Here is a 55,603-nt window from a genome sequence, read left to right as displayed (position 1 = left end):
CGCCCGCGCGACAGGACATGGAGGCCGCCTACCGGCGCATCGCCGTGGCCGCCAAGAACGTCGACACCCGCGAGCACGACATCGCCGACTCCGACGACTACTTCCAGTACCACGGCGGCATGGTCGCCACCGTGCGCGCCCTGACCGGCAAGGCGCCCGCCGCCTACATCGGCGACAGCACCCGTCCCGACGCGGTCCGCACCCGGACGCTCTCGGAGGAGACGGCGCGGATCTTCCGCGCCCGGGTGGTGAACCCCCGCTGGGTCGCGGCGATGCGACGGCACGGGTACAAGGGGGCGTTCGAGCTGGCGGCGACGGTCGACTACCTGTTCGGGTACGACGCGACCACCGGCGTGGTGGCCGACTGGATGTACGACAAGCTCGCCGCCACCTACGTGCTGGACCCGGAGAACCAGCGGTTCCTCGCCGAGTCGAACCCGTGGGCCCTGCACGGCATGGCGGAACGCCTTCTGGAGGCGGCCGGGCGCGGCATGTGGCAGCACCCGGACCCCGAGATCCTGCACGACCTGCAGGAGGTCTACCTCAAGGTCGAGGGCGACATCGAGGGGGGCACGGACGACCCCGCCTGAGGCGGTACCGCGCCGGGAAACAGGATGACGCCGATTCTCAAAGATCCCGGCAAGGACGGTGATCAAGCGCGAAGATGTCGGGCATGATCCGCCGGGAGACGCCGTGGGGAACCTGGGATCCCGCGCCGCTTTCAGATGTCGCCGCGCACTTCTCGATCCTGCCGGAACCCTGGTGGATCGCGGGCGGTTATGCCATCGAGCTGGCGCTGGGCCGTTCGTTCCGGGAGCACGGGGACATCGACGTCCTGCTGCTCCGCCGTGATCAACTCGCCGCGCAGCGGGCGCTGCCGCACTGGGAGTGGTGGGCCGCGGACCCTCCAGGGGTCCTGCGGCCCTGGGCGCCGGGTGAGATCCTGCCCGAGACCGCCCACGACATCTGGTGCCGCCTCGGGCCGGACGAGCCGTGGCGGATCCAGGTGATGCTCGACGAGTCCGACGGCGACGAGTGGGTCTCGCGGCGCGCCCGCCGGGTGCGGCGCCCCATCGATGAGCTGGGCCTGGTCTCCCCGGCGGGCATTCCCTACCTCGCGCCCGAGGTCCAGCTGTTCTACAAGGCCAAGCGCCCCCGCGCCAAGGACGAGCAGGACTTCACCGAGACCCTGCCCGCACTCGACGGCCACCAGCGCGACTGGCTGGCGCGTGCGATCGCGGAGGTGTACGGCGAGCATCCCTGGACCGCCTGTCTCGGCGCCTGATCAACGGGCGGCGCCGCGCCGCGCGGCCGGGTCGAAACGGCGGGCCAGGAGCACGAGCACCCCGGCGGCCGCGGTGAGCGCGATCGAGATGACGATCACGTTGAGCCAGCCGCCGGTCTGCCACTGGTGGGTGGCGATCGCGCCGAACGCCGAGCTGCCGAGGTAGTAGGCCAGCAGGTAGAGTCCGGACGCCTGCCCGACGCCGACGCCGACGCGATGGGCCCTGCCCGCGACCCACCCGCTCGCCAGCGAGTGGGTGCCGAGGAACGCGAAGGTCAGCACGCCGAGCCCGGCCACGACCACGGCGAGCTGGGCGGGGATGGTGAGCAGTACCCCGGCGAGCAGGAGACCGACGCCGATCAGGGCGGCGGGGCCGCGCCCGAGCCTGGCCGCGACCCGCCCCGCGGCGTGCGGCGCGAACAGGCCCACGGGGTAGGCGAGGAACACCAGCACCGCCGCGCTGCCCAGCAGGTAGGGCGCGGCCTCCAGGCGGAACGCCATCGCGTTGTACAGGCCGACGAACGCGCCCATGATCGTCGCCCCCACGAGGCACAGCATGACGAGGGCCGGATCCCGCAGGGTCAGCCAGGTGTTGCGCAGGATGCTCATAGGCCGGGGGCTGGACCGTACGAACCGGCGGGACGGCGGGACCAGGGCCCAGAGCCCGGCGGCGGACACCACGGTCAGCAGCCCGACGGCCAGCGCGGCGCCCTGCCAGCCCCACAGGGCGTTGAACGGCCCCGGGAGCAGCCGGCCCGCGGCCCCGCCCACCGCCGTGCCCGTGATGTACGCGGCGTTGGCGCGCAGGTGCGCCCCGCTGTGGATCTCCTCGCCCAGGTAGGCCATCGCCACCGCGGGCAGCCCGGCCAGCGCGACGCCTTCGAGGCCCCTGATGACCAGGAGGCTGTGCCAGGTGGGCGCGAAGGCGGCGGCGATCCCGAGCACCGCCGACCCGGCCAGCGAGATCCGCATGATGCCCACGCGCCCGACGACGTCCGAGATCGGCCCGACGAACAGCAGCGTGCAGGCCATGGTGATCGTGGTTAGAGACAGCACCGCCGCCGACGACGACGCCGACACCTGGAAGTCCCTGGCGACGCTCGGGAGCAGCGGCTGGACGTAGTACAGGGCCATGAAGTTGGCGAACCCGCCCAGCATCAGCCCGTACATGATCCGCCGGTAGGCGCGGTCGCCCGGCCGGTACCCGTCGTGGGCGTGGTGCCGGGGCAGGGCGGTGGTGCGGTCGGGGAGGGTCGTCGTCACCCGGCCGATGCTGCCCCTCCGGCCCTGATGCTCAAAATGCACATTTTGACACTGCTGATGCGTGACCAGCATCATCGCTGCATGGACCTGCAAACGCTGCGCTGGTTCCTGTCTCTTTGTGACACAGAGAACATGCGGGACACGGCCGCCGCCGAGAGGGTCAACCAGTCGACGGTGTCCCGGTCGCTCGCCCGGCTGGAGGCCGATCTCGGGGTCGAGCTGTTCCACCGGCACGGGCGAAGGCTGGCCGTCAACCGGTTCGGCGCGCTGTTCCGTGACCACGCGCGCCGGGCGGTCGGCGACCTGGACGCCGCCCGCCGGCGCATCGGCGCCCTGGCCAACCCCGACACCGGGCTCATCCGGCTCGGCTTCCTGCATTCCGTGGGCCGGTGGCTCGTCCCGGAGCTCCTGCGCGACTACCGCGCCGTCACACCCGGCATCCGGTTCGAGCTCCATCAGGGCTTGACGCGGGAACTGTTCGCCTGGCTGCGCACCGGGGACATCGACGCGGCGCTGGTCACCCCGCCCCGCGACGACGGCGACGCGCTCTGGCACCAGCTGCGGGACCAGCAGCTCTGCGTCGCCCTGGCCGCCGACCACCCGCTCGCGGGCGTGCCGGGGCTCGCGCTCAGGGACGTACGCGGCGAGCCGTTCATCGCCTTCGCCCAGACCACGGACATGCGCCGGGTGATCGACAGGCTGTGCCAGGACGCCGGGTTCGCGCCCGTGATCGCTTTCGAGAGCGAGGAGATCGCCACGGTGCGGGGGCTCATCAGCGCCGGGCTCGGCGTGGGCATACTGCCGCGCCCGGCGGTGCTCGAACACGACGACCCCGTCTACCGCCCGCTCGACCCGGAGCAGCGGCGGCCGATCGGCCTTGCCTGGCACCCGAGCCCGGCGCCCACGGCGGCCACGGCGAGGTTCATCGAGCACCTGCGCCAGGGCGGCGGCGCGGATACCGGCATGCGCGATGGCACCCGCGACCGGGGTACTCAGACCTGAACGCCCGACGGGGTGACCGCTCCGCGAGGCTCGGACGCCTGACCTGGGTGCCGGAGTGGGGTCAGGAACGCAGGGAGACGGTCCTGGTGCCCGCGTAGGTGGTGTGGGAGATGACGGCCGACGGGGTGCGCAGGCCGGGGTTGGCGAGGAACAGGCTCCGCAGCCGGGCGAACGGGCCGCCGTCGCTCTCGGCCTCGGCGACCGTGTCCAGCAGTTTCAGCTCTGCGTCGTGGAGATCCTTGTGGAACCTCTCGGCGAGGTCCCAGCCGTCCCACGGCAGCACCTCCACCTTGTTCAGGGCCGCCAGGTCGCGTACGACGTTGCTCTGGACGAAGTCCATGCCCGACAGGTTGATGAACGACACCCCGAACTTCTCCGGATCCGACCGCCCGGCCCGGCAGTCCCGCCAGGCGTCGCCGGCCACGAGGAACTCGTCTCTGGGCACGTCCATCGGGTCGAACGAGATCTTGAGCGCCTCCATCAGCTCCGGCGCGGGAAGCTGGGCGTCGACCAGGGTCCATCCGCGCTCGGCGTTCCAGTACTCGGCGACCCAGTGGTCCTCGTGGAGTCCGGCGATGAAGTAGGAGGCGAAGCCGCAGCGGATGCGGGCGGGCGTGCCCGTGCTCCGCAGCAGGGAGCACAGGACGAGCGCGAAGTCGCGGCAGGTTCCGGCGAACCGTTTCTCCGGCGGACGGGCGACCGTGAGGGGATCTCCGTCCCGCTCGGTGATGATGCTCAGGATGGCGGAGACATAGCGCGTCTCGGCCTCGTTCTTGCGGTGGTCCGGGAGGGTGAAGCCGAAGACGGGCGTCTCCTCCCGGTGGATGAGGAGGTTCCGGACGACCAGCGCCAGCGCGGACGGGTCGGTGGGAATGCCGTCCAGCCTGCCGAGGTCACCGGGGTCGCTGAAAACGCTGTGGGCGAGATAGAAGGCCTGCTCTTCGGCTTCGAGCGTGTGACGTGCGTCGGTCATTGTCGCCTTCCCTCGCTGTAGACCCGAACCGCGCGGCCTTAGCTTGACGGGAATTAACGGCAAATGTCCACAATATCGTTTGTAAATTTGGCGGAACCAGAACCTGGACCGGCCGAGTCCCCCTGACACCACGCGCCCCACGATCGCGGGAGCGGGGTCAGCGTCGTTTCGGATGGGGCGCGGCGGGCGTGTCGCGCCGATGCGTGGGGCCGTGCGGATCGGCGCAGTGCGCGTCGCCCTGGCCGATGGTGAGCAGCTCGGGAGTCGCGTGGTCGACCTGCAGGGTGGTGTGCCCGATGCCGTACTGGTCGTGGACCAGGCGTTCGGCGGCCACCCGTACGGCATGGCAGTCGGCGCCCGGCATCACCAGGATGTGCGCGGACAACGCCGCGTAGCCGGAGGTGACCTCCCAGATGTGCAGGTCGTGCACCTCCACGACGTGCTCCAGCTCGGCCGTCTTCTTGCCGATCTCGGCCGGGTTCATCCCCGCGGGCGCGGCCTCCATGAACACCCTGCCCGAGTCGCGCACGAGGCCCCACCCGGCCTTGAGCATCAGCGCGGCGACCACCAGGGCGGCGATCGCGTCGGCCCGGCCCCAGCCGGTGAGCCAGATCACCAGTCCGGCGATGGTCGTGGCCACGAAGGCGTAGAGGTCGTTGAGTATGTGCTGGAAGGCGCCCTCGACGTTGAGGCTCGACCGGTTCGCCCTGCTGAGCATCCAGGTGGCGGCGACGTTGACCGCGATACCGGTCAGGCCGGTGAAGACGACGTACGCTCCCTCGACCTCGGGGGGCGTGATCAGGCGCCCGATCCCCTCGTACACGAAGTAGGCGCTCAGCAGGAGCAGAGTGATGCCGTTTATCTGCGCGGATATGATCTCGGCACGTTTGAGCCCGTAGGTGAAGCCGCCCTGCGGCGGGCGCTGGGCGATGCGCATCGCGACCAGCGCGAAGACGATGGCGATGGCGTCGGTCAGCATGTGGCCCGCGTCGGAGATCAGCGCCAGCGACTGCGCGATGAAGCCGATGACCACCTCGACGGCCATGAAGCCCACGATGAGCACGAGCGCGCCGGTCAGGTAGCGGCGGTCGGCCTCGGCGCTGACGCCGTGCCCGTGCCCGTGGCCGTGCCCGTGGCCGTGCCCCTGTTCGCCGCCGGATCCGTCACCCATCGCCGAGCTCCCCCTCCGTGTGTCTCGCGTGGGTGATGGCCAGGTCGAACAGCATGCGCACGTGGGAGTCGGCGAGCTGGTAGTAGGCCATCCGCCCGGACCGGCGCACCTTGACCACACGGCGCATCCGGAGCAGCCTCAACGCGTGGGAGGCGCCCGACATGCTCTGGCCGGTCGCGGCGGCGAGGTCGCACACGCACATCTCCCCGCCCTCCAGCAGCGCGGCCATCATCCGCAGCCGGCCGGGATCCGCCAGCAGGCCGAACACCTGGGCGAGATCCTGCACCGTCTCCTCGGAGGGGAGCGCCCGGCGGACCGACGACACCCGCTCCGCGTCCACCACCGGCACCGAGCACGCGTCGGGCTCCATCGTTACAATGCTTGAACGATCCTTCATATATCGAAGTGTAGGAAACGGCACTCCCGCTGTCGACTCCCCGAGTGCGCCACGGCAGGGACGCCGTGCCGTACCGGAGCCGGGCGGTACGGCACGGGGGGCGTCAGCCGGTCATGGCCGGGTGAGGATCACAGCGGCGTGAAGGTCCCGGTCTCCGGCCGGTAGTTGGACACCACGCCGGTGTGCACCTCGTAGAACCAGCCGTGCAGGCGCAGCCGCCCGCCGGCCAGGCGCCTCGCCACCCGGGGGTAGCGGCGCAGCTTGTCGAGCTGGGCGATGAGATGGGCGCGCCCCGGCTCCTCGTCCCCGGTCACCCGCGCCTCCCGCCACCGGTGGGTCTGGAGCAGCCACCAGCGCGTGGTCGGGGCCGAGCGGAGCGTCCAGGACCGGATTCGGCCCTGGACGGCGCCGCAGTGGGTGTGGCCGCACACGATCAGATCCTCCACGCCGAGGATGTTGACCGCGTACTCGATGGTGGCCGCCTCGGCCGTGAGCCGGCCGAGGCGGTAGGGCGGGATGACGTTCCCCGCCGTGCGCAGCTCGAACAGCTCCCCGGGCCGGGCCCCGGTGATCAGCGAAGGGATGACCTGCGCGTCGGAGCAGGTGATGAACATCGCCTGGGGCGAGACGCCCTCTGTCAGGGGGGCCGCCTGTTCTCGGCCCCCGCTGATCCTCTGGTGGAAAGTGCGGGCATGGTCGATCAACGACTGCATGGAAGTGGACTCCTTCGTGCTGATGACGGGCATGGAAGACCGGCCGGACGCGCGGGCACGCCCGGTCCCCGCGTCGTGCGCGGAGAGCCTTCTGATCAGCAGCGGAAGATCGGCAGGCGCGGCCCCGACGCCCGCGTCCATCGCAGCGCGGAGACGGCCGCGCCGTACTTGTGGGTGGCGGAGGCCGATCTCGGCAGGGCGCCCGGCCTCCGTGACGCGTGCCCGGTACGTGACGGCGACTGGGGAGGCTTCACCCATCCGGCGGCGCAGGGATGCCCCGCGGGCTTCGGGCAACCGTCGTGGTCGATGTCCTCGGAAGCGGGCAGAGGGGCGGTGTCCGGCGGTGCGTCGGCCGATGGAACGACCGGCCACACCTGGGCGACCAGCGGGCCGCCGAAGTGACCGCCGTGCGGAATGATGCCGTGGAGGAGCAGGATAACGGCCGCCACGGCCACGAAGGTGCGAAGAGCCGCCCGCACCTCAGATCGTCGCTCCGTCAACGCATCGCCCCACTACTTATAGCATGCAGTTGACTACCCATAGTAGTCGAGGGGGCTCGTTCCGTACATCGGCTGTTTGGCAAAGGCGCTGGTCACACCGTCGAGCGAGCAGATCGGCGATGCGGAACCCCTGTGGTGAAGGGATTCCCGCGGCACGGCCTCTCTCGATCACGACACGGCATCCGCGGGCCATCCGGTGTTGTGTCGCAAGCGCGACGACGTCGGGGACGCGGTTACCCTCGTGCCGGCCAGGAGGGCGTGCGGTTCCGGTCCGGGGGGACGGTCGGGCTCATGGATCACAGCGAACATGACCCGGCTCGCGCGGTGCGGGAACTCCACCGCGCTTTCACCAGGTGTTCACCGAGCCCGCCGTCCTCCCCTCACCGGTTTCCTCCTATGGGCTGGTGCAGGTGAGGGCCGGAGTCCCGGCCGTGCCGGACGCCACGTACCCGAAGGCGGTGGAGCCGTTACCCGCGATGGTGCGGTTGTAGTCGGCGTTCTTGACCGTGATGGCCGATCCGCTGACGGTGTACGTGCCGTTCCACAGGCTGTTGATCGTCGTACCGCTGGGCAGGGTCCACTTGACCGTCCAGCCGTTGATCGAGGCGCTGCCGTTGTTCTTGACCGTGACCTCACCCTGGTAGCCGCCGGACCAGGAGCTGGTGGTCTTGAAGGTGGCCGAGCACGCGCCGGTGCCGACGGTCGGGGTGGGGGTGGGGGTCGGGGTCGGCGTGGGAGTGACGGTCGGCGTGGGGGTGGGCGTGGGGGTCGGGGTCACCGTGGGGGTGGGGGTGGGAGTCGGGGAGGGTCCTCCGCTGCCGGGGCCGACGCCGGTGACCTGCCCGTTGCCGCCGTCGAAGACGACGTCAGAGCAGCCGTAGAAGGTCTCCTGGCTGTCCGACCGCTGCCACACCGAGTAGATGATGTGCCGCCCGCTCTTGCCGGACGGGAGCGTCGCGTTCCAGTAGTAGTAGGAGTCGGCGTTCCCCGGCGATCCCACGCTCGGCGGGTCGGGGGCGGTGTAGAACGGGGTGCTTTCCAGGTCGCTCCAGGCCAGCGGGCGGGTGGGGCTCCAGCTGTCCTTGGTGATGTAGGTGCGGAAGGACCCCGGGTGCGCGGCCCACTTGTTGTACCTGAACTGGATGTTGGCACCCGCGGTCAGGTGGGTCACCGGCCAGTCGTTGCGGGCGAGGTCGAAGCCGCTGAAGTCGTACACGACCGCGCCGCCGCTGCACAGTTTGCCGTCGGGGATGAAGCCGCTCGTACGGCCCGCGCCGTCGGAGCGCAGCACGGCGAACCAGTTGTACAGGGAGTTGGAGCCGCTCTGCGCGACCGCCGCCGCGCAGGCCGGGTTGTTGGGCACGATCGCGCCGTTGGAGGTCAGCCCGTCCTTCCAGCACAGATAGGTACGGCTGCCGGGCATCATCATCGCCCCGTGCGCCGACGCCATGCCCGGGAACAACGCGACCACGAGCAGGGTCGCTATGGCCGCGGCGGCGCCGGCGAGCGTGATCTTTCGTCGCTTTCTCATGGAACACCTTTCGAGGGGTTACGACGTAGGCCCCCGGCAAGCCTTTGACGCCCATGGCGGCAGCACGCCCGCACGCTCGAGCACGTCACGGACATCAAGCACGTCAAAAAGTCACCGAGGACCTGGTGAAGTAACCGGTCGTCGCCGTGGGGCGAACAAGCCGTCGACTGCCGACCAGCGATGCGAAAGCGCTCACGCGTAACGAACTGTAGGCCGCCGCCTCTGAGGTGGGAATCCACCCTGGACCCCGCCGGGCGTGACCTCGGGGGACCGGCGCTCCCTTCGCAGCTAGCGGCCATGATCGGCGCGGGAGTGCGCCGCACGCCGGATGAAACGGCATGAAATTTTCGCGGATCCCACTCCGGAGATCGGACAGGATGGTGGGGTGGACGTACGCCCCATCTCGCCCTCGGCGCTGGTCGAGGAACTCGCCGATCGCATAGCCGGCGCCCCCGGGGACACCTGGGTGAGGGTCGCGCTCGACGGCGCTCCGGCGGCACGGCCGGGAGAGCTGGCCGGGGCGCTGGTCGCCCCGCTGCGCGTCCGCGGCCGCGAGGTCCTCCGCGTCTCGGCGGCCGACTTCCTGCGCCCGGCGTCCCTGCGCTTCGAGTACGGCCGCACCGACCCCGACGCGTTCTACGACGACTGGCTCGACCACGGTGCCCTGTCGCGTGAGGTCCTGAACCCCCTCGAACCCGGCGGCTCGGGCAAGGTGCTGCCGACCCTCTGGGACACCACGATCGACCGGGCCACACGAGCGTCCTACGTGACCATGCCGCGGGGCGGGGTGCTGCTCGTGGACGGGGCTCTGCTGCTCGGCCGCTGGCTGCCGTTCGACGTGACCGTGCACCTGTGGCTCTCGCCCGGCGCGCTGGCACGGCGGACCGGCGAGGACCAGCGGTGGACCCTGCCCGCCTACGCCAGGTACGAGGACGAGGCCGCGCCCCTGGACACCGCCGACGTGGTGGTCCGCGTCGACGATCCCCGGCACCCCGCGATCGTCACCGCTCCCTGAGATCCTCCGGGTGCGGCCGAGGTCGCGGCCCTCGGGATGGCCGCCCGGCCCATCACCATTAGGCGGGCGGGTGGGGTTGCCGTGGTCCGGGGCGGGGCATACAGGGGGCCTGGTGGCCGTTTGACCAGGTATAACTTCCTGCTTCCGGCGAGACGTGGGGTCGTCGAGATGTGCGGAATCTGTGGGTGGGTGGACTTCGAGGCCGATCTCCGGGAGTCACGCGACACGCTGCGGGACATGACGGAGACCATGGCCTGCCGGGGCCCTGACGACGAGGGAATGTGGGTCTCCCCGCACGGGGCGCTGGGACACCGGCGGCTCGCGATCATCGACATCGAGGGCGGACGCCAGCCGATGGTCGTCGAGGAGGACGGCGAGGTGCTGGCCGTCCTGACCTACAGCGGCGAGGTGTACAACTTCCAGGAACTGCGCGTCGAGCTCGGCGCGCACGGTCACCGGTTCCGCACCCGCAGCGACACCGAGGTCGTCCTGCGCGCCTACCTCGAATGGGGGGCCGATCTCGGCAGCCGCCTGAACGGCATGTACGCCTTCGGGATCTGGGACGCACGCAAGGACGAGCTAGTCCTCGTACGCGACCGGCTCGGGATCAAGCCGCTCTACTACTACCCGACCCCGACCGGCGTGCTGTTCGGCTCGGAGCCCAAGGCCATCCTCGCCAACCCGCTGTCCCAGCCGCCCGTGGTCGACGCCGAAGGGCTCAGGGAGCTCCTCGCGTTCGTCAAGACCCCGGAATGCGCGATCTACCGGGGAATGTACGAAGTGCGTCCGGGTGGGGTGGTCACGGTGAGCCGGCGGGGGGTGTCGAAGGACCGCTACTGGCGGCTGGAGTCCCACGAGCACACCGACGACCTGCAGACCACCGTCCAGACCATTCGCGGCCTGCTGGACGACATCATCGAGCGGCAGCTGATCTCCGACGTTCCGCTCTGCACGCTGCTGTCCGGCGGCCTGGACTCCAGTGCCGTCACCGCGCTCGCCGCGAAGGCGCTCAGGGCCCACGGCCAGGGCAAGCTCCGCTCGTTCTCCGTCGACTTCGTCGGCTACACCGAGAACTTCAGCCCCGACGAGATGCGTGACACACCGGACACCCCGTACGTCCACGACCTGGTCAAGCACCTGGAGGACCTCGGCGTCGAGCACACCGACATCGTCCTCGACTCCGCCGAGCTCATGGACCCGAAGGTACGGGCCGCCGTGCTGCGCGCCCGTGATCTGCCCATGGGCATCGGCGACATGGACACCTCGCTCTACCTGCTGTTCAAGGCGATCAGGGCCTATTCGACGGTCGCGCTGTCGGGGGAGTCGGCCGACGAGGTCTTCGGCGGCTATCGCTGGTTCCACGACCCGGAGGCCGTGAACTCCGGCACGTTCCCGTGGCTGGCGGCCCAGGGTGGCGCGCGGTTCACCGCCCTGGAGGAGATCCTGGACCCCGATCTGCTGGCCAAGCTGGACATCCCCGGGTACCGCGCCCAGCGCTACCGCCAGGCGCTGGAAGAGGTGCCGCGCCTGCCGGGGGAGAGCGGGCTGCAGGAACGCATGCGGGAGATCAGCTACCTGCACCTGTCCCGGTTCGTGCAGATCCTGCTCGACCGCAAGGACAGGATGAGCATGGCCGTCGGCCTGGAGGTGCGCGTGCCGTTCTGCGACCACCGGCTGGTGGAGTACGTCTTCAACACGCCCTGGTCGATGAAGACCTTCGACGGGCACGAGAAGAGCCTGCTCCGTGCCGCCGTGGCGGACGTGCTGCCGCGTTCGGTCCTGGAGCGCCGCAAGAGCCCGTACCCCTCGACGCAGGACCCCGCCTATGAGAAGGCCCTGCGGGAGGAGGCGGCCCGCCTGCTCGAGAGCGGGCACCTCGCCGCGGAGCCGATGATCGACATCGCCAAGGTCCGGTCCATGCTGGAGCAGCCACAGGGCACGGTCAGCCGCCACGACGTCCGCGCCGCCCTCGAAGGACTCCTGCAATTCAACGCCTGGCTTGAGTGGTATCAGGTACGCATCAACGTCTGAGGGTTGGGCTCCCGCGTACCCGCGACGCCACTGCCTATCGTCACGTGCCGCTCGTACACAGGCAGCAGTGTGGGCGGCTTGTCGCGGTGAAGGATCGCACGGCGCCGCATGCGCCCGGTCGCGGCCGGGGTCAGTTGCTCACGCGTTCGAGGCCGTCGGCGATGCCCCGCCTGAGCATGTCGCCGTAGGGCCCTCTGGGGAGGTCACCGGCGTGGTTGGCCGCCAGGCGGAAGTAGCGGGCGGCCTCGGTGAGGTCGCCCAGGAGCTCGTGGGAAGCGCCCATGTTGAGGTAGAGCGAGGGGTAGAACTCCAGAACCCGCTCATCGGCCGTGGCGTTCGCGTGGTGCAGCGAGACGGCGTTCCACAGAAGGGTCTCCTCCGGAGAATCCTGCTGCCGGGCGACGTAGTGCGCGGCCACGCAGGCGTCGAAGTCGTCGCCCCGCTCGGCCCACGCCTGGTCGAACAGCCGGCGGGCGTGCTCCGGCTTGCCCTCGGACTCGGCCCGCATGCCGTCGGCGCACAGCCGGACGACTGCATTGTCGAGATCGAGATCCACGGCTACCTCCCCTTGTCTTTCGTCCCCAGCAGCCTAAGCCGTGGCTGCGACAATGTTGAGGGACGTGGAGGGCCGGAGTTCGGGGAACCAGAGAGCAGTGCCCGAGTCCATCCGGTGCGCGGCCGGATGGATCACCCGAACACCTGGGCCGCGCGGTGCTCGTAGGCGTGCCGCCAGGAGAGCCGGTAGAACAGCCGCAGGACCAAGGGCCCGGTCCTGAAGATGTGCTCGCGAGCCTCGGGACCCGCCGCGTCGACGGTCCAGGCGACGATCATCGGAAGGTCCCGGCCGTGCCCCCTGGTGGACACCTTGCTCGACTTCTCCCACCAGGCCGCGCTGACGTGCTCGGCGATCAGCGGCACGACCTCGGACTCCTCCAGATCGAGATGCGCTTTGAGCATGCCGTCGAACCGGCGGAGATCGTCGGCCTGTTTCCTGGCGGGCCGGCCGGCGATCGCCAGCCGCTCGACCACGGCGTCCATCTCCTGGTGGTCGGCCTCCAGCCGGTCGAGGACGGGCCGGGCCTCGGGGACGAGCCCGCGAAGCAGCGGCCAGATGTCGTTGTCCTCGCAGGTGTGATGGTGGTGCAGGCCGCGCAGCATGAACGCGGTGTGCTCGTCGATCAGGGCGCGCCTGAGCGTGTCACCGGGAGGGCACCTGTCGACGGCGTCGGCCAGGCGCAGGAAGTCGCGGCGCAGGCCGGCGTGGAAGGCCAGGAACGTGACGAGGTCGGGGGCGGGTTCGCCCCTGCGGCGCCGGGAGGTGTTGGTCGCGGTTGTCATGCCCCACACCATGCGCGCCGCGACTTCACGGCGACTTAACGCGTACTTGGAATCCACTCCCGCGACGCCCCAAGGGACTCGGCTCGCGCCGAAGCCCGTCGGGTCAGGGAGCGGCGCAGCCGGGGCACACGCCGAAGATCTCCACGGTGTGGTCGACGTCGACGAAACCCGCCTCGGCCGCGACGCGGTCGGCCCAGCGCTCGACGGCCTTGCCCTCGACCTCGACGCTGCGCCCGCATGAGCGGCAGGTCACGTGGTGGTGGTGACCGCCGGTCGCGCAGCGGCGGTACAGCGTCTCGCCGCTCTCGTCGCGGATGGCGTCGACGACCTCGTCCTCACTGAGGACCTGCAGGTGACGGTAGACGGTGGTCAGCCCGACGCGCTCACCTCGGCGGCGGAGCTCGGCGTGGATCTCCTGGGCGCTGTGGAACCCCGACAGCTTGCCCAGGACCGACACCAGCGCCTCGGCCTGCCGGGTGCCCCTGACCCGGGTGCCCCGAGTAGGGGGCCGCTCGAGATGCGGCGCCGGTTGGGTCGATTGCGACGTCATGCTGAACCCTCCCGCCCGACGTCGAGTGCCTGCCGCGTGCGGCCTTCTTCGCTGTGAACACTACCAACCGGCCTGCTCCGAAGCGCGGCGCGCGGCCGGGAATGGCCGTGCAAGACAAAACGGAAATTGACCACCATTCGAACGCCTGCGCGCGGGTCGTGCGGGGCTCGCACGGCAGGGGTGAGGCCGTCCCTGCCGTGGATTACTCGCCGGGGGAGACGCCGTGGCATGCTGGCCTGCCGAGCCCGACGAAGGAGCCGATGAGCGTGTCCTGGCGTCACCTGCCCAAGCCCGCGCGGGTCATCGCGGAGACGGCCGCCGATGCCGTGGCGGCGGCGCGGTCGCGTGACCTGGAGGCGTTCCAGCGGGAGTCGGCACGGCTCGGCGCACTCGACTCCGAGCACGCCGGCCTCGTGCTGGGCGCCGTGGTGAGAATGTCGCTGGAGGAACTGCACCCCGACGGGCTGACGGCCGACGACGTGCAGGCCATGGTCGCGCGATGCGCGCGGTCGGCGGCAGGCTGGTTCCCCGACCTCGACCCCCATGTGCTGGTGCTGCTGGTCGCCGGGGCGCTCGGCCTGCACCAGGCCGACACCGAGGCGTTCAGGCTCGACCCGATGGATGTCGCCCGGCACGCGCCGCTGCTCGTCGCCGACCTGCTGGCGCTCTCAGGCCGCTCGCTGGACGCCTGCCTGGAGGCGGCCTTCGCCGACATCCAGCGGACACAGGCGTCCGAGATGCCTTGACGTGCTCCCCGGCCTGAGGGCCGGCTGTGCATGCCGCTGGGAACGCGCGCTCAGTACAGGTGGGCGGCGGAACCCGTGAGCGCCGGTCTGGCGAGGTGGCCCGAAGTCACCCGTACGCCGGTGGCACGCTCGGCGAGGGCCATCGCTGCGAAGACGGGGCAGTGCTCGTCTTGGGAATGTTCGCCGGGTTCGCCATCGCGGTCTTCGCCGTCTTGCTCCCCGGTAGGTATGCCGAGTTCGCGCATGTGCGCCAGGAGCAGGTCAGGGCCGGAGCCCCAGCGCGCGCCGGCATCCTCTCGACATGGCGCCCCAAGGCATCATGATCTTGTCAAAGGAGACCGACAGAATCGGCGTTCACAGCACGGGAAAGCCCCTCTTCGCTTTCGAGAAATATCGTGTTACGTCCGGCTGTGCGGAGGATGGTAGACATCGGTCTTCTGGTCCTCGACAAAGGACGGCAAATGAGCAGCGCTACGCAGGACATCGACATCCCTGACCAGAGCGGCAAGCTCGTCGTGGTCACCGGGGCCAACAGCGGCATCGGGTACGAGACGGCCCGCCGCCTGGCCCTCGCCGGGGCGGACGTGGTGCTGGCCGTACGCGACCAGGCCAAGGGCGACCGGGCGGTGGAGGGCATCCGCGCCGCCGGCACCAAGGGCAGCCGGGACACCGCGGGCATCAGGGGCACGGTCTCGGCCGAACCGCTGGACCTGTCCAGGCTCGAATCGGTGGCGGCCTTCGCCGAGACGATGACCGGCCGCGGACGGCCCGTCGACGTCCTCGTCAACAACGCGGGGATCATGGCCGTGCCCACGCGGCACACGACCGCCGACGGTTTCGAGCTCCAGCTGGGGACCAACTACCTCGGGCACTTCGCGCTCACCGGCCGGCTGCTGCCGCTGCTGGTGAAGGCCGAATCGCCCCGGGTCGTCCACCTGAGCAGCGGGGTCGCCCAGATCGGGAAGATCGACTTTCAGGATCTCCAGGGCGAGCGCAAGTACCGCCCCTGGGGCGCGTACGCCCAGTCCAAGCTCGCCAACCTGCTGTTCGCGCGCGAGATGCACCGCCTGAGCCTGCGCGACGGGTGGGGCGTCCTCAGCGTCGCCTCCCACCCGGGGTTCACCCGTACGAACCTGCAGACCACCGGCCCCAACCTCGGCCGAGGCGCCGACCGTCCCGACTTCACCGGGTGGTTCGCCAGGATCACCGGGAGGGTCATGGAGCCCGAGCAGGGCGCCCTGGCCACCGTCCACGCCGCCACCGGCCCGGGAGTGGCCGGCGGCGAGTACTACGGGCCCGGCGGCCGGTTCGGCCTGTCCGGCATGCCCGCGCTCGCCAAGATGCCGCGCCGTGCGTTCGACGACGCCGTCGCGGCCAGGCTGTGGGAGACCGCCGAGCGCCTCACCGGTGTCCTGTTCACTCCGCGTGCCACTCGAGGAGGCGACGCGTAGGGACGGTTGCACGGGTCACTGCGGCGGTCCGGGACAATGGAGGCGTCAGGCTTTCTAGGAAGGATGTGCCCATCGTGGCTATGAGCGCTGAGGCCGACTGGGTCTCACGGTTCGCGGACGAGGTCATTGCCGAGGCGGAGCGCCGCGCTCCGGGCAAACCCATCGTCTGCGCCTCGGGCCTCAGCCCCTCTGGCCCCATCCACCTCGGCAACCTCCGCGAGGTCATGACGCCCCACCTGGTCGCCGACGAGATCAGGCGGCGGGGTCACGAGGTCGTCCACATCATCTCCTGGGACGACTACGACCGGTTCCGCAAGGTCCCCGTGGGCATCGACTCCTCCTGGTCGGAGCACATCGGCAAGCCGCTGACCTCGGTGCCCGCCCCGCCCGGCAGCGCGTATCCCAACTGGGCCGAGCACTTCAAGGCGCCGATGATCGCGGCGCTGGCCGAGATGGGCATCGAGTTCCACGGCATCGACCAGACCGCGCAGTACACCTCGGGCGCCTACCGCGAGCAGATCCTGTTCGCCATGCGCGAGCGCGAGCGCATCGACGCGATCCTCGACCGCTACCGCACCAAGGACAAGCCGGCCGCGCCCAAGAAGCCGCAGCAGAAGCTCGACGAGGCCGACGCCGCCGCGGCCGAGGCGGCGGCCGAGGGCTCCGGCGCCGCCGAGGAGGACGACGGCAAGGTCGCCGCGGGCTACTTCCCGTACAAGCCCTACTGCTCGGTGTGCGAGCGCGACCTCACCACGGTCACCGCGTACGACGACGAGACGACCGAGCTGTCCTACACCTGCGCCTGCGGGCACGCCGAGACCGTGCTGCTGTCCGAGCACAACCGGGGCAAGCTCGTGTGGAAGGTCGACTGGCCGATGCGCTGGGCGTACGAGGGTGTCGTCTTCGAGCCCTCCGGCGTCGACCACAGCTCGCCGGGGTCGTCGTTCGTGGTCGGCGGGCAGATCGTCAACGAGATCTTCGGCGGCGAGCAGCCGATCGGGCCGATGTACGCCTTCGTCGGCATCAGCGGCATGGCCAAGATGAGCAGCTCCAAGGGCGGCGTCCCTACCCCGGCCGACGCTCTTGAGATCATGGAGGCCCCGCTGCTGCGCTGGCTGTACGCGCGGCGCAAGCCGAACCAGTCGTTCAAGATCGCCTTCGACCAGGAGATCCAGCGGCTGTACGACGAGTGGGACGCCCTGGAGCGCAAGATCAGTGACGGCTCCGCGCTGCCTGCCGACGTGGCCGCGTACAGCCGCGCCGCCGGCACCGCCGCGGGGCCGCTGCCGGTCACGCCGAGGCCGCTGCCCTACCGCACCCTGGCCTCGATCGTCGACATCACCACCGGCCACAGCGAGCAGACCCTCCGCATCCTGCGCGACCTCGACCCCGAGCACCCGATCACCTCCCTGGACGAGACCCGGCCCCGGCTCGACCGCGCGGAGCGGTGGATCAACACCCAGGTCCCGGCCGAGCAGCGCACGCGCGTGCGCGACGAGCCCGATGCCCAGCTGCTCGCGTCCCTCGGCGACACCGAGCGCGAGTCGCTGCGGCTGCTGCTCGACGGGCTCGACGAGCACTGGTCGCTCGACGGGCTCACGACGCTCGTGTACGGCGTGCCGAAGGTCCTGGCGGGCCTGGCCCCCGACGCCAAGCCCACCCCGGAGCTCAAGGTCGCCCAGCGCGAGTTCTTCGCCCTGCTGTACCGGCTCCTGGTCGGCCGCGACACCGGCCCGCGCCTCCCGACGCTCCTGCTCGCGGTCGGCGCCGACCGCGTCCGCAAGCTACTGGGCGGCTGACCTGGCCCATCGGTGCGGATCAAAGGAGGGTCATCACCTGGCTTCGCCGGGTGATGACCCCACCGGGGCGATCCGCACCACTCAATGATCTCTATCGCTGATACGCGAACGCGCCCGGTCACCAGGGTGATCGGGCGCATGTTGATCTGTGTGGAAGACAGTACCGGTCAGGCCAGGCCGTCCAACTCGCCGCGTTTGACAGCACCGAGGCAGTCGGCCCACGCGGCCCGGCCGAACTTCAACACCGGTCCATGGGGGTCTTTGGAGTCGCGAACAGCGACCAGGCCGTCAGAAAGATCAGCGATCTCAACACAGTTGCCGTTGCCGCCGCTGTAGGAGCTCTTACGCCATGTGACGCGGGACTGATCTGTGTCAGACATCCCGCGCCTCCTCTCTTGAATCACCTACGTGACTATCCGCCGCCCGCAACAGCATATCGGCTGAGTCGTTGGGGCTGAGCGCTGCTGCCCGCAGGTAGTCGAACACGCTTCCGTACTGCCGTACGTCCGCTGCTTCCTCCAGGTAGAGCGCACTTGCCATGTTCTCCAGGTACACCACGTCAAGGTCACTCGGTGCGGGGAATCCAACGATGTTGAACGATCCTGTCAGCGCCGGGTGTGCTCCCGCGCGGTACGGCAGTACTTGAACCATCACGTTCGCCCGTCGGTCTGCCAGTCGCCGCAATTGCTCGGCTGCTGTCTCTGCCGTCCCGACATGCTGTCGGATGACCCCCTCACCGAGGATCACCGACAGTTCGAGCGGTCGATCGTCGGTCAACCGCTTCTGTCGTTCCATCTTGACGGCCACGAGACGGCTGATCTCGTCTGGTGAGTCGCCTGGACGGAACGCTTCGATGATGGCTCGTGCGTACGCCTCGGTCTGCAACAGTCCCGGCACCAAAGTCTGTTCGTAGTTCCTGACGGTGGCCGCTTCCGCTTCCAGCCCGATGAGCGTCGCGTATTCGCTGGGCAGCACGTTGCCGTAGTTCTGCCACCATCCCCGCTGCTGGGCCTCCCTGGCGAGGGTCAGGAGGGACTCTCGCTCTGGTTCGCCTACCTCGTACAGATCGAGAAAGTGGCGAAGATCGCGGGGTCGTATCCCGCGACGTCCGGTTTCAAGGCGACTGAGCGACGCGGCGGTCATCTCTATCCGGTCGGCTACTTCTTGCATGCTAAGTCCGCGTTCGATCCTGAGTCTCCGCAGCTCAGAGGCCAGGCGACGACGGCGCACGGTGGGACTGGTGTCTACGGGCACGTGACCTCCTTTTGGAAACTTCCATTGGAAGCTTCCAGTGAGATATAGCCTTCCGGTAGTTTCCAGGGAGTGTACCGCTGGGGGCGCTGGGCCGGTGGGCAGATGGCCGTGCTGGGGAAGGTCGACTGCCGCGCTGATGAAGGGCGGAGTTCATGAGAACGTCGAACGCGCAAGAGCAGTTCATTCACCTAGTGCGACTGGCATGGGACCTGAACAAACGTGGTCTGACCGCTTCAATTGACCTTCCTCACGGGACGGCGCCCGCTCTGCTGATCCGTCGGGTGTCCGGGCCGTTGAAGGTCATGGCGACGTCGCGGAAGGGCACGTGGTTCTTCACGTGGGGTCGGGGCGAGGGGCAGAGGGTACGGGCGCTGTCGGGTGACGCGGCGGACCGTATCTGGGACCTGGCCCAATGAGGACCGTGGGGCTCCTGGGGGCGATCGATCTCCCGGGTACGGTCACGGCGGCCTCGGTCGCACGCGCGTGTATGCGCGAACTGCTGACCGCGGCCGGCCACCAGGGCGTGGACGAAGTCGAACTGCTGGTCAGCGAACTGGTCACGAACGCCGTGCGGCACACCGACAGCGGGCGTACGGCCTGCGGAGTGGTGAGGCTCGTGGCGAGGGACACCGGTCACGCCGTGCGTGTCGAAGTGATCGACCAGGGCTCGACCGGCGCCATTCCGCAGATCCCCGCACAGGTCGACCCGCTCAGCGAGAGCGGCCGTGGGCTGTGGCTCGTACGCGAGCTGTCGTCGGCCTGGGGCTGGGAACAGGACACGACAGGCCGGACCATCTGGTTCGAGGTGACGGGATGATCGGGTCCTCGGCCTACGTCGGGGAACGGGGCGTCAGATCTGTCAGAACATTCGCCGTTCGGCCGATCAAAGCAAGGCCATGGTCATTACCACCGAGACTCCCTCCGGGAGGAGGCCGCGTGGTCACACCTGCTCCTTCACCCGGTCCGACCGGCATCCGGCCAACTCCTCGAACCTGATGAGCGGGATTGGGACAACGACGGTCTTTAAGCGGTCCGGGGCTGGCTGGTGCCGGTCAAGCCGTGGGTTCTCGCCGCCGTGAGACGATGAGGCCGCCTGCCATGATCAAAGCGTAGGCCAGCAGCGGCCACCCCCACGGGCGGCGGGGCGACCACGAGTCGACAAGGTTGGCGACGCCGCAGTACAACGTCGCGGCGGTGAGCAGCCATCCGACGACGAGCCCCGGCTGGCGGCGACGGCGTGTCAACAGGACGGCCAAGACGATCGTCATCGCGATCCCAGACCAGGAGAGGGCGATGAAGTCCCAGGTCACGCCAGCGGTGTCGGCCGGGCCGCGCAGCGCGTTGAAGACCATGTCGCCCACCAGCATGTCGACGATCGACATAGGTAAGGTGAGGACGATCATGAGGAGGCGTCCGTAGAGCTGATCGCCCAGAGAGTTGCTGACCGTAGCCCAGGTCAGGGTCACGACCGCCGCCCCATAGGCGATGACCGTTATGGCCGGTGCAGTTCGCGTCGACATGCGGACGCTGCTGTCCATCGCGTGGTTCCTCATTTCCTCTTCGCCGCAACCGCGGAGTGGATTGCGGCGGACCCGGTGGGCGCGAGACAGCGCGCCCACCAGGAAACCTTGCGGCAGGCCCGGGAGCTTGCTGCTCTGAGGCTGGGTCGTGTCGCGGATGAGGCCGTAGCCGTAGTCGCTTCTCGCGTCGTCTGTCCGAAATTGGGTTGGGAGATTAGAAAAGCGATGGAGATCACTTACAATCCTGCATGTACGGGTAAGCGGGCGAGGAGCGGCGTGAACGACTTCGGGACATCAGCAGACGTAGATCCGTTCACGCCGAGCGTCGCGCGGATCTACGACTATTACCTCGGGGGCAAGGACAACTTCGCGTCCGACCGCGAGGCCGCCGAGAAGATCATCGAGATCCTTCCGAACGTGCGCGACGTCGCGCGGGAGAACCGCGAGTTCCTGGTCCGCACGGTGACCTACCTCAGCGAGCAGGGCGTACGGCAGTTCCTCGACATCGGGGCCGGGCTGCCGACCCAGCGCAACGTCCACCAGGTCGCCCAGGAGCTCGCGCCGGAGTCCCGGATCGTCTACGTCGACAACGACCCCATCGTGCTCACCCACGCCAGAGCGCTCCTCGCGGAGAACGACCGGGTGGTGGTCGTCGGCGCCGACATGCGCGGCTCGCAGGCGCTTCTCGACCATCCGGACGTCCGCGCCCATCTCGACTTCTCCCAGCCCGTGGCCATCCTCATGCTCGGCGTGCTGCACTTCGTCCCGGACGACGACGAGGCCACGAAGATCGTCGCGACCTTCCGGTCGGCGCTCGGGCCGGGTGGCCACCTGGTCATCTCCCACGGCTCGATCGGGGACCTGAGCGAGGACAAGGGCGCCGAGGGGCAGAAGGTCTTCAGCCGCACCTCGGCACCCGGGGTCACCTCGCGGTCGCCCGGTCAGGTGCTGGCGTTCTTCGATGGGCTCGATCTGGTCGATCCAGGGGTGGTCCCCCTGCGTGACTGGCGGCCCGAGATGGGCTTCTCGATCGTCAAGGAGGGTGAGGCGGGCGCCGTCGGCGGCGTCGGCAGACTCCCCTGACCCGACTCCCGTCACGCGAGCGAAACGGGGCCCCGGCTGGACGCCGGGGCCCTCTTTCGTGCCCGGCCGCCAGCATGCCAGGACGGTATTGTCGCAGGTGAGCGGCTTAGGTAAAGAATAACTTCATGCTAGGGTGTGTGGAAGAAAAAAATTGACCACCCTGCCCTGGCGCCCGTATGGTCCTGGCAATCGGACCTGGAGCACTTCATGAAGCGACTCGCAGCGATCGCGGCCCTGGCGGCGGTCGCCACAGCCACTGCCGCCTGCGGCACCGCGGAGACCGGCGCCCTCGCCGGTCCGGGAGGCATCTACACCACGATCGACGGCGCGAAGCAGATCGACGCGACCGCCCCGATCAACCCGTTCAACCCTCAGGGAAGCACGTTCGTCGGGTACGACGCGATGTCGCTGGCCTGGCCCAAGAACGACCTCATGGACCCGAACCAGTTCTACCCGGGTCTCGCCGCGAGCTGGACCGCCACGCCCGACCAGGGCGAGGTCGTCATCCACTTGCAGCCGAACGCTCGCTGGTCCGACGGTAAGCCGTTGACCAGCGAGGACGTCCGCGTGTCCATCGGCCTCGCCTACACCCAGGGCGGCAGCGCGTACACCGTGAACGCCGGGGCGGCCGGCGCGGCGGCGGACATCCAGATCATGGACGCCAAGACCGTCAAGATCGTTCAGGGCGCCAACCGCAGCAACGCGTTCCTCAGGAACGTCCTGTCCACGGTCGTCGTCCCGGCGCATGTCTACGGCTCGCTGCTGCCCGCCGGCTTCTGGGCCACGCTGACGGCGGCCAGGGGCACCGGTCCGGCCGCCGAGAAGGCCAAGACCGAGATCACCGGGCTGTCGCAGAAGGTCATCGCCTTCGCGCCGCGCGAGGACGTCTCCGCGGGCCCGTTCGTGCTGGAGCGGGTCAACCCCGGCGCGGCCCTGCTGAAGAAGAACCGGTACTTCTACGACGCCGCCAAGATCGTGCCCGACAAGGTGAAGGTCCTCAACTACACCGGCAACGAGCAGATCTGGAACTACCTGGTCTCCGGCAAGCTGGACAGCGCGCCCTTCACGGCCGTGCCCGCCGCGGTCATGAAGCGGATCAAGGAGACCCCGGGCAACGACATCCGCAAGGGCTACTCCCCGGTGGCGGCGTCCCTGGCGTTCAACCAGGCGCGCAAGCCGTACGACAACGTGCACGTGCGCCGGGCCCTGGCCTACCTGATCGACAGGAACCAGGTCACGAAGATCGCCTCTCCGGAGGCGGGCACGCCGTCGGTCACCACGACCGGCATCCACGGCAGTTCCGCCAAGGCGTGGCTGGGCGGCGAGCTCGGCGCCCTCGACCAGTACAAGGTCGACCCCGCCAAGGCGGACCAGGAGCTCAAGGCCGCCGGGATGGTCAAGAAGGGCGGCACGTGGGCGATGCCGGACGGCAAGCCCTGGAAGGTGCAGCTCAACGTGCCCGCGTCGTTCTCCGACTGGGTCGCGGCGGCCAAGTCGATCACGAGCCAGCTCAACGACCACGGCATCGACGCGAGCGTGGTCACCTCGGCGGACTACATCCTCTACCTGGACGAGCTGGCCGCGGGGAAGTTCGACATGGGGTTCTGGCTGATGGCCCTCGGGCCCTCGCCGTACAACATCTACCAGCGCGTGTACGGCTCGGCCAACGGCTGGTCGCTGCTCGCCGGGCAGCTCAAGCACTCCCCGCCGGGCAAGGACGGCAACTGGATGGGCGGCCCCGAGAAGATCGGCGGGGTGAACCCCGGAGAGCTCACCAACAGGCTCAACCTGGCGTCCCCCGAGGAGCAGAAGAAGATCGTCGGCACGCTCGCCAAGCTGACGAACGAGCAGCTCCCCCTCATCCAGATCTACGACTACGTCAACACCCAGTTCGTCAACACGACCCGCTACACCGGCTGGCCGGAGCCGGGCAGCGAGGCGCTGCGGCTGCCCGCGGGCGTGTGGATGCAACTCGGGCTGATCAAGAAAAGTAGCCTATGAAGCTCTTCGCGGCCCGGGGTGGTCCCCGGAAGAACGCGGTACCACGACGGCTCGCGGGTCATCTGATCCGCGGCCTCGTGATGATCTGGGTGGTCACCACCATCAGCTTCGTGATCATCCGCAACATCCCCGGCAACCCGGTCCTCGGGCAGTACGAGACGCTGATCGAGCGCGGGATGTCCCCTGACCAGGCCGAACGGGCGACGGCGGCGCTCTACGGGTTCCTGCCCACCGGCAGCCTGTGGGAGCAGTACGTCGGCTACATGAAGGCGCTGATCCACCTCGACCTCGGCCAGTCGCTCAGCACGCCGGGCACCGAGGTGGTCACGCTGATCGCCTCGGCGACCAAGTGGACCGTGCTGCCGGTCCTCGGGGGCACGCTGCTCAGCTTCGTGCTGGGCGTGACGCTCGGGGTGTACGCGGGGATCAAGCGGTCGGGCAAGCTGGGCGACCTGCTGTCGATCTCCGGCTCGCTGCTGCACGGCGTGCCGCAGTACGTCATCGGGCTGCTCGTCCTGGCGATCTTCACGACCCTGTGGCCGATCTTCCCCGCCGGAGGCCCGGTCGACGTCGAGTTCGTGCCCGGGTTCAACGCCGGCTACCTGGCCTCGCTGATTCACCACGCCACCCTGCCCGTGCTGACGTACGCGCTCGCCAGCTACGGCGGGTGGGTGCTGGCGATGAAGTCGAGCGTGGCGACCGTGCTCGGCGACGACTTCATCCTGGCGGCCGAGCTGCGCGGGCTGTCGCGGGGAGTCCTGTTCCGGTACGTGGCGCGCAACGCGATCCTGCCGCTCTTCACGATCCTCGCGCTGTCGCTCGGCATGCTGTTCGGCGGCGCGATCTTCATCGAGCGCATCTTCAACTATCCGGGGCTCGGGCTGCTGCTCGTCGACAGCATCGGCTCCCGCGACTACGCGCTGATGGGCGGCACATTCCTGGTGACCACCATGGCGATCATCGTCGCCAACATCGCGGCGGACCTGCTCTACGCCGTGATCGACCCTCGAGTGCGGAGCGGAGGCGCGGCATGACGGTGACGACGCTCCTGCCCGGGGACACCGGGGGAAGCAGCCAGGGCCCGGGAGGCATGCGCGCGACCCTGCGGCGCAACTTCTGGCGCGGGGTCGGGCGCGTGCTGCGCCGCAAGCCCAGCCGCATCCTCGGCGTGGCCATCGTCGCGCTGTTCGCGATCATGGCCGTGGCCGGGCCGATGCTCTACCCCGCCCACCTGCCGCGCGACGACAACGCGCTCTACGCCGCGCCGAGCCTGGCCCACCCCTTCGGCACCGACTTCGAGGGCACCGACGTGCTCGCGCTGGTCGTCACCGGCTCGCGGTACGTCATCCTCACCGGCCTCGCCACCGCGGTCATCACGGTCGCGCTCGGCACGGCGCTCGGGCTGCTCGCCGGCTTCCACCGGGGGCGCTGGGACACCGTGCTCATGCGGATCACCGACCTGCAGCTCACGATCCCGGGCCTCCCACTGCTGCTGGTGCTGTCGACCATCTGGAAGTTCAACAGCCCGCTGGAGATGGGCCTGGTCCTCGGCCTGCTCGGCTGGGGCGGCGTCGCGCGGGCCGTACGGTCGCAGACGCTCTCCCTGCGCGAGCGGGGGTTCATCGAGGCGGCCAAGGGGCTCGGCCTGTCCACCAGGCACATCATCGCCCGGGAGCTGCTGCCCAGCATGGCGCCGTACATCGCGATGAACGTGCTCATCGCCGTGACCGGCGCGATCTACGCCCAGGTCGGCCTGTTCTTCCTCGGGGTCCTGCCGTTCGACTCCAACAACTGGGGCGTGATGCTGAACCTCGCCGTCTTCGGCGGCGGGGCCCTGACCAGCACGGCCGCGCTGCCGTACCTGCTGGCGCCGCTGCTCGCCATCCTGCTGCTCACGCTGGGCATCGTGCTCATCGTCGACGCGATGGACGAGATCTTCAACCCACGGCTGCGTGAGGAGTAACCAGGTGACCACCACCGCATCTCCCGGCTCCGGCGACCTGGTCGCCGGGCCCGGCGCGAGCACCGCCCCCGGCGTGCGCGTCCGCGATCTCACGGTCGTCTACAAGACCCCGCTCGGCGAGCTGCCCGCGCTCGGAGGCGTCAGCCTCACCATCGAGCCGGGCACCATCACCGGCATCGTGGGGGAGTCCGGCTCCGGCAAGTCCACGCTGGCGCTCTCGCTGCTGAACGCCGTGCAGTCGCCCGGCCGCGTCAAGAGCGGCAGCGTCGAGATCGACGGTCTCGGAGACGTCCTGGAACTGGCCGGGAACGACCTGCGCGAGGCGCGCGGCCGTCACCTCGGATACGTCTTCCAGGCCGCGCAGAACTCCCTCAACCCGCTCAAGACCGTCGGCAAGCAGCTGCTCGACCTCGGCCGTTCCCACGGCGTGGAGGACCAGCGCGCGCTCGTACGGGACGCCAAGGAGCTGCTTGAGCGCATGGGCCTGGACGGCGCCCGCGTGCTCGACTCCCACCAGCACGAGCTGTCCGGGGGGATGCGCCAGCGCGTCGGCATCATGCTCGCCCTGGTGCTCAACGCGCAGCTGGTCATCCTGGACGAGCCGACCACGGCGCTCGACATGATCACGCAGGCGACCATCCTGCGGATCGTCCGCGAGGTCCACAAGGAGCGCGGGCTCACCACCCTGCTGGTGACCCACGACATCGGCGTGGCCGCCGAGGTCACCGACCACCTCGCCGTGATGTACGGCGGGCGCGTGGTCGAGCACGGCCCCACCATGCAGGTGCTGGGTTCGCCCAGCCACCCCTACACCAGGGGCCTGATCCGGGCGATCCCGCGCCTGTCCGGCGACACCGCCGAGGCCCAGGCGCTGCCCGGGCGGCCCCCCACGCTTGGCACCCTGCCCACGCGGGGATGCGTCTTCCGGGAGCGCTGCCCGCTCCGCATGGACATCTGCGAGACGGTGGACCCGCTCCCGCTGAGCCACGACGACAGGATCGTCGCGTGCCACGCGGTCGAGCGGTCGAACTCCACGGCGGAACACGAGGAGTACGCGTGATCACAGGAACCGGCATCACCAAGACCTACAAGCAGCGGGGAAACGTCCTCGGCGCCCGCGACGTCCAGGCGCTGCGCGGGGTCGACTTCGCCATCGAGAACGGCGGAGCGGTCTCGTTCATCGGCGAGTCCGGATGCGGCAAGACCACGCTCGGGCGGATCATCGCCGGGCTGGAAACCTACGACTCCGGCGAGATCGTCATCGACGGCACCCCGATGTCGTCCCTGCGGCATCGGCGGCGGCAGCCGTACTTCCGCAAGATCCAGCTGATCCACCAGGACCCGTACTCGGCGCTCAACCCCACGCGTACGATCCACCAGACCCTGCAGGCGCCGCTCACGCTGCGCGCCCGCCAGACGGGCCGCTCGAAGGGCTGGGTGGACGACCGCGCGGAGGAGCTGCTCTCCCTGGTGGGCATCGACCCCGGCTACGTGCTGGGCCGCTACCCCCACCAGCTCTCGGGCGGCATGCGCCAGCGCGTCGTCATCGCCCGCGCGCTCACCGTGGACCCCGAGATGCTCGTCGCCGACGAGTCGGTCTCGATGATCGACGTGTCGATGCGGCTGAGCATCCTCGCCCTGCTCAAGGACCTGCGCGAGCGGCTCGGGGTCAGCGTGCTGTTCATCACCCACGACATCGCCACCGCCCGGTACATCGGCGACGAGGGCGAGCTGTACGTGCTCTACCGGGGGCAGGTCGTGGAGCGCGGGCTCACCGAGACCGTCATCTCCGGCCCGACGCATCCGTACACCCAGTCGCTCCTGTCGGCGATCCCCGTCCTGCACGGGCTGGAGCAGCCCGGGCCGGAGCGGGTCGTGCCGACCGAGGCGCTCGACGAGCGCCACGCGGACGGGGGATGCCTGTTCGCCCGCAGGTGCCCGTTCCGTACCGAGCGCTGCGAGATCGAGCTGCCGTCGCTGGTGAGGGGCGCGGAGGCGTCCCACGAGCACGCGTGCTTCCACCCGCAGCGCCGGAGCGTGATCCCGGTGGAGGCGGTCGCGTGAGCGGCGCCCCCCACGACGACCGCTCCAGCACTCCACCGGGCGGCGGCCGCTCGGTGAGTCCGGGCAGCGGCATCCGCCCGGCTGCCCCGGCCGAGCTGCCCGCCATCGGCGAGCTCGCCCGTGCCGCGCTCACCCTGGACGCCCCGGAGGCCCCGCGACTGGTGACACGGCTCGCGGATCCGCCCGAGGGACGCGATTGGGCCGCCCTGGTGACGCCCGGCCTCGACGGGGTCGTGTTCGTCTCCGTCTCCGCCACCGAGGGCGTGGGTCACGTGGACCTGCTGGCCGTGCACCCGTCCGCCCAGGGGCACGGGACGGGACGGGCGCTGGTGGCGGCGGCCGAGGGATGGCTGCGGGAGCGGGGGGCGCGCGAGGTGCGCCTGGCGGGAAACCCGCCCTGCTACGCCTGGCCGGGCATCGACGTCCGCTACACCCCGGCGGTCTGCCTGGCCGAGAGCCTCGGCTACGAGAGGTACCGCACCGCCTGGAACATGACCGCCGACCTCACGGGGTACCCGCGCGGAGGCGCGCAGGGGGGTGAGGATCTCGACCGGCTCGCCTCGGCCGGGGTCGCCGTCCACTCGGCGCCCGCCGGAGAGCGCTCCGAGGTCATCGCGTTCGTCCGGGAGCACTGGAACGACGCGTGGGCCTGGGAGGTGGCCCAGGCGGCAGGGTGCCACTACGCCACCCGGCAGGGGGAGATCCTCGGCTTCGCCGCCTGGGGAGCCCGGCCCACGTGGTTCGGCCCGATGGGCACGGCCGAGGCCGCCCGGGGGCTCGGGGTCGGCGGCGTGCTCCTGCGGCGGTGCCTCGAAGAGCAGGCGGCGGCGGGACAGCGCACCACGCAGATCGGCTGGGTGGGGCCGGTGCGCTTCTACGCCAAGGCCGTGGGCGCCCGCGTCGAGCGGGTCTTCTGGCTCTACCGCCGTTCCCTCGCCTGACGCCCCGCCGCCCCCCGGCTGGAGGCGACGCGCGACCCGGCGAACCACTGATCAACGCCCTGGAATATGAGGAGTCATGGCCCAACCACTTGCCCTGTCCACGACGGAACAGAGCGACCCCCGTTACCGCCAGATCGACCGGCTGCCGACGGCCGAGATCGCCCGCCTCATGAACGCGGCCGACTCCACCGTCCCCGCCGCCGTGGCGAGGGCGATCCCGCAGATCTCCGCCGCGATCGACGACATCGCGGCCCGCATGCAGGACGGCGGGCGGCTGCTCTACGTGGGCGCGGGCACGTCCGGACGGCTGGCCGTGCTCGACGCCTCTGAGTGCCCGCCGACCTTCGGCACCGACCCCGAGATGGTGCGCGGCATCATCGCGGGCGGGGTGCCGGCGCTGACCCGGTCCGTCGAGGGCGCCGAGGACGACGGGGAGGCGGGCGCCGCCGCCATCCGCGAGCAGGGCGCCGGACCGCTGGACTCCGTGGTAGGGATCTCCGCCAGCGGCCGGGCGCCGTTCGTGGTGTCCGCCGTGCGGGAGGCCCGCCGCCTGGGCGCGGTCACTGTGGGACTCTCCTGCAACCCCGGGGTGCCGCTCTCGAAGGCGGCCCACCACGCGATCGAGGTCATCGTCGGGCCCGAGGTGGTGACCGGTTCGACCCGGCTGAAGGCGGGCACGGCGCAGAAGCTGGTCCTCAACATGATCTCGACGATCTCGATGGTCAAGTGCGGGCGGACCTTCGGGAACTACATGGTCGAGGTGTCCGCGAGCAACACCAAGCTCGTGGACCGGGCCGCCCGCATCGTGGGCGACATCACGGGCGCGGACATCTCCGCCGCCCGCCTCGCCCTGGAGGCCGCGGGGCACCAGGTCAAGACCGCCGTCGTGATGATCGCCCGCCGGCTCGACCCGCAGGAGGCGCGCCTGCTGCTCGCGGCCTACGGCGACCGGCTCGACAGCGCGCTCGAAGCCGGTCCCAAGGGCCACTGACCCCCCACACCCGCCCGCGCGGCCGGTGATCCGCACTACACCCGCCCGCGCCGCGCTCGCCGCGGCGGCGGCGGGGCCCGGCGTCCTGAAGATCTCCGGGTGAGCCCCGTTGGTCTGGGCATACTCCCGATGACCAGCACGCACGACGGGACGGGGGAGACATGTCACCGCCTGTGCGGCTGCGCCGCGTCTACGACGACCCCTCTCCCGACGACGGGAAGCGCGTGCTGGTCGACCGCCTGTGGCCGCGCGGGCTGGCCAAGGAGGAAGCGCACGTGGACGAGTGGCTCAAGGACGTCGCGCCGTCCAACGAGCTGCGCACCTGGTACGGCCACGACCCCGCCAGGTTCGAGGAGTTCCGGCGCCGGTACCTCGCCGAGCTTGAGAGCCCCGCACGCAGCGCCGCGCTGGACGAGCTGCGCGGGATGCTCCGGGACGGGCCGGTGACCCTGCTCACCGCCACCAGGGACCTGGAGCACAGCCACGCCGCAGTCCTGGCCGAGATCCTGAGCCGCCCCGCCTGAGCGCGGGCCGGGATGTCCGGGTCTCTCGTGAAGTGTGCCGGGGCCGGTCGGGAAAGTAGGGCCGGGATCCCCGGCAAAGCCTGAAGTTGAGGCCGCGGGAGGAGTAGCTTCTCTCAGCGTGTCTTCAGGGCGTACTCACCAGGCACTCAGCGGCGTGAGGCACCATAGAATCGTGTCTTCTCCACCCATGAGCGACATAAGTCCTCATAACCGGCGTTTCGGGCGGTCCTTCGGGGCCGTACGCCGGATGCGGTTCAGGGTGGGCGTGACGCTGCTGTCCATGGTCGCCACCCTCGGCGTCACGCTCGACGCCGTGTCGGCCGCGGGCACGCCGGGCCGGGAGGGCGTGTCGATCGCCACCCCGCCACCAGGCGCGGCCCCCGCGAGGCCTGTTCCATCGGCGACGGTGGGCACGGTGGTGGGCCTGGGCGACTCGGTGCCCGCCGGTTCCGCGTGCGACTGCGCCCCCTACGTCTCGCTGGTCGGCCAGAGCCTCGCGTCCAGGCAGGGAACGCGGGTCGTCAGCAGGAACCTCGCCGCCGCCGGGCTCACGACCCAGGGATTGCTGGACCAGCTCGCGGACGACACCGGCGACACCGACGACGAGATCGTGCACGCCGACGTGACGATCATCACCATCGGCGCGAACGACTTCGACAGCGCCTCCATCGAGGACGACGCCTGCGGCCCGGGGGCGCACCTGGCCTGCTACCAGCAGGATCTGGCGCGGTTGCGGGCCAACATGGACGCGATCTTGAGGAAGGTCCGCGCGCTGGGGAAGCGCGATGACAGCAAGATCATCGTGACCGGCTACTGGAACGTCTTCATGGACGGCGCCGTCGGCCGCGCCCAGGGCTCGACGTACGTCACCACCAGCGACAGGCTCACGCAGGCCGTGAACGAGACCCTCGCCGCGTCGGCCGCCGCGGCGGGCGCCCGGTACGTCGACCTCTACACGCCGTTCAAGGGGGATGACGGCACGCGGGACGACACGGAGCTGCTCGCCGATGACGGCGACCATCCGGACGCCGGCGGGCACCGGCTCATCGCCGGCTCAATCCTCTCGGCCCTCTACGACGTCTGAAGTCGCAGGCGCGGGTGCCGGGGTCAAAATGCCTTTCCCGGAAAATAGGGCTTAATTGCGTTTATCCCCTTGCGCGCAAACAAGGGGCATGCGGCCGTGATGGAACAAATGTCCCCCGGCGACGGAGTCGTGAGATGTCGCGAGTTATCGTTGAGCCCAGGGGGAGAGCATGATGAAGCGAATATTCGCCGCGACCTTGCTTCTCATGGTCATGGCGGCGGGATTCCTCGTCGCCGTGGGCTCGGCTGAGGCGGCGAGGAGGACGACGGTGAGCAGGACGCAGTACAGGATCCTGTTCCACCAGTGCCGGTACGCCAATACCAAGAAGCTGCGCAGGCAATGCCGGTTGGCGGTGGGAAGGAATTACCGCATCGGCAGGTGGAACCCGTATCTCGACTGCCGCACCTATTCCGGCATCACCGTGTGCGGCAAGCTGAAGCTGAGCAAGGCCGAGCGCCGCTGCGTCATCATCTCGATGAAAGACGGCCTCTCGCGCCGCCGCGCCGAGGTGGAGTGCTACGCGTTCGCCTAGAAAGCGCGATATATCGAACATGCGCTCGCCCGACCGGCTCTCCCGGGGCGGGCGCGAGCCGATCGACCTCTCCCGGGGCGAGCGCGAGCCGGCCCCCGCGCTCGCCACTCGACATGATCTTGATGGTCGCGTCCGGTGGGCCCCTGATGGGCGGGCCGGATAGCTCCTCGGCCCGTACGCCGGCATTACCTCTCTCGACCTCGCGAACACAGAGCCGCTCGACGGCGGGTCATGGAATGCGCGGAGCCCCTGGAAATGCCGGGTTTATCTCTCTCGCGCCTTACGTCCGGCGCGTCCGCGCGGGGGCCCGTCGCTGGTCACGGCGCCGGAGCCGTGTTTCCCGTTCATTTCAACGGGTAACGCCGACCGAACTTGGGCCGCTCACTCCGAGGAGGAGATAGTTCCATGATGGAGCACGACGGCGACGTCATCACCGTGCTGATCACCGATCATCGCGAGGTGGAGGAGATGTTCGCCGAGCTGGAGATGTCGCGTGGCAGCGGTGACGAGGAAGGCAGAAGGCGGCTGACCGAGAAGGTGATCATCGAGCTCGTCAGGCACTCGGTCGCCGAAGAGGCCTACCTGTATCCGGCGGCACGCAAGTTCATCCCTGGAGGCGACGATCTGGCCGATCGCGAGATCGCCGAGCACGCGGAAGCCGAGCGCCTGATGAAGGAGCTGGAGCGCACCGACCCCGGCGACCCCGCCTTCGACCATCTGCTGGACAAGTTCATGGCCGTCGTACGCGAGCACGTGCGGGAGGAGGAGAGCCGGCTGTTCCCCGAGCTGGTCAAGTACGCCGACGCCGAGGAACTGCACGACATCGGCAAGAAGATCCGGGCCATCAAGAAGATCGCTCCCACGCGGCCGCACCCCGCCGCGCCCGGCAACCCTCTGGCCAGCAAGCTCCTCGCCCCCGGCGCGGGCCTGGTCGACCGGATCCGCGACCTGGTCACCGGGCGGGGTAAGGACTGAGGCGAGGCCGGTCGGTTCCGGCGGTGCCGCAACGGCTGCCGCCGGAACCGGGTCAGGCAGGGACGTGGTTGCGCAGGCGCAGCTCGTCCGGGTAGGGGAAGAAGTACGTCTGCTCCCGCAGGAACGCCGCTCCGGCGCCCCTGACGTGGTGGCGCAGCAGGGCCAGCGGCACGCTGAGAGGCACGTGACGGACCTGGTACGACTGGATGACCTCGACGAGGTCGGCGCGGCGCTCGCGGTCCAGGTGGCAGCTCACCATGCCGAGGCAGTGCTGGAGGACGTTGACGTTGCGGCCGATCGTCCCCCTGACGGCGAGAGCCGTACAGAAGGCGTGGCGGTACGCGGTGGCGAGCCGGTCCCTCGGGCACGTGCCCGCCTCGGCGACCAGCCGTCCGATCGCCCGGTAGGCCTCGGGGTCGTGGGCGAGGAGCTGCATCTTGTGCCGGGAGTGGAAGGTCACCAGGTCGCGGGGCCGCCAGTCGCCCTCGAAGAGCGCCCTCAGGCGGGCGTGCGCGAAGATCCGCTCGACGAACGCCTCGCGCAGCACGTCGTCGTGGAGCCGTCCCTCGTCCTCCACCGGCAGCAGCGGGTGGGCGTTCATGATCGCGTCCGCGTACAGGCCCCGGTTGCGCCGGTCGGCGACCGCCTCATCGGTGTAGAGGGGGACGCCGTGGATCCCGCAGCTCGGGCTCTTGGACTTGAAGACGTAACCGTCCACACGCAGGGTCGCCGCGCGTTCGGCCGCCAGGGCCGTCATCGGCGCGGTCAGGTCCCTGCGGGTCTTGCGGGTCACCAGGCGCGGGCCCTGCGGGGAGCGTTCGAGGCGGAGCGTCTCGCGCGGGGTGCCGAGGCCGATGTCCATCTCCGGGCACATCGGTACCCAGTCCACGTGGTCCGACAGCATGTCGGAAAGGAACCGGTCACGGCTGTGCCCGCCGTTGAACCGCACCGCCGCCCCGAGCAGGCAGCTGGACACCGCCACTCGCGGCCGTACGCGCTCCCCGGTCATCCGGCCGCCACGTCCAGCAGCGAGGACAGACGGTGGAGGCCGCGTGTCGTACGGGCCTTGATCGTGCCGAGGGGCACCCGGAGGCGCTCCGCGATCTCCCGCTGGGTCAGGCCGCCGTAGTAGGCGAGCTCGATGGCCTCACGCTGGCGCGCGGGCAGCTTGGCGAGAGCTCTGTGGAGCTGGTCGCGGTCGGCGAGGTCGTCCCCGGTGGCCCGGCCGTCCTGACCGGGAGGGTCGCCCACGGCGTCAAGGGGCACGGTGTACGGCGCGCGCGCCCGCAGGTGGTCCACGGCCCGATTGCGCGCGATGCCGATCACCCAGGCCGGAAGGCTCCTCGCCGGGTCGAACCGGTGCCGGCAGCGCCAGACCTCGGTGAACACGACCTGCAGCACGTCCTCCACGTCCTGCGCGGGTACGAGCCGCCGCAGGTGGCAACGGACCAGCGGGGCGTACTCGCGGTAACAGTCGCCAAGTGAGCCCACCTCGCCCATGGCGAGCCGGGCCCCGATCGTGTCGTCCATCGGCCCCCGTGACCCATTCAAGGTCACCGAGATCGGGTAGTTCAAGATCATTTCATCGCGCGCCGTCCAAGAAAGGGTCAATGCGGTACGGCCCCGACCTGGGGCTCGGTCAACCGCAAGGCGGTCATCCCGGGTGTGCCACCAGGGCGCCTTCGTCGTTGGCATCACTGGCATTTCTCCCCTAATGGGACTTATGTCTTGTCCTTCGGGGCCACGCCTCCCGCGGATGCATCCCGCCCGATACGAGCGAACGCCGTGCGTGTGCATCCGAATCGCCCGTCACGGCCGAAAGGGTTAGCAACGATCAAAGGAGCTGCCCCAATGGTGATGGCGAGGCGAGGCCCGGCCGTGGTCATCGGAGCGGGTCTGGGCGGCCTCTCCGCCGCGATCCGCCTCGCCGCGGCGGGACGTGAAGTGACGGTCGTCGAGGCCCGGGACGTGCCGGGAGGCTGCTGCGGCACCGCGAGCCTGGGAGGCTACCGATTCGACACCGGGCCGTCGGTTCTGACCATGCCCGGCGTGCTGGCCGACACGTTCGCCGCGGCCGGCGAGGACATGGAGCGCTGGCTGCGGCTGCGCAGGCTCGACCCGTACTACCGGCTCAAGTACCACGACGGCTCGCACCTGGACATCGTGGCCGGGGAGGAGGCGATGACCGAGCAGGTGCGCGCCCTGTGCGGGCCGGCCGAGGCCGGACGGTACCAGCGGTTCCGGGGTCTGCTCGGCGAGATGTTCGAGACGGAGTGGCCCGCGTTCATCGACCGCGACATGACCCGGTTCAGGAACCTGGCCCAGCCGTACGCGCTGTCGCGGCTCGCCGCGCTCGGCGGGTTCCGCAGGCTCGACCGGCTCGTCAGGCGGCACCTCACCGACGACAGGCTGATCAGGGCTCACACCTTCCAGGCGCTCTACGTGGGCCTGTCGCCGCGGCGGGCCCTCGGCATCTACGCCGTGGTGGCGCACATGGACACCGTCGGCGGGGTCTACTTCCCCCGCGAGGGCGGCATGCACGCCATCCCGAAAGCCATGGCCGCCGTCGCGGAGAAGGCGGGAGCCACGTTCCTGTACGGCGTACGCGCGACGAAGATCGAGACGGACGCGTTCGGCGTCGCCGCCGTCCGGCTGGACACCGGCCAGCGCCTGGTGGCGGGCAACGCGGTGGTCGCCTGCGACCTGCCCCGCGCCCACGCGGGCCTGCTTCCGGACGGCGCCGGGGACTGGCGGCTGCGCCGCCCGAGGTTCTCACCGTCGTGCCTGGTGCTGCACTTCGGCCTCGACCGCCGGCTGCCGGGCCAGGCGCACCACACCCTGCACTTCGGCAGGGAGTGGGACTCCACCTTCACCGCCCTTTCCTCCGGCCGGCCACAGCCCGACCCGAACCTGCTCGTCACCTACCCGGAGTCCGACACGGGCGCGGCACCGGCGGGGCACGCCACGCTGACCGTGCTGGAGCCCACGGCCAACCTGCTGGGCGGCGGCGACTGGGACCGGCTGACCCCCCGCCTGGAGGACCGCCTGCTCCGCCGGCTCGCCGACCTCGGCTACGGCGACCTGCGGGGGGCGCCCCGGCTCACCCTCGACCCGCCCGAGTGGGAGCGGCGCGGCCACACGGCGGGCACCCCCTTCGCCCTGGACCACCGCCTCACCCAGACGGCGTGGTTCCGGCCCTCGGGAATGGCCCGACGCGTCCCCGGCCTGCACTTCGCGGGCATGCACACCGCTCCCGGAGTAGGGGTCCCACCGGTGCTGATCTCCGGGCGGCTGGCCGCCGAACGGATCCTGGAGGCCTCACCATGACGTTGACCGCCAGCTACGAACGGTGCCGCAAGCTCAACGCCTCCCACGGCCGCTCGTACTACCTCGCCACCCTGCTGCTGCCCGCCTGGAAACGTCCGCACGTGCATGCGTTGTACGGCTTCGCCCGCTACGCCGACGAGATCGTGGACTCCTTCGGCATGACGGAAGACCGCGAGACGGCGCTGGACGGCCTCACCGCCCGGCTGGCCACGGCCCTCGCGGGTGAGCCGGTGGACGACCCGGTACTGCCCGCGTTCGCGCACACCGTGCGGTCCTTCGGCATCGACCACGCCGACATCGATGCCTTCCTGCGGTCGATGCGCGCCGACCTGACGGTGAACCGCTACGCGACCTACGACGACCTGCTCGGCTACATGGAGGGGTCGGCCGCCGTCATCGGCACGATGATGCTGCCGGTGCTGGAACCCCTTCCCGGGGCGGAGGAGCGTGCCCGCGAGCCCGCACGCCAGCTGGGGCTGGCCTTCCAGCTGACCAACTTCCTGCGCGACGTCGCCGAGGACCTGGAACGCGGCCGGGTCTACCTCCCGCAGGAGGACCTCGGCAAGTTCGGCGTCGAGGTGGAGGACCTGCGCCGCCCGCGAGCCGTCCCGGCCGTCCGCGAGCTCCTCGCCTTCGAGGCGCGACGGGCCAAGGACCACTACCGCTCAGCGCTCACGGGCATCGAGCTGCTGGTCCCGTCATCGAGGCCGTGCATCCGCGCCGCGTACGAGCTGTACGGGGGCATCCTCGGCGAGATCGAGGCCGCCGGGCACGACGTCCTGGTGACCCGGGCCCGCGTGCCCCGCCGCCGCAGGATCGCGATCTTCGCGCGGCACCTGCTCGCGGCGTCCTCCGCGGACAGGGCCGAACGGCGCGTAACCGTCGAGACGCCGTGACGCGGGGGAGCCGGTGAGGGGAAGATCCATCGACCACGGCCGCGCGACGCCCCGGCCGGCCCACGCGGCGCCGGGGCCGGTCGTCGTCGACGCGATGGGCGGGGACCACGGACCGGCCGAGACGGTGCGGGGAGCGGTCTCGGCGGTACGCGATCACGGCGTGCCCGTCACGCTCGTCGGACGAGCCGGCGAGGTACGCCGGGAGCTCGCCCGGCACGGCGCCGCCGGAGAGATCGGCGTGGTGCACGCCGAGGACGTCGTCCCCATGACCGAGCGCGGCGCCGGCGCGGCGGGGCAGGCCGGATCGAGCCTGGTGATCGGGTGCGGGCTGGTCCGGCGGGGTGAGGGAGCGGCCTTCGTGTCGGCCGGCTCCACCGGCGCGGTCGTGACCTGTGCGATGCGGGCACTCGGCAAGGCGGAGGGCGTCCTGCGTCCCGCGCTGGCGGTGGCCCTGCCGAACCTCGCGGGCGGCTCCACCGTCCTGATCGACGCGGGCGCGACCTCCGACCCCACCCCCGAGATGATCGCGCGGTTCGCCCTCCTCGGCGCCTCGTACGCCCAGCTGGCGCTCGGGGTGGCCGACCCGTCCGTGGGGCTGCTGTCGATCGGCTCCGAGCCCGGCAAAGGCAACCGGCTCACCCGGAGGGCCGAGGAGCTGCTGCACGGGCTGCCCTTCCGCTTCCACGGCAACATCGAGGGCCATGACGTGCTGGCGGGCACCGTCGACGTGATCGCCACCGACGGCTTCACCGGCAACGTGGTGCTCAAGAACGTCGAGGGATCGGTCAGGGCGGCGTTGACCATGGTGGCACAGGCCGGCATCGCCACCCCGGATCGGCTGCGCGAGGTCGCCGGGCGCTACGACCCCCGCACGCACGGCGGCGCCGCCCTGCTCGGGCTGAACGGCACGGTCGTCGTGGCGCACGGCTCCTCGCGCGCCGCGACGATCGCGCGGGCCTGCGTGGTGGCACGCGACCTGGCCGAGGGCGCGGTCGTCACCCGGCTGCGCGACCACCTCACCGGCGAACCCGCCCCATGAGCGTCTCAGCCGAGAGGGTCGGCTCCGTCCCACGTGCCCTCGCTGCCATAAGGGGCGAACCGGGCGAACAGCTCCTCGGAGTACCAGCCTTCGTCCCGTACGCGGCCGACCACCCGGCGGTGGGCGGCGCCCCGGTAGGCGAAAGCCCGTACCGCGGCGGCGTCCCGCCACAGGGAGAACGTGGCCTGCCGGGCCAGTGGCCACTCGCCGACGCCGACCGAGGCCAGGCAGCCGTCCTGCCGCGCCAGGTCACGGTCGACGGCCGGGACCGAGCGGTAGAACGCGGCCAGCCGCCGCACCCGGATCGACGCCCTGGTCAGCACCGCCACCGGCCCGCCGCTCTCCGCTCCGTAGACCGGACCAAGACGCTCCGCTCCGTTCAGCGGACCGGGGTTCTCCGCTCCGTTCAGCGGGCCGGGCGGCTCTGTGCCGCCCGAGCTTCCGCACGACGTCAGCGGACCGAACGGCTCAATACCGCCCCAGCTTCCGCGCGAGGTCAGCGGCGCCAGCCGTACGTGCCACGCCTCCCGGGCCTTGCCGCGCCAGCGGGCCGCGATCGGCGAGCGGTCCAGGAACTTCTCCAGCGACGGCTCGTCACGCCACACCGCCAGCGTCGCCCAGCGGCGCAGGTCGGCCCCGAGGCTCATCGACGTACCCCGGCCGGTGCCCAGCAGGCGCCAGAACAGCAGCCCCTCGGTATGGCGCAACACCGGCCGATCGACGGCCATGTACCGCATGCCCCCCATATCCGCGTACCTGATGAGGTGAAATGAAGCGATGGTTCCCGTGCTCGTCGCGGCCATCGGCGGCTACCTGCTCGGCTCGGTGCCGGTAGCGGTACTGGTGGCCCGGGCGCACGGGTTCGACCCCCGTGACGTCGGCGACCGCAACCCCGGCTTCTGGAACATGAAGGAGCGACTTGGCTCGCGTCCGGCCGTGCCCGTCTTCGCCGGAGACACCCTCAAAGGGACGCTCGCGGGGCTGCTCGGCCTGGTCGCCGGTGGTGCCCACACCACCGCGTTCGCCGCGGTGACGGGGGTGAGCGTCGCGCCCGTGTACGCGGCGGTGGCCGGGACGAGCGTCGTGCCGGTGTACGCGGCGGTGGCCGCCGCGATGGCCGGCCATGCCTGGCCGGTGTTCGCGGGCTTCAGGGGCGGGCGCTCGATCCTGGCGTTCGCCGGGGGCATCGCGGTCATCTGCCCGCCGGCGTTCCTGCTCGCCGTGGCGGTCCTGACCGTGACGGCCCTGCTCACGCGGTCGTTCGCGATCGGCGCGCGGGCCGGGGTGTTCGGCGTCCCGCTCCTGCAGCTGTTCTTCGCGCCCGTGGGGCACGTGGCCGCGACCGGCGCGCTGATGTGCCTCATCGGTCTGCGCTTCGGACAGGCCGCCCTGGCGGGACGCCGGTCCTGACCTGGGGACTCGTCCCGACCAGCGTGCCCGTCATCGTGTAGGTGCCGGCCTTCGTGTGCGTCATGGCCTTCCTGTACGTACGGTCCCGCCAGGTGCGCACCGGCCACAGGCTCGCCTGCGTCAGCCGTACGGCCGTGACCGGGTCCAGCAGCGGGGACAGGAGCACGCCGGGCCCCGGCCGGGTGTAGCTGCCGCGCAACGCCCCGGTGAGCAACAGCCGCGCGGCCAGGAGCCCCAGATCGAGCCGGGTCGGCCGCCCCACGGCCAGCCGCAGCACGGGAAGAGCGGTGGCGAGCCACACCACCGCCAGGTCTCCCGCCAGCCGGATGGGATCGGTGACATCGCGCATCGGCAGGGACCGTCCCCACTCGCGCCACACGCCGGCCGTGGACTCGTGCATGTCGACCTCAAGCAGGTCGCCGCCGTCCAGGAAACGCACGGCCCAGCCGCTGCCCGCCAGCGCGCGGGCGAGGGCCACGTCGTCCGTCATGTGCCCGCGGACGCGCGCGAAGCCGTCGGCCGCCAGCATCGCCTCCCGGCGGAAGGCCATGCACTGCCCGTTGGCCACCACCCGGTGCGGAGCCGGGAGCACGCGGGAGCCGATCGGCCCGAACCGGTAGACCAGCGTCGCCAGGAAGGACGCGTGCAGGGCCTGCTCGGCCGGGCCGTCGCACACGAAACGCGGGCCGAGGCTCAGCAGGTCGCAGCCGTCCAGCACCGATGCCATCGCACTGAAAAGGCCCGGCCGCGGACGCGTGTCCGCGTCGAGGGTGACCACGATCTCGCCGGTGGCCGCGTCGAGCCCCTGGTCGAGTGCCCACTGCTTGCCGATCCAGCCGTCCGGCAGCGGCCGGCCCGCCACGACCCGCGCGCCCAGTTCGGCGGCCAGCCGGGCCGTACCGTCGGTGGACTCGTCGTCCACGACGATCACCTCGGTGACGGAGGGGTCCGCCAGCGCGGCGGTCACGCAGGGGGCGATGCGGCTCTCCTCGTTCCGCACGGGAATGACCACGCAGATCGACCTCCCGGCAGGTGCGGCCGTCCGCCCGAGCGGGGGCCGCCGGTCCCGGCCGCGCGCCAGCCGTACCCCGGCCACGATCGCGGCCACGGCCTGCACGACGGTGAGCGCTCTCATCGGGCCTCTTTTCCGGTTTTCCCGGCGAAGTCCTCGTTGACGAGGGATGCGACGATGCGCCCGCCCATGGCCACCAGCGGCAGGCCGCCACCGGGGTGCGCCGACCCGCCCACCAGGTACAGGCCCCGCCGGGGGCCGCGATTGCCCGGCCTGCGGAACGGGGCGAGCATGCCGCGGTAGGGGGTGCCGTAGATCGCCCCGCCCCACGCGCCGTAGCGATCGCGCAGGTCGGCGGGGGTGAACAGGTCGACGAACCGCAGCCGCCCCGACAGGTCGTGGCCACGGCTCGCGAGGCGGTCGAGCACGAGATCGCGGTAGGCCTCGGGGGACATCGGCCACCTGCCGGGATCCCCGGCGGGGACGTTGACCATCATCACCCAGTTCTCCGCGCCCGCCGGGGCCTGCGACGGATCGTCCACCGCCGAGCAACCGATGTACACGGTCGGATCCTCCGGGGGCCTGCGGCGGCCGAAGATGTCGGCGAACTCCCGCTCGTAGCCGGCCGAGAAGACGATGGAGTGGTGGGCAAGTCCCTCCGTCCTGCCTTCCACCCCCGCGAGCAGCAGGAACGCCGAGGACGAGAAGCCCAGGCCGGCGATGCGGCGCAGGCGGGGCCGGTCGGGCAGCAGCCGCCCGTACAGTGCCGCCGCGTCGGTGTTGGCGATCACGACGTCGGCCCGTACCTTCTCCCCGCCGGCCGCCAGCCGTACCCCGTGAACGCGCTCGCCGTCGGCCTGCACGCCGTCCACCTCCGCGTTCAGGTGGACCTCGACGCCGGCCTTGTCCAGCAGCGCGGCCAGGGCGTCGGCGATGCGCGGCATGCCACCGGGTACGTACCAGCCGCCGTGGCCGTGCTCGATCGCTGGTATGCACCCCAGCGCGGCGGGTGCCTCGTACGGGCTTGATCCGGCATAGGTGGCGTAACGGCCGACGTACTGGCGCAGGCGGGGGTCACGGAAGTAGCGGCGTGCCAGGCCGTCGAGGGTACGACCGGGGGCGACGGCCAGCAGGTCGGACAGCCGGGGCGTACGGCCGGAGGCGCCGGACGATCGGACTGTACGGCCGGGGGCGTGGGACGGCCGGGCTTCGTGGCCGTGCGGCCGGGGGGCGGTGGGCCATCGCATGAGCGGGCCGGTGAAGAAGGCGCGCTGCGAGGCCTCCCAGCAGCCCTGGGCCCAGCGGTGGAACGCCCGCCAGCCGTCGCCCTCACCGGGTGCGAGCCGCTCCACCTCGGCGGCCATCCGCTCCGGGTCGCGGTACGCCGGCAGCTCGGAGCCGTCGGCGAAGCGGTAGCGGCACAGCTCGTCCAGCTCCACGGCGTCGATCCGCAGGCCGAGATCCAGGAAGATGTCGGGGAGGGTGAGCAGCGAGGGGCCGAGGGAGAAGGTGAAGCCGTCCCGGCGGTGCTCGGCGAGCTTCCCGCCCAGCCGGGGGAGTCGCTCGTACAGCCGGACGCGGTGGCCGTCCCGCGCGAGCAGCAGGGCGGAGACCATCCCGCCCACACCCCCGCCGACCACGATCACCTCGACCATCGACGCCTCCACGCGAGCAGTGCGAACAGTCCCATGCATGCCCCTCCGGCGGCGGCGACGAGCGGATCGGGCGGCTCGAACACGGCCGCGAACCCGGCCGTCTCCATGACGGCCATCACGGTGTAAACGGCGACGAGCCCGGTGTTCGTGACCAAGGGCTCGGACGATCCGTTCGGTCCCGCCGGCTGCGGTGCTCTTGGTGATCCGGTCGATCCCTCTTCCCGTGATCCCCAGGATTCCTCCGGTCCTCCTCGCCCGGTTGATCCTGCTGGACTGTTGTCCGGCTTAGGGGCGGCTTCGCGCAGCACCATGTCGAGCAGAACCATGACCACCAGCGAGACGACCACCCAGCCCACGAAGTTGCTGATCGGCACGCCACGGTAGGGACCCGGGTCATCCCAGGCCCACAGCCCGAGCCGGAGCATCTGCGGATCGAGGAACAGATCCCAGGAGGTCAGGGCCAGTGCTCCCACCGCTATCCGAGCCGGCGCTCCGAGGCTTATCCGGGCCGGCGCCGCCGGCGGGATCGTGGGGCCCCGGGTCTCCGCGGTGACCGAGGTCCGAGCGTTGCCGGGGGCGACCAGCGCGGCCACCGCCTGGGCCGCGAGTCCCATACCGCCCCACGCCAGCGCCACGATCACCGGCACTCCGCCCGGCCGGGGCCACAACACGTCCGTGTACCGGTACGGGCCGAACGGTATCCCGGTCCTGATGCCGATCCACTCGGCGGCGTACCCGACGGCCACCACCAGCGAGAACGCCTTAACGGCCCGCGGAAGGCCATGGACCGCCGCGGCGAACGCCACGGCGCTGACCGCCAGCAGGAGGACCACGACGCTGGTCAGTTGGACGAGACGCGGTTGAAGCCCCGAGGCCACCTGAGCGGCCACCATGGCGACCAGGAACAGCGCCCCGGCCACGTTGAACCCCATCCGCGCGGCCGGGATCCACCTTCCTCTCAGCTCACGTGTATCACGCCGGTCGCCAATGGCCTCTTCCACACAGACTCATTCGAAGAGCATCCGGCATCAGATGCATCCGACCGGTACCGGTCGCCCGTACACGAACCCGGCAGACCGAACCGGGGCCGGCGATGTCCGAACCGATGATTGCAAGATCGTGGCAACTCGGTCAGCCGACCCGGCTTGCTAGCATGATCGTCTAGCAAGCGGTGGCATCGGTGCCGTCAGGCCGAGGGGTTGATCATGGGTTCGCTCGCCGACTTCCAGAACGAGATCTACCTGAACGGGCTCGGCGACGTCCTGCCGGAGCTGCCCACCGACCTCACCGCGCTCGAACACGTCGCGCGGGAACGGCTCACCCCCGAGGCGTTCGGCTACGTCGCCGGCTCCGCCGGGACCGAGTCGACGGCGCGGGCCAACCGGGAGGCCTTCGAACGCAGGCGCATCGTGCCCCGCATGCTGCGTGACGTCGCCGCACGGGACCTGTCGGTTGAGCTCTTCGGGCAGACGCTGCCGTCCCCGGTGCTGCTGGGCCCGATCGGCGTCCTGACGATCGTGCACCCCGAGGGCGAGCTGGCCGTGGCACGGGCGGCGGCGGCGCAGGGGGTGCCGATGGTGCTGAGCACCGCGGCCTCGCACTCGATAGAGGAGGTCGCCGAGGCGAACGGCGACGGGCCTCGCTGGTTCCAGCTCTACTGGTCCAAAGATCGCGACGTCGTGGCGAGCTTCCTTGAACGTGCGAAGGCCTCCGGTTACACGGCCCTGGTCGTCACGCTCGACACGCACACGCTCGGCTGGCGTCCGCGCGACCTCGACAGGGCGTACCTGCCGTTCCTGCGCGGCATCGGCGTCGCCAACTACTTCACCGACCCCGCGTTCCAGAAAGCGGTCGGCGGCTCGATCAACGACTCCAACCGGGACGCCGCGATCCTGCGCTGGGCGGCCACCTTCGGAGACCCCTCGCTCAGCTGGGACGATTTGGCGTTCCTGAGGGACTACTGGGATGGCCCGATCATGCTCAAGGGCATCCAGCACCCGGACGACGCGTGGCGGGCCGTGGACGCGGGCATGGACGGCGTCGTCGTCTCCAACCACGGAGGCCGGCAGGTCGACGGCGCCATCGGCTCGCTGGACGCGCTGCCCGGCGTGGTCGGGGCCGTCGGCGACCGGACCACGGTGCTGTTCGACAGCGGCATCCGCACGGGCCCCGACGTCATCAAGGCCCTGGCCCTCGGCGCCCAGGCCGTCCTGCTCGCCCGCCCGTACGCCTACGGCCTCGGCCTCGCCGGAGAGGCCGGCGTACGCCACGTGATCCGCTGCCTCCTGGCCGAACTGGAAATAGCCATGGCCCTGACCGGCACCACCCGCCCCGCAGAACTGACCCCCGACCTCCTGGCATCCGGCTAGTTCTCGCACCGTGTGGGGTGCCTTGTGATGGGAGGCCACCGTGCCGCATGGATACGAACCGATCTCCTAACCCCCACCCGTGAACCCCATGACGGGTGACCCACTTGACGCCCACCCGGGCCGTTACCTGCCGGGTCAGGTAGGCGGATGTGACGCTGTAGCCGGGACCTCGATACCTGGATGCGACCGCGGATCCACGTCTACGGTCCTCTCTCGGCCTCCTGCGACCGCGTTGATCAGCTCGCCCAGGCTTGTCACCTACGCGAAAGCGGACCCGGAGCCCGTCATGATCGGCGTGCTGGTCGTCGACGACAACCCCGTCGTCCGTTCGGCGCTGCGCGGTTTCCTCGACGCCACCGACGACGTACGGGTCGTCGGCGAGGCCGCCGACGGCCGCGAAGCGGTCGCCATCGCCCAGTTCGTCCAGCCGACCGTGACCCTGCTCGACGCCCGCATGCCGATCGCCGACGGCCTGTCCGTGCTCGGCGAGTTGAGCAGGCACACCAGTGTCCTTGCTCTCACCGTAGACGCCGACCCGGAGCTCATCGCTCGGATGCTGCGCGGCGGGGCCCGCGGTTACCTGGTCCACGGCGAGTTCGACCCCGGTGAACTGCAGCGCGCGATCATCGCCGTCGCCGCGGGCCACGGATGGCTGTCGCCCGTCGCCGCGGCCGTCGCGACCGCGGCCGTCCGCGACCACGGCGCCCACCAACAGGCCCAGCACGACCTCGCCGAGCGACAGCGCGAAGCCCGATCCCGCTACGCGCTCACCCAACGGGAACAGGACGTCCTGGCACTGCTGTCCGAAGGACTGTCCAACGCGGCCATCGCCCACCGGTTGCTGCTCACCGAGAAGACCGTGAAGAACCACCTCCACCACATCTTCGCCAAGCTGGGCGTGAACAGCCGTATAGAGGCTGTCTTGCGGTGGATCGGTCACACATAGCCCCGCAGAGCAGTGCCTCGCCGGCTGAGAGCGCCCGCGACACTCGGCTCGCCCCGACGCGGGCCGATCCTGAACGTATACACAGGCAGGTGGCCCTGGCACCGATGCCAGGGCCACGTCAGTGCGCCGGAGGAACGGCGACCCGTCACGCCGCGTGCGGATCTCCGGGAAGGATCAGAACTGACCGGCGGTGTTGCACTTGGCCTTCTGGGCGACGCAGTTCTTGACCCGGTGGCCGCGGCTCAGATGGGAACCCCGTCCAGCGCAGCTCTACGGGCAGATGCCCCATGTCGTTGTAGATGAGTACGGAGGAGGGCCGGCCGGGTGCGTACCGGATGACCGTGAGGGCCGCGTTGCAATGGTTCAGACCCAGCCAACGCCACTTCGGGGCGTCCTGCGCGGCCCGGACCAGCCATCCAACGAGAAAGTTGTGGGTGACGACGAGCTCATGGCGAGTCTCGTCGCCCTGTACCGAGCCGGTGAACCGTTCCAGCGCCTCGCGGGCCAGCCCTGTGCCGCGCTCGCGCTCTTCCGCCGGGAACTGGTCGAGGAATCGGAGCAGGTAGTCGGCCGACTCCGGCGGTAGCTCCTCCCGTCCCGGCATATAGGGCACGTAGTCTCCGGCGATCTCCGAAACGCGCACGGGAACGCCGTCCAGTTGTTCGCCGATCAGATGCGCTGTCCTGCGTGGCCCGAGGCAACGGGCCGTGGTGGATCACCGAGATAGGGATGTCCCGGAGTCGCCTACCAAGCAGTACGGCCTGCCTGCGACCCCTATCCGTCAGTTCGCTCTCATCCGCCGAAGCCTCACCGTGCCGGGCGACATACAGATAACGGGTCGCTGCTTCAGCCATGCCCTACCTCTCCGGTCAGCACTGAGAATCTCGTTCATCGCCCCGACGAGCGCAGGCGTTCTCGGTCTGTACGGATCGGGTCACGGGGTTAGGGACATCCTGCTCCAGGCGCTGGCTCACCGGCGGTGTCGGACGATCTGGTCGATCGCTGCCATGAGATCAGCTTCCTCGGCAAGCGGCGGAGCGCTCATATCGTTGCAGCAGGCAGGCTTTGGCTGGGCGCGGCCCGCACCATGACCGGATCGGTCCGGTAGCCCGAAGGATTTTTCGAGGAAGGCGTAGGGGTCGGTGTTGTTGTCGTGCTTGTCGAGGACCAGGAACGCGACGGTATCCATCTCAGGGAAGCTCATGACGAGCCGCCAACCCTCCGGAAGCTGGACAACGCAGAACCGGGGCCAGTCGCCTGGACCGGATAGCCGGTAGTGCGCGGCGGCGCATCCGCGCTGGGCGGTGTCGCGGTGAACGTGCACGAACGCTTCTTTGACCCGCCGCGGCGTCCTGGCGTCTCGGACGGCAGCGTCGACATTCTTGGCCACGAGGATCTGGAAGCGGGCTGCGCGGGGGGAATCGCCGGTACGGCGCGCGCGTGGACTCATGAGCGGAGCAGTTCCTCCAGGTCATCTTCGCCGTACTCCACGAAATCGGTGCTTTCCGCCAGTGTGTCCTGGGCTCGTTGCAAGAGGTCACGATCGCGAAGGGCGTCGATCACCTTCGCCAGTCGGCGGCGGCCGGGTTCGCCTTCCCCTATCTCTCGGAGCACTACCAGAACCCGGGCGAGTGAGGTGGCAGTGACCCGTGCGACACCATCTCCAGAGGCCGCTTCCAGGACTCCGTGACTCATCCACGAACGGATGGTGGGGATAGTCGTGCCGAGAAGTTCGGCCGCTGTCGCCAGTCGTACCGCTGAAGGGCGCGGTCCGCGGTCATGCCGTTGGGCCATGCGGCGGATCGCCGCGTGCAGGGCCCGATCCGCAGTCCGCCGCTGGGCCAGTAACAGCAGCTCGGCGAGATCTTCTACCGCGAGCCGCGCTTGCTCGTCATGTACGGCCATGCTCCAACCCTAGGCCTGGCTTCTTTCAAAAACAAGCATGATAATGAAAGTTAGACAGATCGTGAAGGGACTGGAGGTTCGCGCCCGTTTCGCTGCTTCATAAGCGGCGGAGGTCAGGTCGCCACGAGTAATAACGAAGCAGCGAGCCTGGTGTTTCGATCACAGCGTCGATTTCAGCACGGCGGTAACGGATGCGCTTGTCCTTGTTTGACCCTGCCGACCTTCCCGATCGCTGGGATCGACGAGTCGCGGAAGCTCATCGAGGATCCGCGCGTGCGGACGGTCCGCGTGGCCGACGTCGCCTACGCACTCGAGGAGCCGGATGCACCATAACGGCCGGTCTCTTCGTGCTCGGCCCAGCCGTACCCTTCCAGCGGGTCATCGGGGTCGAGTGTCCGGCTGTCGGAGAGGAAGGTGGCATGCGTCCGCGGGCGGGGAGGATGGCCGCCGATTTTCCCGACAGGGCACTGGAGAACGGGCCGGTGCCGGGGTGGTTCGGGTAGCCTCGCGGGCGACTCACTCTGAACCGAGAGTAGGCATGAGACGACGGAGAGCGTGATGCGGACCCATTTCGAGCCGGACGAGGTCGAGGAGTTAGAGTCCGTGCGGGAGCTGCTGGTCCGTCGCTGTCAGACCTGGGCGGATGAGCGGGGCATGCGCGCCGAAGGAACAGTGATCTCCGCGGCTCTGGATTCGCGGCATCACAGTCGTGACGGGCGGCTGGCCTTCTGGGGGCCCGGCGAGGTGCGGCGGTTGCTGCTGGAGTGGATTCCCCGGCAGGTCATCGCCGACCGGGAGGTCCTCGACGCCGCGCCAGAGAGCCTGCTGACCCTGCTGAGTTATCTGGCCGCGTCCGGTCTGCGTGATCCTCGTGGCTCCGGTATCGCGGAGCTGGAGAAATCCGTCACCGAGGTCGCGGCGGAGTATCCGGACGCGTTGGCCGACCCGCTGCGGCAGGGCATCGGGAAGTTCTGGGCGCAGACGGCGCTCGAAAACGGCGTCGATCTCACCGACCAGAGATCATTGGAAGCGTTTCAGTGCGAGATCACCGCAGGGCACGTACGGTACGACCAGAACGTGCTCGACAACCTGATGCAAGCCCACTTCCTGCAAGGGGAACATCGATTCGACCAGGAGCGGGCCTTGGCCCAGCCTCCGGTGGCTCTCCCACCCGCCGCGGAACTCGCCGGGGCGGCGGCTCAGAGCAGGGTCGTATGGCAGCTCACTACCCTGGCCGACTGGGTAGGGGCGGACGGGCGGCAGCTCACCGCCGCCGGTCACCCGAAACTGGGCGACGCCAGAGAACTGGCCGGCTTGCTCGGTACCGAAGAGCAGGAAATGAAGGTGCGCAGCTCGGCCGAGATGCGCCGCGTCGGTCTGCTGCTCGCCTGGGCGAAGAAGGCACGCCTGCTGCGGGTGAGCAAGGGACGACTGCTACGGGTGGCCAAAGCCGCGCCGATCCTGCGCGACCCTCAGGCGCTGTGGTCGCGCGCGTTCGAGGTGTTCTTCGACCTGGGCGCCGCGATCGGCGCGCCCGCCACCGGTTGGAGCGCATCCTCCATGCTCGTCGAGACGTTCGACGAGGTTCTCCCCGACGTGCTGAACAGCGCGCACGGCATGCCGAGTCCCGTTCCTCTGGCCCGGCTTCAGGAGACCGTGTGGCTGGCGTGCTACGGATATTTCATGCCCGACGCCGGGGATGACCTTCGGGCTGAGTTTTGGCGGCGGCAGGTCGGCCGGGACCTGCTCATGGCGCTTGAGATCCTGTCCGAGCTCGGCGTGGTGGAGTTGAGTCACGGGGTTCCGGACGAGCTGTACTCCAGTGATCTCGGGTGGGCCGATCAGCCCCTCCCGCCCGAGGCCCGCGCTCGGCTCCTGCGAAGCCTGGCCGAGCCGGGCCTGCTGATCGAGCTCACGCCCCTCGGTTTGAGCGCGGTACGGGAGCGGATGCTCGTCGACGGCAGGGACGTTCCGCTGCTCGGCGAACTGGCCGCTGCCCCGCCGGCGGAACTGCTGGGTGTGCTGGCTCAGCACTATCCTCCGGAACAGGCCGCCGTCGAGCTCGAAGGGTGGCTGGCGGCGCACGGGGGAGACGTCGAGTCCCTTCTCGACGCGGTACGCGCCTGTCCTTTTCGTACGCGGACGGCGGCGATGCTCGCCACCCTGGTGGAGGCACGCGCTGACGGGCGATCGCTGCTCACGCGGTCGCGCCGTGATCCAGTGCTGGGCCCGATCGCCGTGACGGATCTTCTGGACGCGGGTGAGCTGAGGCCTGAGGACCTCACCTCGCGGGAGCATCTGTTGCTGCTGGCCGAAGGATTGCTCGTGCTCCTGGAGCTCGGTGGTCCTGAAGCCGTCATGGAGCAGCTCGGTGAGATGGCGGGGAAGGACGCCCTTGGGATGATCGAGGCGGTGCTGAGCTCAGGCCATTCCGATCGCGCGGCTCTGGAGGAACTGCGCACACTGGTGGGCGAACCGATGCGTACACGAGCTCACCGGTTGCGCCTGATACACAGCCCTGCCCCCGGATCCCGAGGCCGCCACGGAGGAGCCCGCAAGAAGCGCAAACGCTGATATCAGCTCTTCATGAGTACGACGACGCCAACCTTCGGCGGTTCGGTCTGGACCTGGACAGGCTGCGTTCGGCGGCGGACGCCGGCAAGGCCTGCGCGTACGTCGACACGATCGCCGGGATCGACAAGCTGCGGAAGCTCATCGAGGACCCGCGAGTGCGGACGGTCCGCGTGGCCGACATCGCCTACGCGCTCGAGTAGTCGGCCGAGGCCGGGCACGCCGACCGGACAGCCGCTTGATCTGAAGGTCGCCTGGAACGGCGTTGGCTGAGCCGAGGGCTTTCTCGAGTTGTGCTTTGCTCATGGTGGAGCGGCCTTTGATGTTGCGGCGTTTGGCCTCCGCGTAGAGCTGTTCCTTGGTGCGGCCGCCGGCTCCGGTGTGTGAGCGCAGGCCGCCGCGCCGGGAGGAGGAGATGTCCTGGAGCGAGGTGCGGCTCGCGGTCTTGGATTCCCCGGCGCGGGCGCGTTCCTTGTTCACCGTACGGGCCGCGATCTCCTCGGCGCGGCTTTCCTTCTCCCCGCGCCGCAGCACGCTCTCCTTGATGTGCTCGTACTGCCGCTCACGCTTGGGACTGGAACCACGGGGCATGACACTCACCTCTTCACATCGCCCATTTCCTGCCTTACCTTTCCGCTACCCACGCCGCCCTGGCCGACACCGGCATCACCAACGCCCCAGGCCGACTCTCGACGATGCTCTTGAGCCAATTGGTGTGCCTGCGGCGGGTGAGGGCCCATGCGCTGATGGCGAGGCCCCCGTAGGGGATCTCGATGAGGTGCCCAGAACCAGAACAGCAGGACCGCGGCTCCCACGGGGGCCGGGGCGTAGCCGAAGGAGACCAGGAGGGCGGCGGTGCCGAACTCGCTGATCCCTGACCCGCTGGGTGTGATCAGGACGGTGGTGAGCACCCGATTGAGGGCGAAGGCGGCGAGGGTGGCGGCGGCTCCGGGGTAGACGCCGGTGGCGTGCAGGCAGTACCCCAGCAGGATCGCCTGAAATCCCTGGTAGCCGACCATCCCAAGCGTCAGGCTGGGCCAGTTCGAGTTGACGACCTCGGCGGTGTCGGCGCGGAGCCGGTGCAGGGCTGCCGAGGTCGCGTGATCCGCGCGGCGGAATCGCCGGGGGAGCAGTCGTGCCGCCCTGTCGAGCAGATGGCCCAGCTTCACGGCCGCCCGGTCCCAGTAGAGGCCGACTCCGGTGATCACCACGAAGGCGGCGATGCTCAGGCCGCCCGCGAGGGCGGCGCCGGCGATCCAGTGGTCGGGCACCCGCCCGGCGGCGAGAGGCCGCTCGGCCATGGCCCACCTTTCTCGATTCGGGCGTGCCACGGAAGGTGCTGCCTCGGCGAGGGCTTCTCCCGCGACCCGAAGACCTCATACCCGGCATGAATCGGTCGACGAAATCAGTGAACCTTTCAGCCTCCGGTGCCTCTCACCAGGGCTGTCCTACACCGCGTTGGCACCGTGTTGACCGTACGTGGCCCTGAGATGACGCTCTTTCACAGCAGGAGCCGTTCGAGACGAGGAGGCAAGTCAATGCGAGGTCGGACATGGCTGGGAGTTTGGGCCGCCGCAGGGCTGGTGACCGCCGCCCTGATCAGCCCGGCGGCCGGAAGCGCTTCGGCCGAACCATTACCGTCGCCATCGCCGTCCGTGCCTAATGTGTGCAACACGGGTCCGTCGTCCCCGACCCCGCCGCCCAATACCCCGCCGACCGCGCCGGGGACTCCTGTGGTGGTGAGCGTCATGATGAACTCGGCGCGCCTGAGCTGGGCCGCTGCCACCGATTCGGACGGCATCGCCTGCTACTACGTGTACGAGGACAAGAACGGCACCGCCACCCGGGTGACCACTTTCCAGTCTCCGGCCACCGAAGGGACGGTTTACCTGCCGTTCCCTCCGTCTGGGGTGGCCTCGGAGACGCACCACCTGTACCTCGTGGCCGTCGACTCGCGGGGCGCGGTGGGTCCGCGGTCGGGAACGGTGGCGGTCACCATCTACAACGACATCGTCACGCCGCCGTCCTCGCCACCGCCTACGGGAAACTGTGATGTGGACTACCGCTCGTGGTCGTGGAGCGGTGGGATGTCCTCGGACATCGCGATCACCAATACCGGCTCGACACCCATCTCCGGCTGGCGGCTCACGTTCACCTTCCCCAGTCCCGGTCAGCACGTGACCTCGGGCTGGTCGGCCAACTGGGCGCAGCTCGGAACCTCGGTGACGGCCACGACGCCGTCCTACGAAAAGGGCATCGCCCCTGGACAGACCCGCTACATCGGCTTTCTCGGCACCAACACGGGCACCAACCCCGCCCCAGCAGGCTTCTATCTCAACGGGGCACTTTGTAGCTAAAGCGGGCACCCACCCGCGACGTCCTGGACTGGCGGTACGTGGTTCTGATGGCCTGAGTGGCGCGGTCGCGGGCTTCTCATGAGAGATCCCGGGAGTAGGAACCGTTTGCGCGGGTGAGCGGTGAGCCGTACTCCCTCGCGTACCGCCCTCGTCCACCCCCGCAACTGAACGGCACCGGTCCCGCTCGTCAGGGGTGGAGGAGCCGGGTGAGGCGGAGTGCTTCGCGGACCATTCGGCTCGATCCGCCGCGTGCGGCGATGGCGGCCAGGCCGGGGATCGGCGTGGTGTCGCCGGCTGGGGCGGTCTTCACGCCGAGCGCGATGAGGTCGGCCAGGCCGCTGGCCGGACGCTTGCCGTCGGCGGGCAGGAGGTGGGGAAGAGCGGCCGCGACGATCCGCCAGACCTGTGCGCCCGCGCCCGCCCGCTCCGCCTCGGTCAGGGACGGAATGATGCGGCTCAACGTCACCATTTCGTGTTCGACCAGGTGACCGAGCTGGTCTCCCACCTCGGTGGCGGGCAGGTCGCCGGCTACGGCGACGGCGAGAAGCACATCCAGCGCCGCTGTACGTTCGGCGGGGTCCGCGTCGTTTAGACGGGTGACCAGCATGGTCGCGAAGGCGGGGCCGAGAGGGCCGCCCGCTCGGGCGAGATCGTGAAGGACGAACAGGCCAGGGTTGCGTTCCGGCCAGGTCCAGTCGAAACACGACAGCAGGTGAGCCGCGATGACCCCACGATGGGAGGGCATGACCCCACTCCACCAGTTGATGTGTCCGCCGGGGTGACTGAGGTAACCCTGGTCGCGGAACAGCAGGTCGATCAGGTCGAGATCGACCGATGAAGCCGCGATGAACGAGCACGCCTGCGCGTAGTTGTAGGAGGACCCTGATGGTTCCCCCTCGTCGAACCAGCGATGGGAGGCGCCGTCGGTGTAGCGGTACCGGATCGTCACGACGGGATCGACGGGTCTGTCTCCGGACAGCCAGCGCGCTACGAGGAGTCCGGCGGGAGTGGTGAGCCGGGCGGCCTTCGCGGCCACCTCAGTGTCGAACTGCCGGGGGAGCCGCAACAGCGCCTGCTGTAGATCGGCCTTCGGCGGGTTCATGGCCACGGCTTCCAGCCGTTCGAGGCGGGCGAGGAGTTCGGCGGGATCGATGTGGCCGCTCGCGGAGGTCGGAGTTGCCAGCAGCACCGGTGGCAGGTCGCCCGCCCGCGCCAAGGTGAAAAGCTCGGCCATCCGGTGAAGGACGACCATGTGCGGAGCGGAGAGCTGGCCTGACCTCGGCAAACGGGGTGCGGGCAAGGGAATTTCCAGGGAGGCCACGGCACGCATGGTCGCCCAAAGCCACGCCGGCGGATCGGCGATGCCCTTCCATCGGCATGTGTAATCCGTCAGCGAGGCCATCGCTGCCCGTACGGCCGTGTGGTCCTGGTAGGTGAGCTCGACCAGCCCTGCCATCAGGCGTTCGGCATCGAGCCAGCCGATTTCACTGGAGGGGTCCGCGAGGCGGGCGAACCCCGCGCTGAGTTCGGCCGTCGTGGTGATGGGAGGCGGGAACTCGGCCTCGGGCAGTTTCGGAGCGATCAGCGAGGCTGACGTCTGTCCCCGCGCCGGCTCCTCCGAGATGCCGAGACGGGTGCGTAAGTCGGGCGGCAGGGCGGCGGACGCGTCGCGGAGCGGTTCCAGGTCCAGGTACGCGGCGTGCTTGACGGCGAGCCGTACGGCGCGTTCCTGCACGTCCGAAGCCTCGTGACCAAAGGCTGCCGTGAGGGCCGCGCCCGCCGCTCGCGCGTACTCGGGCGCCAGCCGTACGGACTGGTCGAGCCAGGAAAGGCCGGCGCGCACGAGCTTCTTCTCCGGCCGGAACATCAGGGCCTCCACGGCCTGGGCGAACTCGCCGGGAGATACGGCGGGCAGTTCGCGCAGGTGGCCTAGAGCCAGTTCGGCGACTGTGCCGGGCGCGGCAGGCAGCAGCCGCAGGTAGTCGCGGACCCGGGGTGCCAGCTCACCGTGGGCAGGTTCGAGCGCCTGGTGCAGGCGGACGAAGAAACGCAGCTCAAGTGCGGTGCCGCCACGCAGGAACCGGCCGACGCATCCGTCCAGCAGCATGGCACGGTCAACCCTTCCGCTGGCGGTCAACGCGGGAAGCCCACCCAGCCAGGTGTGGTCGGCGGAAGGGTCGCTCTCCCACTGCAGGGCCTCACCGACACCCTGGGCGTGAAAGATCCGCGGCAGGAGGGTGTCCAGCAGCGGGTCAGCGGCCAGCACGTCGGCCATCCGCCGAGGGCCGGGTGCGGCGGACACCCAGCCCACGACGAAACCGTCGTGAGTCGGTGGTTCGATGCCGGTCTCGCGGATCAGGGAGGCGGTCAGCTCGTAACTCGGGCCGCGGCCACGGAGCTTGCTCGCCAGTTGGACCGCCAGCGCGGCCTGCCACGCGTGCGGCCGGGCGCGGACCAGATCGAGCAGCCGCGGGGTGTCGTCGACCGGTTCGTCGGCGCCGACCAGGCCTCGGCGGGTGAGCCAGGACGCGACGGAGGTCGAGGCGGCGATCGTGCCGGCGCCTGCCGCGCGCAACGCCTCGGCGTGCTCCCCGGCGCCTCGCCAGGAGTCGAAATAGGTCCGTAAATGCTTGAGATGCTCCGGCAGTTGCTTGGCTATCTCGCTTTTGGCGTCATCGTTGAGCGTCACGACCAGCGCGGCGACGCCATCGGCGTCACACTCGTCGATCATTTTGCGCACGTCGTCCCACGCGGTCACGCTTGGTCTCCCTTGATCAGGTTATGTACGTCGTCCCACGTGGTCACGCCTGGGCACCCTCGATAGCCGACCCATGCGGTCATGCCTGGGCACTCTTCACGAGCTGCACGGCGAGCACGTGCTTGCACGGTCCCCGTTGTCCTTGATGTCTGGCCCACCACGGGCACGTACAGGCGGTGCCGCGTACCTCGCGAACGTGGTCGCCGGAGGTCACCAGGGCTCGGCCGGGTCCGTCGAGCCGTACCGCTCCACCATCGGCCAGCTCACGGGCGGCCCTGGCCCGAGGGTTCATCGCGGAGACCTTGTCACGGTCGTAGGGCAGCTCGCGGTGGAAGTAGGCGGCCTCGGAGGTGTCGTAGCCGACCCGGCCGGCCGCGCCGAGCTGGATCAGCGCGGCCCGCACCCGGGAGGCGTCGAGCCCGGAGCGTTCGGTCACCAGGTCGGTCTCCACCCTCGGCTCGAAGGCCAGCAACGCCCCCACGAGATCGGCGTCGTCCGCGACGTCGTCGGAGGCCAGCGTCTGGAGCACGGCGCCCTCGGTGGAGAAGGAGCGCTCGCTGTCCGGGGACAGGGTGAGCACGTACCGCATTCGATCTGTTCGACCACCCGCCGCTCGGCTTCACAGCGGCCCGCCCGTCCTGGGGCGATCTCCCCAGCGAGC

At 70.1% G+C, this 55,603-nt stretch carries 55 protein-coding genes and 2 pseudogenes (1 of these 57 cut by a window edge); 29 read left to right on the top strand and 28 right to left on the bottom strand.

What is annotated here, in order from left to right; translation table 11 throughout:
- Positions 1-590, top strand: partial view of a cobaltochelatase subunit CobN gene (gene cobN / locus AB0O34_RS00285; RefSeq protein ID WP_363910925.1) — the end only. The gene continues 3,106 nt to the left of window position 1, outside the view; the window shows 590 of its 3,696 coding nt (coding positions 3,107-3,696); its start codon lies off the left edge, out of view; it ends in the stop codon at positions 588-590.
- Positions 591-673: 83 nt separating this feature from the next.
- The gene (locus AB0O34_RS00280) at positions 674-1,285 is read left to right on the top strand and encodes an amino acid transporter (protein ID WP_363910923.1); all 612 of its coding nucleotides are present in this window, start codon (positions 674-676) and stop codon (positions 1,283-1,285) included.
- Here the strand turns inward: AB0O34_RS00280 and AB0O34_RS00275 are convergent, their stop codons facing one another.
- The gene (locus tag AB0O34_RS00275; RefSeq protein ID WP_363910921.1) at positions 1,286-2,548 is read right to left on the bottom strand and encodes an MFS transporter; all 1,263 of its coding nucleotides are present in this window, start codon (positions 2,546-2,548) and stop codon (positions 1,286-1,288) included. It abuts the gene before it with no gap.
- 81 nt (positions 2,549-2,629) lie between these two features.
- Between AB0O34_RS00275 and AB0O34_RS00270 the strand changes: the two genes are divergently transcribed.
- A complete protein-coding gene (locus tag AB0O34_RS00270) occupies positions 2,630-3,550 on the top strand; it encodes a LysR family transcriptional regulator (RefSeq protein ID WP_363910919.1) in 921 nt (306 codons plus the stop codon).
- A gap of 61 nt (positions 3,551-3,611) precedes the next feature.
- Here the strand turns inward: AB0O34_RS00270 and AB0O34_RS00265 are convergent, their stop codons facing one another.
- The 6 genes from AB0O34_RS00265 to AB0O34_RS00240 form a co-directional block, all read right to left on the bottom strand.
- On the bottom strand, positions 3,612-4,523 hold the full coding sequence (locus tag AB0O34_RS00265) for a transglutaminase-like domain-containing protein (protein WP_363910917.1): 912 nt from the start codon (positions 4,521-4,523) through the stop codon (positions 3,612-3,614).
- 157 nt (positions 4,524-4,680) lie between these two features.
- The gene (locus AB0O34_RS00260; protein WP_363910915.1) at positions 4,681-5,694 is read right to left on the bottom strand and encodes a cation diffusion facilitator family transporter; all 1,014 of its coding nucleotides are present in this window, start codon (positions 5,692-5,694) and stop codon (positions 4,681-4,683) included.
- Positions 5,687-6,064: a metalloregulator ArsR/SmtB family transcription factor gene (locus tag AB0O34_RS00255; protein ID WP_363910913.1), complete on the bottom strand. Its 378-nt coding sequence runs from the start codon at positions 6,062-6,064 to the stop codon at positions 5,687-5,689. Before AB0O34_RS00255 ends, AB0O34_RS00260 begins: the two co-directional genes overlap by 8 nt.
- A 155-nt stretch (positions 6,065-6,219) precedes the next feature.
- Positions 6,220-6,804, bottom strand: coding sequence for a carbonic anhydrase (locus AB0O34_RS00250; RefSeq protein WP_363910911.1), 585 nt, complete (start codon positions 6,802-6,804; stop codon positions 6,220-6,222).
- A gap of 95 nt (positions 6,805-6,899) precedes the next feature.
- Positions 6,900-7,283, bottom strand: coding sequence for a hypothetical protein (locus tag AB0O34_RS00245; protein WP_363910909.1), 384 nt, complete (start codon positions 7,281-7,283; stop codon positions 6,900-6,902).
- 415 nt (positions 7,284-7,698) lie between these two features.
- Positions 7,699-8,835: a lytic polysaccharide monooxygenase gene (locus tag AB0O34_RS00240; RefSeq protein WP_363910907.1), complete on the bottom strand. Its 1,137-nt coding sequence runs from the start codon at positions 8,833-8,835 to the stop codon at positions 7,699-7,701.
- 385 nt (positions 8,836-9,220) lie between these two features.
- On the opposite strand from AB0O34_RS00240, the gene AB0O34_RS00235 reads away from it, so the two are divergent.
- Both AB0O34_RS00235 and asnB read left to right on the top strand, forming a co-directional pair.
- Positions 9,221-9,850 (top strand): uridine kinase, encoded by a 630-nt coding sequence (locus tag AB0O34_RS00235; RefSeq protein WP_363910906.1) that lies wholly within the window; start codon positions 9,221-9,223, stop codon positions 9,848-9,850.
- A 120-nt stretch (positions 9,851-9,970) separates the two neighbouring features.
- The gene (asnB, locus tag AB0O34_RS00230; protein WP_363910904.1) at positions 9,971-11,881 is read left to right on the top strand and encodes an asparagine synthase (glutamine-hydrolyzing); all 1,911 of its coding nucleotides are present in this window, start codon (positions 9,971-9,973) and stop codon (positions 11,879-11,881) included.
- Positions 11,882-12,011: 130 nt separating this feature from the next.
- Here the strand turns inward: asnB and AB0O34_RS00225 are convergent, their stop codons facing one another.
- From AB0O34_RS00225 to AB0O34_RS00215, 3 genes are all read right to left on the bottom strand, one after another.
- Positions 12,012-12,437 (bottom strand): hypothetical protein, encoded by a 426-nt coding sequence (locus tag AB0O34_RS00225; protein ID WP_363910902.1) that lies wholly within the window; start codon positions 12,435-12,437, stop codon positions 12,012-12,014.
- A 131-nt stretch (positions 12,438-12,568) separates the two neighbouring features.
- A complete protein-coding gene (locus AB0O34_RS00220) occupies positions 12,569-13,219 on the bottom strand; it encodes a hemerythrin domain-containing protein (RefSeq protein WP_363910900.1) in 651 nt (216 codons plus the stop codon).
- Positions 13,220-13,322: 103 nt separating this feature from the next.
- Positions 13,323-13,769 carry a Fur family transcriptional regulator gene (locus AB0O34_RS00215; RefSeq protein WP_363910898.1) on the bottom strand — a complete coding sequence of 149 codons (447 nt, stop codon included), beginning with the start codon at positions 13,767-13,769 and terminating at the stop codon, positions 13,323-13,325.
- 266 nt (positions 13,770-14,035) lie between these two features.
- Here AB0O34_RS00215 and AB0O34_RS00210 point away from each other — a divergent pair, with 266 nt between their 5' ends.
- Entirely contained in the window at positions 14,036-14,515 is a 480-nt protein-coding gene (locus tag AB0O34_RS00210) for a hypothetical protein (protein ID WP_363910896.1), read from the top strand.
- 50 nt (positions 14,516-14,565) lie between these two features.
- Here the strand turns inward: AB0O34_RS00210 and AB0O34_RS00205 are convergent.
- Positions 14,566-14,793: pseudogene (locus AB0O34_RS00205) on the bottom strand (DUF6461 domain-containing protein); the annotation flags it as partial.
- Positions 14,794-14,976: 183 nt separating this feature from the next.
- Here AB0O34_RS00205 and AB0O34_RS00200 point away from each other — a divergent pair.
- The gene (locus AB0O34_RS00200; RefSeq protein WP_363910894.1) at positions 14,977-15,966 is read left to right on the top strand and encodes an SDR family oxidoreductase; all 990 of its coding nucleotides are present in this window, start codon (positions 14,977-14,979) and stop codon (positions 15,964-15,966) included.
- Between the two features lie 80 nt (positions 15,967-16,046).
- Entirely contained in the window at positions 16,047-17,765 is a 1,719-nt protein-coding gene (lysS, locus tag AB0O34_RS00195) for a lysine--tRNA ligase (protein WP_363911238.1), read from the top strand.
- 167 nt (positions 17,766-17,932) lie between these two features.
- Here lysS and AB0O34_RS00190 read toward each other — a convergent pair whose 3' ends face one another.
- Both AB0O34_RS00190 and AB0O34_RS00185 read right to left on the bottom strand, forming a co-directional pair.
- Positions 17,933-18,145, bottom strand: coding sequence for a DUF397 domain-containing protein (locus AB0O34_RS00190; protein WP_363910892.1), 213 nt, complete (start codon positions 18,143-18,145; stop codon positions 17,933-17,935).
- The gene (locus AB0O34_RS00185; RefSeq protein WP_363910890.1) at positions 18,138-19,019 is read right to left on the bottom strand and encodes a helix-turn-helix transcriptional regulator; all 882 of its coding nucleotides are present in this window, start codon (positions 19,017-19,019) and stop codon (positions 18,138-18,140) included. The genes AB0O34_RS00190 and AB0O34_RS00185 overlap by 8 nt, the downstream gene beginning before the upstream one ends.
- A 421-nt stretch (positions 19,020-19,440) precedes the next feature.
- Between AB0O34_RS00185 and AB0O34_RS00180 the strand changes: the two genes are divergently transcribed.
- Entirely contained in the window at positions 19,441-19,836 is a 396-nt protein-coding gene (locus AB0O34_RS00180) for an ATP-binding protein (protein ID WP_358547806.1), read from the top strand.
- A 235-nt stretch (positions 19,837-20,071) separates the two neighbouring features.
- Here the strand turns inward: AB0O34_RS00180 and AB0O34_RS00175 are convergent, their stop codons facing one another.
- The gene (locus tag AB0O34_RS00175; protein ID WP_363910888.1) at positions 20,072-20,557 is read right to left on the bottom strand and encodes a hypothetical protein; all 486 of its coding nucleotides are present in this window, start codon (positions 20,555-20,557) and stop codon (positions 20,072-20,074) included.
- 258 nt (positions 20,558-20,815) lie between these two features.
- Here AB0O34_RS00175 and AB0O34_RS00170 point away from each other — a divergent pair, with 258 nt between their 5' ends.
- The 12 genes from AB0O34_RS00170 (at position 20,816) to AB0O34_RS00115 (ending at position 32,697) form a co-directional block, all read left to right on the top strand.
- Entirely contained in the window at positions 20,816-21,622 is an 807-nt protein-coding gene (locus AB0O34_RS00170) for an SAM-dependent methyltransferase (RefSeq protein WP_363910886.1), read from the top strand.
- Positions 21,623-21,829: 207 nt separating this feature from the next.
- Complete coding sequence (locus tag AB0O34_RS00165; RefSeq protein WP_363910884.1) at positions 21,830-23,623, top strand: ABC transporter substrate-binding protein; 1,794 nt, start codon at positions 21,830-21,832, stop codon at positions 23,621-23,623.
- Complete coding sequence (locus tag AB0O34_RS00160) at positions 23,620-24,657, top strand: ABC transporter permease (protein ID WP_363910882.1); 1,038 nt, start codon at positions 23,620-23,622, stop codon at positions 24,655-24,657. Before AB0O34_RS00165 ends, AB0O34_RS00160 begins: the two co-directional genes overlap by 4 nt.
- Positions 24,654-25,586 carry an ABC transporter permease gene (locus AB0O34_RS00155; protein ID WP_363910880.1) on the top strand — a complete coding sequence of 311 codons (933 nt, stop codon included), beginning with the start codon at positions 24,654-24,656 and terminating at the stop codon, positions 25,584-25,586. The genes AB0O34_RS00160 and AB0O34_RS00155 overlap by 4 nt, the downstream gene beginning before the upstream one ends.
- 4 nt (positions 25,587-25,590) lie before the next feature.
- Entirely contained in the window at positions 25,591-26,646 is a 1,056-nt protein-coding gene (locus AB0O34_RS00150; protein WP_363910878.1) for an ABC transporter ATP-binding protein, read from the top strand.
- Entirely contained in the window at positions 26,643-27,650 is a 1,008-nt protein-coding gene (locus AB0O34_RS00145; protein ID WP_363910876.1) for an ABC transporter ATP-binding protein, read from the top strand. The genes AB0O34_RS00150 and AB0O34_RS00145 overlap by 4 nt, the downstream gene beginning before the upstream one ends.
- Positions 27,647-28,591 (top strand): GNAT family N-acetyltransferase, encoded by a 945-nt coding sequence (locus tag AB0O34_RS00140; RefSeq protein ID WP_363910874.1) that lies wholly within the window; start codon positions 27,647-27,649, stop codon positions 28,589-28,591. The genes AB0O34_RS00145 and AB0O34_RS00140 overlap by 4 nt, the downstream gene beginning before the upstream one ends.
- A gap of 76 nt (positions 28,592-28,667) precedes the next feature.
- A complete protein-coding gene (gene murQ / locus AB0O34_RS00135) occupies positions 28,668-29,582 on the top strand; it encodes an N-acetylmuramic acid 6-phosphate etherase (RefSeq protein WP_363910872.1) in 915 nt (304 codons plus the stop codon).
- Positions 29,583-29,743: 161 nt separating this feature from the next.
- A complete protein-coding gene (locus AB0O34_RS00130; protein ID WP_363910869.1) occupies positions 29,744-30,106 on the top strand; it encodes a DUF488 family protein in 363 nt (120 codons plus the stop codon).
- Between the two features lie 265 nt (positions 30,107-30,371).
- Positions 30,372-31,190 (top strand): SGNH/GDSL hydrolase family protein, encoded by an 819-nt coding sequence (locus AB0O34_RS00125; protein ID WP_363910867.1) that lies wholly within the window; start codon positions 30,372-30,374, stop codon positions 31,188-31,190.
- Between the two features lie 169 nt (positions 31,191-31,359).
- Positions 31,360-31,722 (top strand): hypothetical protein, encoded by a 363-nt coding sequence (locus AB0O34_RS00120; RefSeq protein ID WP_363910866.1) that lies wholly within the window; start codon positions 31,360-31,362, stop codon positions 31,720-31,722.
- Positions 31,723-32,127: 405 nt separating this feature from the next.
- Positions 32,128-32,697, top strand: a complete 570-nt coding sequence (locus AB0O34_RS00115) for a hemerythrin domain-containing protein (RefSeq protein WP_363910863.1) — start codon at positions 32,128-32,130, stop codon at positions 32,695-32,697.
- Positions 32,698-32,749: 52 nt separating this feature from the next.
- Here the strand turns inward: AB0O34_RS00115 and AB0O34_RS00110 are convergent, their stop codons facing one another.
- Both AB0O34_RS00110 and AB0O34_RS00105 read right to left on the bottom strand, forming a co-directional pair.
- Positions 32,750-33,706 (bottom strand): DUF523 and DUF1722 domain-containing protein, encoded by a 957-nt coding sequence (locus tag AB0O34_RS00110; RefSeq protein WP_363910861.1) that lies wholly within the window; start codon positions 33,704-33,706, stop codon positions 32,750-32,752.
- A complete protein-coding gene (locus AB0O34_RS00105) occupies positions 33,703-34,227 on the bottom strand; it encodes a sigma-70 family RNA polymerase sigma factor (protein WP_363910859.1) in 525 nt (174 codons plus the stop codon). Before AB0O34_RS00105 ends, AB0O34_RS00110 begins: the two co-directional genes overlap by 4 nt.
- A gap of 321 nt (positions 34,228-34,548) precedes the next feature.
- Between AB0O34_RS00105 and crtI (AB0O34_RS00100) the strand changes: the two genes are divergently transcribed.
- Genes crtI (AB0O34_RS00100) through plsX form a run of 3 tightly spaced genes read left to right on the top strand, consistent with a single transcriptional unit; the run spans position 34,549 to position 37,959 of the window.
- Positions 34,549-36,024: a phytoene desaturase family protein gene (gene crtI, locus AB0O34_RS00100; RefSeq protein ID WP_363910857.1), complete on the top strand. Its 1,476-nt coding sequence runs from the start codon at positions 34,549-34,551 to the stop codon at positions 36,022-36,024.
- Positions 36,021-36,920 carry a phytoene/squalene synthase family protein gene (locus tag AB0O34_RS00095; protein WP_363910855.1) on the top strand — a complete coding sequence of 300 codons (900 nt, stop codon included), beginning with the start codon at positions 36,021-36,023 and terminating at the stop codon, positions 36,918-36,920. The genes crtI (AB0O34_RS00100) and AB0O34_RS00095 overlap by 4 nt, the downstream gene beginning before the upstream one ends.
- Positions 36,921-36,933: 13 nt before the next feature.
- On the top strand, positions 36,934-37,959 hold the full coding sequence (plsX, locus tag AB0O34_RS00090) for a phosphate acyltransferase PlsX (RefSeq protein ID WP_363910853.1): 1,026 nt from the start codon (positions 36,934-36,936) through the stop codon (positions 37,957-37,959).
- 5 nt (positions 37,960-37,964) lie between these two features.
- Here plsX and AB0O34_RS00085 read toward each other — a convergent pair whose 3' ends face one another.
- Complete coding sequence (locus AB0O34_RS00085) at positions 37,965-38,705, bottom strand: spheroidene monooxygenase (protein WP_363910851.1); 741 nt, start codon at positions 38,703-38,705, stop codon at positions 37,965-37,967.
- A 31-nt stretch (positions 38,706-38,736) separates the two neighbouring features.
- Here AB0O34_RS00085 and AB0O34_RS00080 point away from each other — a divergent pair, with 31 nt between their 5' ends.
- Positions 38,737-39,369 (top strand): glycerol-3-phosphate acyltransferase, encoded by a 633-nt coding sequence (locus AB0O34_RS00080; RefSeq protein ID WP_363910849.1) that lies wholly within the window; start codon positions 38,737-38,739, stop codon positions 39,367-39,369.
- On the opposite strand, the gene AB0O34_RS00075 is transcribed toward AB0O34_RS00080, so the two are convergent.
- Genes AB0O34_RS00075 through AB0O34_RS00065 form a run of 3 tightly spaced genes read right to left on the bottom strand, consistent with a single transcriptional unit; the run spans position 39,320 to position 43,037 of the window.
- Positions 39,320-40,504 carry a glycosyltransferase family 2 protein gene (locus AB0O34_RS00075; protein WP_363910847.1) on the bottom strand — a complete coding sequence of 395 codons (1,185 nt, stop codon included), beginning with the start codon at positions 40,502-40,504 and terminating at the stop codon, positions 39,320-39,322. The genes AB0O34_RS00080 and AB0O34_RS00075 overlap by 50 nt on opposite strands.
- On the bottom strand, positions 40,501-42,036 hold the full coding sequence (gene crtI, locus AB0O34_RS00070) for a phytoene desaturase family protein (protein WP_363910845.1): 1,536 nt from the start codon (positions 42,034-42,036) through the stop codon (positions 40,501-40,503). Before crtI (AB0O34_RS00070) ends, AB0O34_RS00075 begins: the two co-directional genes overlap by 4 nt.
- The gene (locus AB0O34_RS00065; RefSeq protein ID WP_363910843.1) at positions 42,024-43,037 is read right to left on the bottom strand and encodes a carotenoid biosynthesis protein; all 1,014 of its coding nucleotides are present in this window, start codon (positions 43,035-43,037) and stop codon (positions 42,024-42,026) included. Before AB0O34_RS00065 ends, crtI (AB0O34_RS00070) begins: the two co-directional genes overlap by 13 nt.
- A gap of 204 nt (positions 43,038-43,241) precedes the next feature.
- Between AB0O34_RS00065 and AB0O34_RS00060 the strand changes: the two genes are divergently transcribed.
- Both AB0O34_RS00060 and AB0O34_RS00055 read left to right on the top strand, forming a co-directional pair.
- Complete coding sequence (locus AB0O34_RS00060) at positions 43,242-44,405, top strand: lactate 2-monooxygenase (RefSeq protein ID WP_363910841.1); 1,164 nt, start codon at positions 43,242-43,244, stop codon at positions 44,403-44,405.
- Positions 44,406-44,691: 286 nt separating this feature from the next.
- Positions 44,692-45,351, top strand: a complete 660-nt coding sequence (locus AB0O34_RS00055) for a response regulator transcription factor (RefSeq protein WP_363910839.1) — start codon at positions 44,692-44,694, stop codon at positions 45,349-45,351.
- A 145-nt stretch (positions 45,352-45,496) separates the two neighbouring features.
- On the opposite strand, the gene AB0O34_RS00050 is transcribed toward AB0O34_RS00055, so the two are convergent.
- From AB0O34_RS00050 to AB0O34_RS00035, 4 genes and pseudogenes are all read right to left on the bottom strand, one after another.
- A complete protein-coding gene (locus AB0O34_RS00050) occupies positions 45,497-45,994 on the bottom strand; it encodes a histidine phosphatase family protein (protein ID WP_363910837.1) in 498 nt (165 codons plus the stop codon).
- A 103-nt stretch (positions 45,995-46,097) separates the two neighbouring features.
- Positions 46,098-46,205: pseudogene (locus AB0O34_RS00045) on the bottom strand (histidine phosphatase family protein); the annotation flags it as partial.
- A gap of 116 nt (positions 46,206-46,321) precedes the next feature.
- Positions 46,322-46,801 (bottom strand): hypothetical protein, encoded by a 480-nt coding sequence (locus AB0O34_RS00040; RefSeq protein ID WP_363910834.1) that lies wholly within the window; start codon positions 46,799-46,801, stop codon positions 46,322-46,324.
- Positions 46,798-47,256 carry a hypothetical protein gene (locus tag AB0O34_RS00035; RefSeq protein WP_363910832.1) on the bottom strand — a complete coding sequence of 153 codons (459 nt, stop codon included), beginning with the start codon at positions 47,254-47,256 and terminating at the stop codon, positions 46,798-46,800. The genes AB0O34_RS00040 and AB0O34_RS00035 overlap by 4 nt, the downstream gene beginning before the upstream one ends.
- Before the next feature lie 603 nt (positions 47,257-47,859).
- On the opposite strand from AB0O34_RS00035, the gene AB0O34_RS00030 reads away from it, so the two are divergent.
- On the top strand, positions 47,860-49,830 hold the full coding sequence (locus AB0O34_RS00030; RefSeq protein WP_363910830.1) for a hypothetical protein: 1,971 nt from the start codon (positions 47,860-47,862) through the stop codon (positions 49,828-49,830).
- A gap of 138 nt (positions 49,831-49,968) precedes the next feature.
- Here the strand turns inward: AB0O34_RS00030 and AB0O34_RS00025 are convergent, their stop codons facing one another.
- Together AB0O34_RS00025 and AB0O34_RS00020 are read right to left on the bottom strand one after the other, a co-directional pair.
- Complete coding sequence (locus AB0O34_RS00025) at positions 49,969-50,418, bottom strand: hypothetical protein (protein WP_363910828.1); 450 nt, start codon at positions 50,416-50,418, stop codon at positions 49,969-49,971.
- Between the two features lie 5 nt (positions 50,419-50,423).
- Entirely contained in the window at positions 50,424-51,128 is a 705-nt protein-coding gene (locus AB0O34_RS00020) for a lysylphosphatidylglycerol synthase domain-containing protein (RefSeq protein ID WP_363910826.1), read from the bottom strand.
- Positions 51,129-51,575: 447 nt separating this feature from the next.
- On the opposite strand from AB0O34_RS00020, the gene AB0O34_RS00015 reads away from it, so the two are divergent.
- Positions 51,576-52,184 carry a cellulose binding domain-containing protein gene (locus tag AB0O34_RS00015; protein WP_363910824.1) on the top strand — a complete coding sequence of 203 codons (609 nt, stop codon included), beginning with the start codon at positions 51,576-51,578 and terminating at the stop codon, positions 52,182-52,184.
- A gap of 187 nt (positions 52,185-52,371) precedes the next feature.
- On the opposite strand, the gene AB0O34_RS00010 is transcribed toward AB0O34_RS00015, so the two are convergent.
- Positions 52,372-54,942, bottom strand: a complete 2,571-nt coding sequence (locus AB0O34_RS00010) for a DUF6493 family protein (RefSeq protein WP_363910822.1) — start codon at positions 54,940-54,942, stop codon at positions 52,372-52,374.
- A 79-nt stretch (positions 54,943-55,021) separates the two neighbouring features.
- Complete coding sequence (locus AB0O34_RS00005) at positions 55,022-55,531, bottom strand: SWIM zinc finger family protein (protein ID WP_363910820.1); 510 nt, start codon at positions 55,529-55,531, stop codon at positions 55,022-55,024.
- Positions 55,532-55,603 lie beyond the last annotated feature (72 nt).

Source organism: Sphaerisporangium sp. NPDC088356, from assembly GCF_040685555.1.
In the GTDB taxonomy this organism is placed as follows: domain Bacteria; phylum Actinomycetota; class Actinomycetes; order Streptosporangiales; family Streptosporangiaceae; genus Sphaerisporangium.
This window is presented reverse-complemented; position numbering and strand designations above follow the sequence as displayed.

Coding starts and splice junctions, on each gene's coding strand:
- AB0O34_RS00005 (WP_363910820.1), bottom strand. CDS start 55,531: ATGCGGTACGTGCTCACCCTGTCCCCGGACAGCGAGCGCTCCTTCTCC.
- AB0O34_RS00240 (WP_363910907.1), bottom strand. CDS start 8,835: ATGAGAAAGCGACGAAAGATCACGCTCGCCGGCGCCGCCGCGGCCATA.
- AB0O34_RS00075 (WP_363910847.1), bottom strand. CDS start 40,504: ATGAGAGCGCTCACCGTCGTGCAGGCCGTGGCCGCGATCGTGGCCGGG.
- lysS (WP_363911238.1), top strand. CDS start 16,047: ATGAGCGCTGAGGCCGACTGGGTCTCACGGTTCGCGGACGAGGTCATT.
- AB0O34_RS00080 (WP_363910849.1), top strand. CDS start 38,737: ATGGTTCCCGTGCTCGTCGCGGCCATCGGCGGCTACCTGCTCGGCTCG.
- murQ (WP_363910872.1), top strand. CDS start 28,668: ATGGCCCAACCACTTGCCCTGTCCACGACGGAACAGAGCGACCCCCGT.
- AB0O34_RS00255 (WP_363910913.1), bottom strand. CDS start 6,064: ATGGAGCCCGACGCGTGCTCGGTGCCGGTGGTGGACGCGGAGCGGGTG.
- AB0O34_RS00260 (WP_363910915.1), bottom strand. CDS start 5,694: ATGGGTGACGGATCCGGCGGCGAACAGGGGCACGGCCACGGGCACGGC.
- AB0O34_RS00020 (WP_363910826.1), bottom strand. CDS start 51,128: ATGGCCGAGCGGCCTCTCGCCGCCGGGCGGGTGCCCGACCACTGGATC.
- AB0O34_RS00155 (WP_363910880.1), top strand. CDS start 24,654: ATGACGGTGACGACGCTCCTGCCCGGGGACACCGGGGGAAGCAGCCAG.
- AB0O34_RS00250 (WP_363910911.1), bottom strand. CDS start 6,804: ATGCAGTCGTTGATCGACCATGCCCGCACTTTCCACCAGAGGATCAGC.
- AB0O34_RS00270 (WP_363910919.1), top strand. CDS start 2,630: ATGGACCTGCAAACGCTGCGCTGGTTCCTGTCTCTTTGTGACACAGAG.
- AB0O34_RS00175 (WP_363910888.1), bottom strand. CDS start 20,557: ATGGACAGCAGCGTCCGCATGTCGACGCGAACTGCACCGGCCATAACG.
- AB0O34_RS00130 (WP_363910869.1), top strand. CDS start 29,744: ATGTCACCGCCTGTGCGGCTGCGCCGCGTCTACGACGACCCCTCTCCC.
- AB0O34_RS00015 (WP_363910824.1), top strand. CDS start 51,576: ATGATGAACTCGGCGCGCCTGAGCTGGGCCGCTGCCACCGATTCGGAC.
- crtI (WP_363910845.1), bottom strand. CDS start 42,036: ATGGTCGAGGTGATCGTGGTCGGCGGGGGTGTGGGCGGGATGGTCTCC.
- AB0O34_RS00035 (WP_363910832.1), bottom strand. CDS start 47,256: ATGGCCGTACATGACGAGCAAGCGCGGCTCGCGGTAGAAGATCTCGCC.
- AB0O34_RS00040 (WP_363910834.1), bottom strand. CDS start 46,801: ATGAGTCCACGCGCGCGCCGTACCGGCGATTCCCCCCGCGCAGCCCGC.
- crtI (WP_363910857.1), top strand. CDS start 34,549: ATGGTGATGGCGAGGCGAGGCCCGGCCGTGGTCATCGGAGCGGGTCTG.
- AB0O34_RS00120 (WP_363910866.1), top strand. CDS start 31,360: ATGATGAAGCGAATATTCGCCGCGACCTTGCTTCTCATGGTCATGGCG.
- AB0O34_RS00085 (WP_363910851.1), bottom strand. CDS start 38,705: ATGGGGGGCATGCGGTACATGGCCGTCGATCGGCCGGTGTTGCGCCAT.
- AB0O34_RS00160 (WP_363910882.1), top strand. CDS start 23,620: ATGAAGCTCTTCGCGGCCCGGGGTGGTCCCCGGAAGAACGCGGTACCA.
- AB0O34_RS00165 (WP_363910884.1), top strand. CDS start 21,830: ATGAAGCGACTCGCAGCGATCGCGGCCCTGGCGGCGGTCGCCACAGCC.
- AB0O34_RS00115 (WP_363910863.1), top strand. CDS start 32,128: ATGATGGAGCACGACGGCGACGTCATCACCGTGCTGATCACCGATCAT.
- AB0O34_RS00025 (WP_363910828.1), bottom strand. CDS start 50,418: ATGCCCCGTGGTTCCAGTCCCAAGCGTGAGCGGCAGTACGAGCACATC.
- AB0O34_RS00095 (WP_363910855.1), top strand. CDS start 36,021: ATGACGTTGACCGCCAGCTACGAACGGTGCCGCAAGCTCAACGCCTCC.
- AB0O34_RS00280 (WP_363910923.1), top strand. CDS start 674: ATGATCCGCCGGGAGACGCCGTGGGGAACCTGGGATCCCGCGCCGCTT.
- AB0O34_RS00190 (WP_363910892.1), bottom strand. CDS start 18,145: ATGTCTGACACAGATCAGTCCCGCGTCACATGGCGTAAGAGCTCCTAC.
- AB0O34_RS00060 (WP_363910841.1), top strand. CDS start 43,242: ATGGGTTCGCTCGCCGACTTCCAGAACGAGATCTACCTGAACGGGCTC.
- AB0O34_RS00220 (WP_363910900.1), bottom strand. CDS start 13,219: ATGACAACCGCGACCAACACCTCCCGGCGCCGCAGGGGCGAACCCGCC.
- AB0O34_RS00200 (WP_363910894.1), top strand. CDS start 14,977: ATGAGCAGCGCTACGCAGGACATCGACATCCCTGACCAGAGCGGCAAG.
- AB0O34_RS00215 (WP_363910898.1), bottom strand. CDS start 13,769: ATGACGTCGCAATCGACCCAACCGGCGCCGCATCTCGAGCGGCCCCCT.
- AB0O34_RS00105 (WP_363910859.1), bottom strand. CDS start 34,227: ATGGACGACACGATCGGGGCCCGGCTCGCCATGGGCGAGGTGGGCTCA.
- AB0O34_RS00110 (WP_363910861.1), bottom strand. CDS start 33,706: ATGACCGGGGAGCGCGTACGGCCGCGAGTGGCGGTGTCCAGCTGCCTG.
- AB0O34_RS00265 (WP_363910917.1), bottom strand. CDS start 4,523: ATGACCGACGCACGTCACACGCTCGAAGCCGAAGAGCAGGCCTTCTAT.
- AB0O34_RS00055 (WP_363910839.1), top strand. CDS start 44,692: ATGATCGGCGTGCTGGTCGTCGACGACAACCCCGTCGTCCGTTCGGCG.